Raw genomic sequence first — 57,671 nt, 5'->3', positions numbered from 1 at the left:
GCTCCTCGATCGTCCAGCTCCTCGACGAGGCGCACCTGCGCAGCGTCGCCGGGCTGCGGCTGGACGCCGACTCGACCGTGCAGTGCACCCTGATCGGCCTGGTCGTCCTGGTCGCCGCCGCGCTGGTCGCGGTGCGCGGTCTCGGCCTGGCGGCGCGGCTGCAGAAGGCGCTGCTGGTGTTCGAGTACGCCGTCCTGCTCGGCTTCTGCGGCTACGGGCTGTTCGCCGGCGACCAGCCGTTCTCGCTCGACTGGTTCAACCCGTTCGCGATCCCCTCCTTCGACGCGCTGGCCCAGGGCATGGTGCTCGCGGTGTTCTGCTACTGGGGCTTCGAGTCGGTGTTCAGCGTCGGCGAGGAGGTCCACGACCCTCGGGACGCCTCCCGCGCCGGCACCCTCGCCCTGGTCGTGATGCTGCTGCTGTTCCTGCTCGCCGGCACCGCCTTCCAGCGGGTGCTGCCGCTGGACGAGCTGGCGGACAACGGCGCGCACGGCCTGACGTACTTCGGCGCCCGGCTCGCCGACCAGCCGCTGGCCGCGCTGCCGCTGATCGCGCTGATGTTCTCCGCGGTGGCCTCGCTGCAGTCCTCGGTGATCCCCACCGCCCGCGGGCTGTTCGCGATGGGCCGGGACGGCGTGCTCGGCCCGGTCTGGACGAAGCTGCACCCCAAGCACCGGACGCCCGCGGTCGGCACCCTGCTGATCACCGCGGTCGCGGTGGCGCTGGCACTGTGCTCGATCGTCATCCCGACCGTCAACGACCTCATCTCGGCGGCCGTCAACGCGATCGGCATCATCGTCGCCCTCTACTACGCGCTCACCGCGGTCGCGGCCGCCGTCCGGTTCCGCCACCTGCTGCGCACCGACCTGCTGGAGGGGCTGCGCGCGGTGGTCGGCCCGCTGCTCGGCGCGGCGGTCCTGCTGGTCGTCGGCGGCTACCTCACCTGGACCTTCTACGACTCCGCCGACCACTTCGAACTCTCCGCCGACAACGGCTGGTTCGAGCTCACCGTCGTGGTACTGATGATCGTCACCGGGCTGCCGGCGGCGGCCTGGGCGCGCTGGCGGCGGCGCTCGGCGTACTTCCTCGGCGAGGCCGCGGGTACACCCGGGAAGGTCTGAGGACGACCGACGGCGCGGGTCCGGTGCACCCCCACACACACCGGACCCGCGCTCTCCCGCCGCACCGGGCACACGACACAGGACACACGGCACCCCGCACACCCGCACCACCCGAGAACGGAGCACCACCCATGACCAAGGCCGATCTGGTCTTCACCCGCGGCCCCGTGCACACCGGCGACGCCGCCCGCACCCGGGCGACCGGTCTGGCCGTCACCGGCGGACGGATCACCGCCGTCGGCCACGACGAGGTCCGGGACCTGATCGGCCCGGACACCGAGGTCGTCGACCTCTCCGGCAAGCTGCTGCTGCCGGGCTTCCAGGACGCGCACATCCACGCCGTCTTCGGCGGCACCGAGTTGGCGGTCTGCGACCTCACCGGCACCGTCGGCGTGGCCGACTACCTGGAGCGGATCCGCGCCTACGCCGACGCCAACCCCGAGCAGGAGTGGATCACCGGCAGCGGCTGGTCGATGGAGAGCTTCGAGGGCGGCCTGCCGACCCGGCAACTGCTCGACTCCGTCGTCCCGGACCGTCCGGTCTACCTCACCAACCGGGACCACCACGGCGCCTGGGCCAACACCCGGGCGCTGGAACTCGCCGGCGTCGACCGCGACACCCCCGACCCGGCGGACGGCCGGATCGAGCGCGAGGCCGACGGCACCCCGAGCGGGGTGCTCCAGGAGGGCGCCACCGGCCTGGTGGCCCGGCTGGTGCCGCCGATCACCGCCGCCGACCGGCTGGAGGGGCTGCTGCGGGCGCAGCGGCTGCTGCACTCGCTCGGCATCACCGGCTGGCAGGACGCGCTGCTCGGCGAGTTCAACGGCCAGCCGGACCCGTCCGACGCCTATCTGGCGGCCGCGCGCTCCGGCGCGCTGACCGCCCGGGTGAACGGCGCGCTCTGGTGGGAGCGCGAGCGGGGCGCCGAGCAGATCGCCGAACTCGTCGAGCGCCGCGCCGAGTCCGCCCACGGCAGGTTCCGGGCCGGCTCGGTGAAGATCATGCAGGACGGCATCGCGGAGAACTTCACCGCCGCGATGACCAGCCCCTATCTGGACGGCTGCGGCTGCGCCACCGCCAACTCCGGCCTCAGCTTCGTCGATCCGCTCGCCCTGCGCGAGTACGTGACCGCACTCGACGCGCTGGACTTCCAGGTGCACTTCCACGCCCTCGGCGACCGGGCGGTGCGCGAGGCGCTGGACGCGGTCGAGGCCGCCCGCGCCGCCAACGGCCGGCGCGACACCCGCCACCACCTCGCCCACCTCCAGGTGGTCCACCCGGACGACCTGCCCCGGTTCGCCCGGCTCGGCGCGATCGCCAACATCCAGCCGCTGTGGGCGGCGCACGAGCCGCAGATGGACGAGCTGACCATCCCCTTCCTCGGCCCGGAGCGCGCCGCCTGGCAGTACCCGTTCGGCGCGCTGCTGCGGGCCGGGGCCACCCTGGCGGCGGGCAGCGACTGGCCGGTGAGCAGCCCGGACCCGCTGGCGGGTCTGCACGTCGCGGTCAACCGGCGGGAGCCGGAGGCCGACGACGACCGGGTGTTCCTGCCCGAGCAGCGGCTCGACCTGGCCTCGGCGATCGCCGCCTACACGGCGGGCACCGCCCATGTGAACGGGCACGACGACGCCGGGGTGCTCGCGCCCGGTCTGCTGGCCGACCTGGTCGTCCTGGACCGCGACATCCTCACCGGCCCGCCCGAGGAGATCGCCTCCGCCCGGGTGCTGCGCACCTATGTCGGGGGCGAGCTGGTCCACGCCGCCGAGTGAAGACGCCTCCTGGTGAGGCTGTCTGACGTCGCGTCGACTGCCGTCCGGGCCCCGGGGTGCTCCCCGGGGCCCGTCGCGTTCCCGGTGGTGCGTGCTCCGACGCGCCCGGACGGCAAGGGGCTCTGGACTTACTAGGACGTCCAACTATATGGTCGGAACAGGTCCGCGGTGTCAGGGAAGCCGGTGAAAGTCCGGCACGGTCCCGCCACTGTGACCGGGGAGTTCGTCCTCGCGGGAGTTCGGCCACTGGCAGCCAGCCGGGAAGGCCCGGGGGCGCGCGTCGATCCGGGAGTCAGGATACCGGCCGCGGAAGGTCCGTGTTTTCCACGAGGATGGAGACGACACGCATGAATCCGGGCTGCTCGCGTTCCACCGCCCCCGGCTGTGCCGTGCCGACGAACCCCGGGGCGCACCCGCGCTGACGGTTCGTCCGCCGCCGCCGTCCTGCCGCCGGGTGCACCACCGTGCGCCCGCGCACCGGCGCGGCCTCCACTCCTCCTCTCCCCATCCTGACGAGAGAAGGAATCAATGCTCCCCGACCCGACCACCCCCGAGTCGACCACCCCCGAGTCGATCGTCCCCGAACTCACCCACTTCGTCGGCGGCAAGCGCACCGCCGGCACCTCCGGCCGCTTCGGCGACGTCCACGACCCCAACACCGGCCGCGTCCAGGCCCGGGTGCCGCTCGCGAGCCGCGCCGAGGTCGAGGCCGTGATCGCCGACGCGGCGCAGGCCCAGCCCGCGTGGGCGGCCTGGAACCCGCAGCGCCGGGCCCGGGTGCTGCTGCGCTTCCTCCAACTCGTCGAGCAGGAGCGGGACTCGCTCGCCCGGCTGCTCTCCGCCGAGCACGGCAAGACCGTCGCCGACGCCCACGGGGACCTCCAGCGCGGCCTGGAGGTGGTCGAGTTCGCGGCCGGGATCCCGCACCTGCTCAAGGGCGAGTTCACCGACAACGCCGGCACCGGCATCGACGTGTACTCGATGCGCCAGCCGCTCGGCGTGGTCGCCGGCATCACCCCGTTCAACTTCCCCGCGATGATCCCGCTCTGGAAGGCCGCACCCGCGCTGGCCTGCGGCAACGCCTTCGTGCTCAAGCCCTCCGAGCGCGACCCCTCGGTGCCGCTGCGGCTCGCCGAACTGTTCCTGGAGGCCGGACTGCCGCCCGGCGTGCTGAACGTGGTGAACGGCGGCAAGGAGGCCGTCGACACCCTGCTGGAGGATCCCCGGGTGCAGGCGGTCGGCTTCGTCGGCTCCACCCCGATCGCCCAGTACGTCTACGCGACCGCGGCCGCCCACGGCAAGCGCGCCCAGTGCTTCGGCGGCGCCAAGAACCACATGATCGTGATGCCCGACGCCGACCTCGACCAGGCGGCGGACGCGCTGGTCGGCGCCGGCTACGGCTCGGCGGGCGAGCGCTGCATGGCGATCTCGGTGGCCGTCCCGGTCGGCGAGGAGACCGCCGACGCCCTGGTGGCCAAGCTGGTCGAGCGGATCGGCGCGCTGAAGGTCGGCCGCTCGGACGACCCCGCTGCGGACTTCGGCCCGCTGGTCGGCCGGGACGCGCTGGAGCGGGTCCGCGGCTACCTGGACCTCGGGGTCGAGGAGGGCGCCGAACTCGTCGTCGACGGGCGCGACTTCCGGCTGGAGGGCCACGAGGAGGGCTTCTTCCTCGGCCCCTCGCTGTTCGACCGGGTGACGCCGGGGATGCGCATCCACCGCGAGGAGATCTTCGGCCCGGTGCTGAGCGTGGTCCGCGCCGCCGACTACGAGGAAGCCCTGCGCCTGCCCAGCGAGCACGAGTTCGGCAACGGCGTGGCCATCTACACCCGCGACGGAGACACCGCCCGCGACTTCACCCGCCGGGTCAACACCGGCATGGTCGGCGTCAACGTGCCGATCCCGGTGCCGATCGCCTACCACACCTTCGGCGGCTGGAAGCGCTCCGGTTTCGGCGACCTCAACCAGCACGGCCCGGACTCGATCCGCTTCTACACCCGCACCCGCACGGTGACCTCGCGCTGGCCCTCCGGGGTCAAGGAAGGCGCCAGCTTCACCATGCCGACGATGGGATGAGCGCCGTGCACGATCTCACCGACGACCAACGCGCGATCGCCGCGACCACCAGGGCCTTCGCCGACGAGCACCTCGCCCCGAACGCCGTGGAGTGGGACCACACCAAGCACTTCCCGGTCGACGTGCTGCGCAAGGCCGGCGAACTCGGCCTGGCCGGCGTCTACGTGCGGGAGGAGTCCGGCGGCTCCGGCCTCACCCGCCGCGACGGCGCGGTCGCCTTCGAGGCCCTCGCCACCGGCTGCCCGTCCATCGCCGCCTACCTCTCCATCCACAACATGGTCGCCTGGATGGTCGACCGCCACGGCGACGACGCCCAGCGCGCCCGCTGGCTGCCCCGGCTCTGCACGGCCGAGGACCTCGCCAGCTACTGCCTGACCGAGCCCGGCGCCGGCTCCGACGCCGCCGCGCTCACCACCCGGGCCGTCCGGGACGGCGAGCACTGGGTGCTGGACGGCGTCAAGCAGTTCATCTCCGGCGCCGGCAGCGCCCAGGTCTACCTGGTCATGGCGCGCACCGGCGGGCCCGGGCCGAAGGGCATCTCGGCCTTCCTGGTCGACCGGGACGACCCGGGCCTGTCCTTCGGCGCCAACGAGCGCAAGATGGGCTGGAACGCCCAGCCGACCCGGCAGGTGGTGCTGGACGGCGTGCGGCTGCCCGCCGACCGGCTGCTCGGCGCCGAGGGGGAGGGCTTCAGGATCGCCATGGGCGGCCTCAACGGCGGCCGCCTCGGCATCGCCGCCTGCTCGCTCGGCGGCGCCCAGAGCGCGCTGGAGCGCACCGTGGCCCACCTCGCCGAACGCGAGGCCTTCGGCGCCCGGCTGCTGCACGCCCAGGCGCTGCAGTTCCGCCTCGCCGACATGGCCACCGAACTGGAGGCCGCCCGGGCCCTGCTGTGGCGGGCCGCCGACGCCCTGGACCGGGGCGACGCCCGGGCCCCGCAGCTGTGCGCGATGGCCAAGCGGCACGCCACCGACACCGGCTTCGAGGTGGCCGACCAGGCGCTCCAACTGCACGGCGGTTACGGCTACCTGGCCGAGTACGGCATCGAGAAGATCGTCCGCGACCTGCGGGTGCACCAGATCCTGGAAGGGACCAACGAGATCATGCGCGTCATCGTCGCCCGCGGCCTGACCGGGGCCGCCTGATGACCTGGAACGGGAGCACGAGCGGGAACGGCGCCGGGAGCGGCGTCAGGACCGGGACCGGGACCGAGGAGGTCCTGGTGCAGCGCGAGGGCCGGACCGGACTGATCGTCCTCAACCGCCCCGCCGCCCTCAACGCCCTCACCCACGGGATGGTGCGGCGGATCGCGGCCGCCCTGGACGCCTGGGAGCAGGACCCGCGGGTCGCGACCGTCGTCGTCACCGGGGCCGGCGACCGGGCCTTCTGCGCCGGCGGCGACATCGTCGCCATCCACCGCGCCGCGACCGGCGGCGACCCGCGCGAGGTCGAGGAGTTCTGGCGCGACGAGTACCGCCTCAACGCCAGGATCGCCCGCTACCCCAAGCCCTATGTCGCGGTGATGGACGGCATCGTGATGGGCGGCGGGGTCGGGGTCTCCGCCCACGGCAGCGTCCGGATCGTCACCGAGCGCACCAGGATCGCCATGCCCGAGGCGGGCATCGGTTTCGTCCCCGACGTCGGCGGCACCTATCTGCTCGCGCTGGCGCCCGGCGAGCTGGGCACCCACCTCGCGCTGACCGCCGGCTCGGCCGGAGCCGCGGACGCGCTGCTCTGCGGCCTCGCCGACCACTTCGTCCCGGCCGGGCGACTGCCCGCCCTGCTCGACGACCTGGCCGAGTCGAGCGTCCACGACGCGCTCGCCCGGCACGTCGAACAGCCGCCGCCCGGCCGGCTGGAGCGACAGCGGGAGTGGATCGACACCTGCTACGCGGCCGACACCGTCGAGGAGATCCTCGAACGGCTCGGCGCCAGTGGCGAACCGGAGGCGAAGGAGGCGGCCGAGCGGATCACCGCCAACGCGCCGACGGCGGTCAAGGCGACGCTGGCCGCGCTCCGCCGGGCCCGGGAGCTGGGCCCGCTGGAGGCGGTGCTCGACCAGGAGTACCGCAGCTCCTGCGCGGCCCTGGCCACCCCGGACCTCGCCGAGGGCATCCGGGCCCAGGTGATCGACAAGGACCGCACCCCGCACTGGAGTCCGGCCACGCTGGACGCCGTCGACCCCGCCGCCGTGGCCCGCTGGTTCGCCCCGCTGGGCGAGCGCGAACTCGGCCTCGCCGACCTCACCCCCCTGGAGCGCTGGTGACCCACCGGATCGGATTCGTCGGACTCGGCAACATGGGTGGCCCGATGGCCGCCAACCTGGTCGGGGCGGGCCACACCGTCACCGGCCACGACCTGGTGCCGGAGGCCCGGGAGCGGGCGGCCGGCCGGGGTGTACGGATCGCCGCCTCGGCCGCCGAGGCGGTCGCGGACGCCGAACTGGTGCTCACCATGCTGCCGACCGGACGCCATGTGCTGGAGGTCTACCGGGAGTTGACCACATCGGCGGTGGACGCACTGTTCGTCGACTGCTCCACGATCGCGGTCGGCGATGCCCGGGCCGCCCGGGACCTCGCCCGTACCGCCGGCCACCGGGCCCTGGACGCCCCGGTCTCCGGCGGGGTCCCGGGCGCCGAGGCGGCGAGCCTGACCTTCATGGTCGGCGGTTCGGCGGAGGACTTCGCCGCCGCCGAACCGGTGCTGGCGGCGATGGGCCGCAAGGTGGTGCACTGCGGCGAGTCCGGCACCGGGCAGGCCGCGAAGATCTGCAACAACATGATCCTCGGCGTCTCGATGATCGCGGTCGCCGAGGCCTTCGTGCTCGGCGAGAGCCTCGGTCTGAGCCACCAGGCCCTGTTCGACGTCGCCTCCACGGCCTCCGGCCAGTGCTGGGCGCTCACCAGCAACTGCCCCGTGCCCGGCCCCGTCCCGGCCAGTCCCGCCAACCGGGGCTACCCGGCGGGCTTCGCGGCCGCCCTGATGGCCAAGGACCTCGGCCTGGCCGCCGACGCCGCCGACGCCTCCGCCGTGCCCGCCGAACTCGGGCGCCGGGCATCCGAGTTGTTCGCCGACTTCGCCCGGGGCGACGGCTCCGGTCAGGACTTCTCGGCCATCATCACCACCCTTCGGGAGAACACCGCATGAGCTACGAGACGATCCGGGTCGAGCGCCACGACCGGGTGGGCCTGATCACCCTGGACCGGCCGAAGGCCCTGAACGCCCTCAACACCCGGCTGATGAACGAAGTCGTCGAGGCCGCCCAGGAGTTCGACCGGGACCGGACGGTGGGCGCGGTGGTCGTCACCGGGTCCGACCGGGCCTTCGCCGCCGGGGCCGACATCAAGGAGATGCAGTCCCTGGACTTCGTCGACGCCTACCTCGGCGACTGGTTCGCCGCCTGGGACCGCTTCGGCGCCCTGCGCAAGCCCGTCGTCGCCGCCGTGGCCGGCTACGCGCTGGGCGGGGGCTGCGAGTTGGCGATGCTGTGCGACGTCCTGATCGCCGCCGACACCGCGAAGTTCGGCCAGCCGGAGATCAAGCTCGGGGTGATCCCGGGCATCGGCGGCTCGCAGCGGCTGACCAGGGCGATCGGCAAGGCCAAGGCCATGGAACTCTGCCTGACCGGGCGGACCATGGACGCCGAGGAGGCCGAGCGGGCCGGACTGGTCTCCCGGATCGTCCCCGCCGACCGGTTGCTCGACGAGGCCCTCGCCACCGCCGCGACGATCGCCGCGATGTCCGCACCGGCCGCGATCATGATGAAGGAGAGCGTCAACCGCGCCCTGGAGACCACCCTCGCCGAGGGCGTCCGCTTCGAACGCCGCCTCTTCCACGCCACCTTCGCCACCGCCGACCAGAAGGAAGGCATGGCCGCCTTCGCCGAGAAGCGCCCGCCGGAGTTCAAGCACCACTGACCCTGCAACGTCGGTGCCCGGTCCCCTCGCCGAGAGGGGACCGGGCACCGGCGTCGGCGTGCTCAGGGACGGCGGGACACCCGGCGCCGGGCGGCGAGCCGTTCCACCAGCAGCACCGTGGCCACGGCCGCGGCCGTGAACAGCAGCGTGTTCGCCACCACCCCGCCAGCGGTCAGCCACGCCGGGTCGGCGCCGTCCGGCAGGCTCGTCTCCGTGAACAGGCCGCCGACGCCGGTCAGCAGGCCCCGGGCCACGTACACGGCCACCAGGGCGGCCAGCCCGAGCGGAAGGGTGAGCAGCACGGCCGCGAGGTAGAAGCGCCCGTTCTCCGTCAGCCCTCCCAGTGCGGCCAGCCCGCCGACCACGGCGACGTAACCGCCCGCCGCCCATCCGGTCATCCCCATCGCTGCCATCCCCCTGTGGTCCTTCGGTGTTCCGTCGCCGTGCCGTGGACGCGTCGTCGATGCGTCGTCGCTGTGCTTGTGCCCGCGCCGGTGCCGGGCGACCCGCTTCCGCCCGGCACCGTACAGGTCCGGTCAGCTGCCGTAGCGCAGCGAGACGGTGTCGCCCAGGTGGACCGTGGTGGCCCGGGTGGCGGCGGCGGCCGTGCCGGCGTCCAGGTCGACCTTCCAGGTGGCCGAGCCGCTGTTGGCGGTGCCGTTGAGCGAGGTGATCGTGCCGGAGCCGGTGGCCGGGGTGACGGCGGTGACGCAGCCGCCCGGGGTCGCGGTGGCGGCCGCGTCCAGGACCTCGCCGAGGGTCGTGGTGCTGCCGGTCGGCGTGAGGGTCACGGCGCAGACCTTGAGCGGGGCGGTGCCGTTGTCGACGACCAGGGCCAGCCGGGCCGCGGTGCCGGGAGTGAAGCCGGTGGTGGCCGCCCAGGCCGGCTCGCCGGCCGCGCTCGGCGCGGGCGGGGTGGCGGTGAAGCCCGCGCCGGCAACGGCGCGCAGGCCGTCGACGGAGGCGTAGGCGGACGGGACGGTGTCGGTGGGCAGGTACTTGAAGCCGCCGCCGGGCTTGAACTGCTGGGCGATCAGGAAGTCGATCGGGGTCTTGCCGGCGCCGCTGGTGAACTCGGCGCCCTGGGGGTTGATGCCGCAGGCGTTGAGGCCGGAGACGGCCCAGCCGTTGGAGTCGGTGTTGGCGCCCCACATCGAGTTGAACGCACCGGAGGCGACCAGCTTGCCCTTGAGGAAGTTCTTCGCGGCGACCACCGCGGCATCGGTGTTGGGGACGCCGCCGCTGCACAGGGAGGCCATGGCGGCGCCCGTCATGTCGATGTCGCTGCCCTGGGCGAGCGCCGCCGGGTCGCCGGCGGCCTTGCTGTAGTTCCAGCCGCCGTCGTTGTGCTGGTTGGCGCGCACGGCGGCGACCGAGGCGTCCAGCAGGGACTGCGGCACGCGCCTGGTGCCGCTCTGGGTCCTGGCGCCGCCGAGGGCGAGCAGGCCGAAGACGGTGCCGTTGAAGTTGGCGGACGGGCCGTAGTAGCCGGGCTCGGCGGTCTGCCAGTAGGCGGCCAGGTCCGCGACCAGGTTGCGGCCGGGCCCGACGCGCGCGGGGTCGATCCCGGCGGCGTAGGCGTTCAGGATGCCGCGCTCGTAGTCGGTGACGACCGGCGAGGCGCTGGGCCAGGCGGGCGCGGCGAGCTGGTTGCGGTAGACGAGGCGGGCGTTCTTGGTGGCGTCCCCGCCGGGGGTGACGTCCGCCGCGGCGGTGCCGGCCGCCGCCAGCGCGCTGAAGGCCCACTCGTTGGAGAGCCCGCCGCCGGTGACGTAGCTGCCGTCGGCGGCCTGGAGGGACTTCAGATAGGTGACGCCGGTGCTCTTCGAGGTGGCTGTCTGGGCCGGGGTGGCGGTCGCCTGCGCGGGAACTGCCGACAGCAGCAGAGCTCCGGCCGCCAGCGGGACGGTCACCGCGGCGGCGGTGCGGGAGGCGGCGGTGCGGGAGGTGAGGAAGGACACGGGACACTCCTTGGGGTGGCGGACGCCGACCCGGCCCCGGCCCGTTGCACCCCTGCGGGAGCACGGCGGCCGGAGCGGCCGCCGCCCGGCTCGCGTGGGCAGGCTTTCGCCGTGGTGCGCGGCCGGGTGGGCATTCGGACTCGGGGCGCCGACGGACGGCACCCCACACCGCTGCGCGTCAGCCCCGGATTCGCACCGGGTTCCCCCGCTCGGCCACCGCGGACGCTACCGCACGGCGCAGGCGCCGACGAGGGCTTGTGATCCAGGTGACGTGCCGTTGACTCCCAGTTCGGCAGCGTGGTCTGATGAACCGGTTTTTCACCCTCGGCACCCAGGGGAAGCCGGTCCGAATCCGGCGCTGACCCGCAACCGTAGATCCGCCCCCCGGGCGGATGAGCCGGAATGCCTGGACCGGGGGTCTGTTCTCGAAGTACTTGCGTCGTCGCGGACTACGACGTGGTCATGGCGGTCCCCATGCCTGTCGGGGGCTGCCGGCTGCGCCGTTGCACCCGCGTCGATCGACCAGGGAGTAGCCGGTGAGGGTCAGCAGCAGTCGTACGCGGCACAGAGGCAGGGGAGTCGTGTCCCTGCTGGTCACCGGGGCGGTCGCGGTTGCGGCGGGCGGTACGGTGCTGCTCGCCAACCCCCGGGCCGCGGTCGCGGACCCGATCGAGGACTGCACGACGACCACCGGCGCGATCGTCGCCGTCGACTTCGGCCACTGGGGCGGCGGTGTCGTCCGCGGCTGCGACGCCGACCCCAGCACCGGCATGAACCTGCTGCACAAGGCCGGATTCACCACCGCCGGCACCGAGCACGACGGACCGGCCTTCATCTGCCGCCTGGGCACCGGAAGCTTCAACGGCGGCACCCAGTACCCGACCCCGGCCGAGGAGCCCTGCACCACCACCCCGCAGGCGACGGCGTACTGGTCGTACTGGATCGCCTCTCCGGGCCAACAGATTTGGTCCTACAGCCAGTTCGGCGCCGCGACGCAGAAGCCCAAGCCGGGGGAGGTGGAGGCCTGGGTCTACGGGGGCACCGACGTCGGCGGCACCAGCGGGGCGCCGTCCTTCACCCCGGACTCGGTCCGGGCCAGGAACACCGGGCCGTCGCCCTCGGCCTCGCCGTCCGCCTCGCCCACCGCGACGTCGAGCCCGACCGGCCCGGCCCGCACCGGCGACCCCGCCGCCGCGGCCGCCTGGCTGGCCGCCCGCCTGGTCGACGGCGACCACATGGAGAACTGGGCCTTCGAGGGCCCCGACTACCCCCGCACCGCGCAGACCGCGATCGCGCTCGCCGCCGCCGGGACCCAGGACCCGGCGCTGCGCAAGGTCCTCGCCTTCCTCCGGGCCCACACCGACGCCTACCTGTACCCGGACGGCCCGGCCGGCAAGCCCGACTCCGGCGCCGCCGCCCTGCTCGCCCTCGTCGCGGAGAGCACCGAGGGCGACCCCCGGTCCTTCGGCGGCCGGGACCTCCTCGCCGCGCTCACCGACCATGTGTGCGCCGGGCCGGGCGAGAACGGCAAGTGCACCGCTGCCGGGGACTTCTACGGCGCCTCCTCGCCCTGGGCGCAGGCATGGGCGGTCGTCGCCCTGCGCCGCGCCGGGGTCACGCCGCCCGCGTCGGCGCTCGCGCGCTTCGCGGTCCTCCAGTGCGCCGACGGCGGCATGGCCGGATCGATGATCGTCGCGGGCGGCTACTGCGAGTCCGACCCCGGCTCCACCAGCCTGGCCGTCCTCGCCCTGCGCGGTGTCGCCGACCAGGAGTCGACGGCGAAGAAGGCCGCCGAGCAACTCGCCGCGAGCCAGCAGGCCGACGGCTCCTACGCCCCCTACGCCGGTGCCCCCGGCGACACCGGCAGCACCGCCCACGCGGCCCAGGCACTGCTGGCCGTCGGCCAGGGCGCCCGGCAGTCCGCCGCCAAGGCGTGGATCGCCGCCCGCCAGGGCGAGGACGGCGGCGTCCGGCCCGACGAGGCGACGCCCGACGCCGACCCGGCCGCCACCGAGCAGGCCGTCCTGGCCCTGACCGGCACCGACCTCGGCACCGTCCGCCACAACCCGGACGGCGCCACCACCCCGCCCGCCGGGCGGACCCCCGACCCGGCCCGGGGCAGCGCCTACCTGACCGACCGCGCGCGCCTGATCGACGGCCACTACTACGAGGCCTTCCCGGCCTTCGCCGACTTCGGCCTCACCATCGACGGCGCCTTCGCCCTCGCCGCCACCGGCACCGACGACACCGCGCTGCGCGGGATCGTCGACTTCCTGGACCGGCAGGGCAAGGACGCCAACGACCGCACCGTCAACGACTGGACCGCGATCGGCACCGAGTACGCCGGCGGCGGCTCCATCGGCAAGGAGGCGCTGCTCGCGGAGGTCGTCGGCCGCGACCCGCGCGCCTTCGGCGGCCACGACCTGATCGCCGCCCTCGCGGCGGTCACCTGCGCCAAGGCCGACGACAGCACCGGCTGCGCGGGCGCCGGCAACTACACCTGGGCCACCTCGGTGTTCTCCCAGGCACTCGGCATCATGGCCCAGCTGCGGGCCGGTGACACGGCGAACGCCGCCGCCCCGATCGCCTACCTGACGAGCCTCCAGCACGCCGACGGCTCCTGGCCCAGCCTGATCCCCGCCACCGGCGACTCCGACGTGGACAGCACCGCGATGGCCGTCATGGCGCTCGCCCTCGTCCCCGGTGACGAGGCCGCGGCGGCCGTCGACAAGGGCGTGGCCTGGATCGCGGGCCGGCAGCTCGCCGACGGCGGCTTCCCCGGCGCGGCCGGCGACTCGACCAACTCGGCCGCGCTCGCGGTCCAGGGCATGACGCTCCGCCGGTCCGCCCACGGCGCGGGGATCGCCAAGGCGCTGGACTTCCTCGCCGGTCAGCAGAACGACGACGGCGGGTTCAACGTTGCCTCCGAGGGGCAGCGGGGCTCGGACGTGCGGGCGTCCACGCAGGTGCTGGGCGGTGCGACCGGGGTCTCCTTCGGGACGCTGCGGCGGGACCTGGGCGGGACGCCCACGCCTACGCCGACGGCGACCGGGACTGCTACGCCGACGGCTACGGCTACGGCTACGGCGACTGTGACGCCGACTGCTACCGCGACTGCGACGGTGACTCAGACCGCTACGCCGACTCCCACCGCTACACAGACGGCGACGCCGACCGGGACGGGTACGCCGAGCCCGACCGCGACGCCGACGGCTACCGCGACGCAGACCACCTCCGGTTCCCCGACGGCTTCCGGTGCTCCCGTCCTCCCCGGCACGTCCGTCCGTCCGGCCGATGTCGCCCCCGTGGCCGACGGCATCGACGAGCCCGTCCGCGGTGGCGTCGGCGCACCGGTGGTTGCCATCCCGGTCCAGGTCGGCAGCAGTGCCGTCCGCGGCGGCGGTCTTGCCAGCACCGGTACCGAGACCTTGGTACTCACCGGCGCTGCCGGGCTGCTGACCGCCCTCGGCGCGGCGGCCGTGCTCGTCGCCCGGCGCCGTACCGGAACCGCCCCGGGGCGTCACCGGTGAGCCGGCGGTTCGGCCGACTGACCGGGGCCGTCGCACTGACCTTCGCGGTCGCGTTCGGCGGTGTCGGTGCGGCCGCCGGTCCGGCCGCCGCATCGCCCCTGCCGATCGAGGAGTGCACGACCACCTCCGGTGTGGTGCTGGCGGTCGACTTCAGCAAGTGGGGCGGTCCGCTGCTGCGTTCCTGCGGTACCACCCCCACCACCGGGTACGTCCTGCTGAACCAGGGCGGGTGGAAGACCACCGGGACCGGGCACGACGGTCCGGCGTTCATCTGCCGCATCGGCTACAGCGGCTTCCAGGGCGGCAAGCAGTTCCCGACGCCGGACCAGGAGAAGTGCGTCCTGACGCCGCCGGCCACGGCGTACTGGTCGTACTGGCACGCGGATCCCGGTCAGAACGATTGGTCGTACAGCCAATTGGGCGCGATGAGCTATCAGCCGAAGCCGGGCAGTGTCGATCTGTGGATCTTCGGCGGCACCAACATCGAGGGCACCGAGGGCCGTCCCGTCGTCTCGCCCGACACCCTGCGGGCGCACAACACGGCCCCGGGCGGCGGGACGACGCCCGTGACTCCCGAACCGCCCCAGCCGCCCGCAGGTTCGGGTGGCGGTGGCAGTACCGGCACCACCGGTGGCAGCGGCAGCACCGGCAGCACCGGGAGCACCGGCGGGGCGAACGGCGGTTCGTCCGGGACGAGTTCGGCCGGTTCCTCGGGTTCGTCGAGCGGCTCCTCGGGCGGGTCCTCGGGAGGGAACGCGAGCGGGTCCTCGGGCGGTACCGGCGGCGCGTCCTCGGGCTCGGGCTCCGGTTCGTCGAGCTCCTCGGGCGGCAGCACCGCCGGTGGCACGGCCAGCGGCACCGCAGGTACGGGCGGTGCGCCCGCCACGAAGCGCCCGCCCGCGACCGGCGGCACCAGCGGCACCAGTGGCACGGCCGGCGGCAGGTCCGCCGGCACGGCCGGTGCGCCCGCCACCACCCCGGCGAACCCGCAGGGCGAGGCGCCCGCGCCGACCGCTCCCGAGCCCGAGGTTCCGGCGGCCACCGCCGACCCCACCGGGGACCCCTCGGCGGAACCGGCCCCCGCCGACACCCCGCCCGCCACCGACACCGCCACCGACAGCGCCGTGCCCACCCCCGACGCCAGTACGTCGCAGCCCGCGCACGCAGCCGGCCCGGTGGTGGTGGACGCGGCACCGGCCGCCGACGCCCCGCACGACTCCGGCTCGATGGTCCCGGCCGTGGTCGGTGCCGTCCTGGTCGTGGCGCTCGGCGTGGCCACCGTGCTCACCGCGCGGCGCCGCCGCCGACAGGCCGAGTGATCGGGTGACCACGCTCGACAAGCGCTCCGCCGGCTCCCCGTCCCCCGCCTCCGGGCGGCTCGCGGGGGGCCGGCGCAGTCCGCGGAACCTGCACCCGCTCGCCTGGTGGACCTGGGCGCTGGCCCTGGCGACGGCGGCCAGCCGCACCACCAACCCGCTGCTGCTCCTGCTCGTCCTCGCCGTGCTCGGCTACGTGGTCACCGCCCGTCGCACCGACGCCCCGTGGGCGCGCGGCTTCGGCTACTACCTGGGGCTTGCCCTCACGGTGGTGGCGATCCGGGTGGTCTTCCGCTGCGTCTTCGCGACCGGCATCACCCCGCACGACCACCTGCTGTTCTCGCTCCCGCACATCCCCACCCCCGCCTGGTACGCGGGCATCGAGATCGGCGGCCCGGTCTCCCTGGAGGCCACCCTCTCGGCGGCCTTCGACGGACTGCGGCTGGCCTGTCTGATCTGCTGCATCGGCGCCGCCAACACCCTCGCCAACCCCAAGCGGGCCCTGCGCGTCCTGCCCGCTGCCCTCTACGAGCTCGGTGTCGCCGTGACGGTGTCGCTCAGCGTCGCCCCGCAACTGGTGCAGAGCGTCCAACGGGTCGCGCGGGCAAGGAGGTTGCGGGCGGGCCGGACCAAGGGCGTCCGCGCGCTGCGCAGCATCGTCGTCCCGGTGCTGGAGGACGCCCTGGAGCGTTCGCTGCACCTGGCCGCCGCGATGGACTCGCGCGGCTACGGGCGGGCGGGGACGGCCACCCGCCGGTCCCGCCGGACCACGGGCGCGCTGATGCTGCTCGGCATGTGCGGGCTCTGCGCCGGGGTGTACGGCCTGCTGGACGGAACCGCCCCCGCCGTCCTGGGACTTCCCGCGCTGGTGGCCGGCGCCGTTCTGTGCGCGGCGGGCCTGGCGCTCGGCGGACGCCGGGTGCGGCGCACCAGCTACCGGCCGGACCGCTGGCGGGCCGCCGAGTTCGGGGTGGCCGGCTGCGGTGTCGCCGCCGCCGTGCTGCTCTTCGGGACCGTCGGCTACGACGCCACCGAGCTCAATCCCTCGCTGTATCCGCTGACTTGGCCGAGCCTGCCGCTCGTCCCGGTGCTGGCCCTGCTGCTGGCCGGCGCCGCCGGGGCGATCGCCCCGCCGCCCGGCCGCACTCCCGGGCCGGCCACCCCGCCCAGGCCGCGCCCGGCGGACGGAACACGCCACCGGCGCACCGCCGTCGACCGCGCCACGTCCGACCGCGCCACGTCCGACCGCACCGAGCCCGACCGCACGACCACCGAGGTGAGCAAGTGATCCGATTCGACCGGGTCGGCGTGGTGTACGAGGGCCGCGACGCCCCCGTGCTGCGCGAGGTCGACCTGCACGTTCCGGAGGGCGAACTCTGCCTGGTGGTCGGCCGGACGGGCGTCGGGAAGTCGACCCTGCTCGGCGCCGTGAACGGCCTGGTGCCGCACTTCACCGGCGGCACCCTGCGCGGCCGGGTCACCGTCGACGGCCGCGACACCGCGCACCACCCGCCGCGTGAACTGGCCGATGTGGTCGGGGTGGTGGGGCAGGACCCGCTGGCCGGCTTCGTCACCGACACGGTGGAGGAGGAACTCGCCTACGCGATGGAGCAGTTGGCCGTCCCGCCGGAGGTGATGCGCAAGCGCGTCGAGGAGATCCTCGACCTGCTCGGCCTCGCCGACCTGCGCCACCGCGCGCTGCACGAGCTGTCCGGCGGCCAGCAGCAGCGGGTCGCCATCGGCTCGGTGCTCACCGCCCACCCCCGGGTGCTGGTCCTGGACGAACCGACCTCCGCGCTCGACCCGACGGCCGCCGAGGAGGTGCTCGCCGCGATCACCCGGCTGGTGCACGACCTCGGCGTGACCGTGCTGCTCGCCGAACACCGCCTGGAGCGCGTGGTCCAGTACGCCGACCGGGTGGCCTACCTGCCCGGTGACGGCACCGTCGTGCACGGCCCGCCCGCCGAGGTCTTCCGGGGCACCGCGATCGCGCCGCCGGTCGTCGAGCTCGGCCGGCTGGCCGGCTGGAGCCCGCTGCCGCTCTCCGTCCGGGACGCCCGCCGGGCCGCCGCGCCGCTGCGGGAGACCCTGGCCGCGCGCCCGGCACCGGCGCCGCGCCGCGGCGCCGCCGAGGGCGACACCGTGCTGTTCGCCGAGCGGATCGTGGTCCGGTACGGGCCGGTGACCGCCGTCCGGGAGGTCGGCCTGGAGCTCCGGGCCGGCCAGGTCACGGCCCTGATGGGGCGCAACGGATCGGGCAAGTCCTCGCTGCTGTGGGCCCTCCAGGGCTCCGGGCCCCGCCAGGGCGGCAGCGTGCGGGTGGTCCGCGAGGACGGCAGGCCGCCCAAGGACCCCAAGCGGGTCTCGGCGGCCGAGGCCCGGCGGCTGGTCGGGCTGGTCCCGCAGACCCCGACGGACCTGCTGTACCTGGAGTCGGTGGCCCAGGAGCTGGCCCAGAGCGACCTGGAGTCGGGCCGCGAGCCGGCAGCGGAGGCCGGACCGACCGCGCGCCGGATCCTCGACCGCCTCGCCCCCGGCATCCCGGACGACACCCACCCCCGCGACCTCTCCGAGGGTCAGAAGCTGGCCCTGGTGCTGGCGATCCAACTGGCCGCCGCACCCCGGGTGGTGCTGCTGGACGAGCCCACCCGCGGCCTGGACTACCACGCGAAGGAGGCGCTCACCGGCATCGTGGCCGCCCTCGCGGCCGAGGGGCGCACCGTGGTGGTCTCCACCCACGACGTCGAGTTCGTCGCCTCCGCCGCCGACCGGGTGCTGGTGATGGCCGAGGGCGAGATCGTCGCGGACGGCCGCACCGACGAGGTCATCGTCGCCTCGCCGACCTTCGCCCCGCAGGCCGCCAAGATCCTCGCCCCACTGCCGTACCTGACGGTGCATCAGGTGGCTCAGGCGCTCGAATCCGCGGGGGCCGCCCGGTGACCGCCGTCCGGATCCCCGGCCGGGCCCGGGTGGTCGTGGCGCTCGCCGCCTTCATCGGGCTCGTCGCCTTCACCTGGCCGTTCGTCGTTGCCCCGGGGAAGTTCGGCTCCTCCTACGCCCCGCCGCTGATCTTCGGCGCGCTGATGCTCCTGGTGCTCGCCGTCGTCGTCGCGGAGATCTCGGCGGGCGGCATCGACGCCAAGGCCCTCGCCATGCTCGGCGTGCTCTCCGCCGTCAACGCCGGGCTGCGCCCCCTCGGTGCGGGGACGGCGGGGGTGGAGACGGTGTTCTTCGTGCTCGTCCTGGCCGGCCGGGTCTTCGGCCCGGGCTTCGGTTTCACCCTCGGCTGCACCTCGCTGTTCGCCTCCGCCCTGCTGACCGGCGGGGTCGGCCCCTGGATGCCGTACCAGATGTTCGGCTGCGCGTTCGTCGGCCTGCTCGCCGGGCTGCTGCCGCCCCTGCGGCGGTGCTGGGAGGTGCCGGTGCTGGCCTTCTACGGCGCCTTCTCCGGCTACCTCTTCGGCTTCCTGCTGAACCTCTCCTTCTGGCCGTTCTCGACCGACCCCAACAGCTCCATCGCCTACCTGCCCGGACTGCCGTTCACCGAGCAGTGGCACCGCTACCTGCTCTTCGACGTGGCGACCTCGCTCGGCTGGGACACCGGCCGCGCCGTCACCACCTTCGTGGCCGTCCTGCTGGTCGGCCCCGCCGTCCTGACCGTCTTCCGCCGCGCCGCCCGCCGGGCCAACTTCGAGCCGACCGTGCGTTTCGAGGCCGTGGACGCTCCTCCGGGCAGCACCACCGCGACGGCAGGTGACACGTCATCGCGAGACGTGGGCCTCGATGCCGTCGAGCACGAAGTCGAGGCCCATCCGGAAGGTGCGGTCGGCGTCGAGGTGGGCGGCGTCGCGCACCACCGTGGCCAGCGCGGGGAACCGGCCCGTGGCGAAGGTGCGTTCCAGGTAGGGCCCGAGTGACCGCTGCCACTGCTTCTCGTCCATCCCGGTGGCCCGCTCGGCCCGCCGCTCGGCGATCTCCCGACGCACCGCGCCGATCACGTACGCCTTGACCGCGGCGACCACCGGCATGACGGCGTCCACATGGAGGTCGCCCAGTGCGGCCACCAGGGTCTCCCCGCCGGCCAGCGCCTCCGGCCCGAGCTGGGGTCGGCCGCCCAGCAGATCGGCGAGCCATTCGTGCTCGTGGACGGCGCTCCGAGTGGCTTCGGCATGGGACCGGAGCACCTCCCGCCAGTGGTCGCCGACCGGCCGGATCCCGGCGTGCACGGCGTCGACCATCAGGTCGAGCAGCTCCTCCTTGCTCGCGATGTAGCCGTACAGCCGCATCGGACGGACGTCCAGTTCGGTGGCGACCTTGCGCAGCGACACCGCGTCCAGGCCGTCCGCGTCGGCGAGCCCGATCGCCGTCCGCACGATCCGGTCCCGGCTCAGCGGGGCCGGCACGGGTCGATCCGGCGGCTCCGGCCGCTCCCACACCAACATGCCGCTCACCATACAACGCATCGGGCGATACAGTGTATCGACCAGTACGGTGTATCGAGACGCGTCGAGGTGCACCGAGGTGCCTCCGAGGTGCCTCGACGGTGTCTTGAAGGCGTTTCGGAGGGGGAGGCAGAAATGACCATCGCCATCGTCGGAGCCGGCCTCGGCGGCCTGGCGCTCGCCCGGGTGCTGCACGTGAACGGCATCGACTGCGTCGTCCATGAACGCGAATCGTCACGCCACGCGCGCGGCCAGGGCGGCATGCTCGACATCCACTCCGGCCAGCGGGCGCTGCGCGAGGCCGGTCTGATCGACGAGTTCTTCGCGATCGCCCGCGGCGAGGGCCAGGACATGCGCCTGCTGGAGCCGGACGGCACCGTGCTGCTCCAGGAGGACACGCCCGACGACGCCCCGCTCGCGCGGCCCGAGGTCGACCGCGCCGACCTGCGCGACCTGCTGCTGGACTCCCTCCCCGAGGGCACGGTGCGCTGGGGGCGGGCGTTCGAGTCCGCCGACAGCGGCCTGCTGCGCTTCGCCGACGGCGGCAGCGCGACGTACGACCTGCTGGTCGGCGCGGACGGCGCGAACTCACGGGTCCGCGCGCTGCTCACCGACGTCCGCCCGGCGCACACCGGTCACAACATGGTCGAGGTCGGCATCCCCGACATCGACCGGACCCACCCCGACCTCGCGGCCATGGTCGGGCGCGGCACCTACTGGGTGCTCGGCGACGGAGTGTCGCTGGCGGCGCAGCGCAACGGCGACGGCCGGGTCCGCATCGGCCTCGGCTTCTACGACACCGCCGAGGACTGGTTCGCCACCAGCGGGATCCCGTTCGACGACCCGGCCGCCGCCCGGGCGCGGCTGATCGACCTGCTCCCCGGCTGGGACCCGCGCTTCACCGCGCTGATCGCGGCCTGCGACGACACCGTCGTGCCGAGGTCGATCACCACCCTCCCGGTCGGCCTGACCTGGCCGTCGACGCCGGGCGTCACGCTGGTCGGCGATGCCGCGCACCTGATGCCGCCGGTGGGACAGGGAGCCAACATGGCGCTGCTCGACGGCGCCCTGCTGGGTCTCGCGCTCGCCGCGCACCCGGACGACCTCCCGGCCGCCGTGGCGGAGTACGAACGCGAGATGTTCGAACGCACCGCCGCTGCCGCCCGGATGTCCACGGAGATCCAGGCGATGCTGCGGGCGCCGGACGCCGCTCGGAAGATGCTCGCGTTCTTCCAACCGGACTGACAGCGGCCGAGTGCGGCGGCGCGCGCCCCCCGGCCGACGCGGCCCCGAGGTGCCCGCCGGTCCCGATCCGTGGACACCGCGGTGGAATCCATCGCCCCGACCGGCGGTTTGCCTCTAGGCTGACCCTGTAGCTGGTTCGTCCTGCCCGCCAGGCAGGACGTCGTAAGAGGGAACCCGGTGACGCCTTTCGACTGGCCAGTCCGGGACTGCCCCGCAGCGGTGAGTGGGAACGACCGCCGTCATACGCACTGGGTCCGAGCCGGGCCCGGGAAGCGACGGCCAGTAGGTGTCCGCCCTCGACGAGGGCGAGCGTGCCCGCGAGTCCGAAGACCTGCCCGCTGCCCGTCCGCGGAGGATCCGCGGGCGGCTGTCCGATGACCTCGAGGGCGGGTCGGCGACCACAGCAGGCGGTTCAGGCACGTCCGTTCGCGGCAGCCACCGTCCGGCTGGTCGTCCCTTCGCGCCCTCGTCCCGTCAGCGGGCACTTGAGGAGCAAGACTCGCGAAGGAGAGTCCCTTGACAGCGAAGTCCGCAGCCGCGGCCACCCGGGCGACCGTGCACGGCTACCCCCGCCAGGGCCGGAACCGGGAGCTCAAGAAGGCGATCGAGGGCTACTGGAAGGGCAACGTCACCGCCGACGCCCTCCGGGCCGCCGCCACCGAGCTGCGCCGGGAGAACTGGCGGCAGCTCGCCGACGCCGGTGTGCTCGAAGTCCCCACCGGCGACTTCTCGTTGTACGACCACGTGCTGGACACCACCGTCGCCGTCGGCGCGATCCCGGCCCGCCACCGGGCCGCCGTCGACGCCGACCCGCTCGGCGGGTACTTCGCCATGGCGCGCGGCACCCAGGACGTCGCGCCACTGGAGATGACCAAGTGGTTCGACACCAACTACCACTACCTGGTCCCCGAGTTGGGGCCCGACACGGTCTTCGTCGCGAACCCGGCCAAGGCGGTCGGCGAACTCGCCGAGGCGATCGCGCTCGGCCACGGGGCCCGGCCGGTGCTGGTCGGCCCGGTCACCTACCTGCTGCTCGCCAAGCCCGCCCCCGGCGTGACGGCGGACTTCGAGCCGGTCACCCTGCTCGACCGGCTGCTGCCGGTCTACGCGGAGCTGCTCGCCGCCCTGAAGGCCGCCGGCGCCGAGTGGGTGCAGTTGGACGAGCCCGCGCTCGTCCAGGACCGCACCCCGGCCGAACTGAACACCGCCGCCCGCGCCTACCGCGAGCTCGGCGCCCTCACCGACCGGCCGAAGCTGCTGGTCGCGAGCTACTTCGACCGCCTCGGCGAGGCCCTGCCGGTGCTCGCCAAGGCACCCGTCGAGGGCCTGGCGCTGGACTTCACCGGCCCCGCCGCCGCCAACCTCGACGACCTCGCCGCCGTGGGCGGCCTGCCGGGCAAGCGGCTGGTCGCGGGCGTCGTCGACGGGCGCAACATCTGGATCAACGACCTGGAGAAGTCGCTCGCCACCTTGGCGACCCTGCTCGGCCTCGCCGACCGGGTCGACGTCGCACCGTCCTGCTCCCTGCTGCACGTGCCGATCGACGCCGCCCTGGAGCGCGACGTCGCCCCGCAGATCGCCCGCTGGCTCGCCTTCGCCCGGCAGAAGGCCACCGAGGTCGCCCTGCTCGCCCGCGCACTGCGCGAGGGCACCGGCGCGATCACCGCCGACCTCGCCGCCAACCGCGCCGACCTGGCCTCCCGGGCCGGCTCGCCGATCACCCGCGACCCGGCCGTGCGCGCCCGCACCGCCGCCGTCACCGCCGAGGACGCCCGCCGCCCGCAGGCCTACCCGCAGCGCGCCGAGGCCCAGCGCGCCCGCCTCGGCCTGCCGCTGCTGCCGACCACCACCATCGGCTCCTTCCCGCAGACCACCGAACTGCGCGTCGCCCGCGCCGATCTGACGGCCGGTCGGATCGACGCCGCCGCGTACCGGGAGCGGATGGAGGCCGAGGTCCGCGAGGTGATCGCCTACCAGGAGAAGGCCGGCCTGGACGTCCTGGTGCACGGCGAGCCCGAGCGCAACGACATGGTCCAGTACTTCGCCGAGCAGCTCACCGGTTACCTCGCCACCCGGCACGGCTGGGTGCAGTCCTACGGCACCCGCTACGTCCGCCCGCCGGTCCTCGCCGGCGACATCTCCCGCCCGCACCCGATGACCGTCGACTGGTTCCGCTTCGCCCAGGACCTCACCGACCGCCCCGTCAAGGGCATGCTCACCGGCCCCGTCACCATGCTCGCCTGGTCCTTCGTCCGCGACGACCAGCCGCTCGGCGACACCGCCCGCCAGGTCGCCCTCGCCCTGCGCGACGAGGTCACCGACCTGGAGGCCGCCGGCGCCGCCGTCGTCCAGGTCGACGAACCCGCCCTTCGCGAGACCCTGCCGCTGCGCGCCGCCGACCGTCCGGCGTACCTGGACTGGGCCACCGAGTCCTTCCGGCTGGCCACCTCGGGCGTGCGGGCCGACACCCAGGTGCACACCCACATGTGCTACGCCGAGTTCGGCGCGATCATGAGCGCGATCGAGGAGCTCGACGCGGACGTGATCTCGCTGGAGGCCACCCGCTCCCACATGCAGGTCGCCGGTGAACTGGCCGCCGCCGGGTACCCGCGCGAGGTCGGACCGGGCGTCTGGGACATCCACTCCCCGCGCGTGCCCAGCACCGAGGAGGCCCTCGCCCTGCTCCGGGCGGGCCTGGCCGCGATCCCGGCCGAGCGGCTCTGGGTCAACCCCGACTGCGGACTGAAGACCCGCGGCTGGGCGGAGACCCGCGCCTCGCTGGACAGCCTGGTCGGCGCCGCCCGCCGCCTGCGCGAGGAACTCGCGGGCTGACACCCGGTCTGCTCCGTCCCGCCCCGGTCGTCGCAGGCCGGGGCGGGACGGGTCGGACCGGTCGGCGCGCGGTCAGTCCTCGGTGCGGCGCAGCAGATAGGTGTCCATGATCCACCCCTTGCGCTCGCGCGCCTCGCCGCGCAGCCGCGCGATCTCCGGCGCCGCCTCGCCGAGCGGACCGGAGACCAGGATCTCGTCCTCCCCGCCCAGGTAGGCGCCGTAGTGGATGTGCACGCCCTCGGGGTCGATCCGGCCGAAGGCGGCCTGCCCGTCGAGCATCACCACCGTGTCCTCGGCGCCCGGCGGGAAGCCCTCGGCGGCCAGCCGGCGCGCGGTGGTGATCCGCACCGGGCGGCCGACCCGGGTCAGGGTGGTGCGGTGCCGGGCGGCGAGCACCGAGACGCTGCTGATGCCCGGCACCACCTCGTAGTCGAACGCGCCCGGGTCGGCGGCCAGCACCTCGTCCAGCACGGCGGTCACGCTGTCGTACAGGCTGGGGTCGCCCCACACCAGCAGCGCGCCGGTGCCGTCCGGGCCCAGTTCCTCCGCCACCAGCCGGCCGACCAGCTCGGCCCGGCGGCGGCGCCAGTCCTGGACCGCCTCGGTGTAGGCCGGAGTGGTCCGGTCGCGCTCGGCGTCCGGCACCTCGACCACCCGGTGACCGGGGCGGGCGTGCTCCTCGATCATCCGCCGGCGCAGCCGCATGAGGTCCTGGCGCTGCTCGTTCTTGTCGAGGAGGAGGAAGACGTCGGTGCGGGCGATGGCCTTGACCGCCTGCAGGGTGAGGTGGTCCGGGTCGCCCGCACCGATGCCGATGACGTTGATGTGCCGCATGCCCACGATTCTGCCCGGTCGGGAGGGGTGCGGGGTAACGGGAGCCCGGGCCCGTCCGGCTGGAGCCCGGGACCGTCGGACGGCGACCGGGCCCGTCAGGCGGAGACCGGCACCGGCCGCTGCTCCGGCCCGTCGTAGCGGGCGAGCGGGCGGATCAGTGCGTTGTGGGCGAGCTGTTCGGAGATGTGGGCCGTCCAGCCGGTGATCCGGCTCATCACGAAGATCGGTGTGAACACCGGGGTGTCGAAGCCCATCAGGTGGTAGGCCAGGCCCGCCGGGTAGTCCAGGTTGGGGTGGATGCCCCGGCGTTCCAGCATCGCCTCCCGCAGCGCGGTGTGCAGCGCCGCCAGCCGCGCGGCCCGCGGGTCGGTACTCCGGGCGACCAGGTCGTCCAGGGCCGCCTGCATGATCGGGACGCGGGAGTCGCCGTGCTTGTAGACGCGGTGGCCGAAGCCCATGATCTTCCGCCGGTCGGCGAGCGCCCGGTCCAGCCAGTCCGCGGCCCGGGCCGGATCGCCGATCTCTTCCAGCATGTGCATCACCGCCTCGTTGGCGCCGCCGTGCAGCGGCCCCTTGAGCGCGCCGATCGCGGCGGTGACGGCGCTGTAGAGATCGGAGAGGGTGGAGGTGACGACGCGGGCGGTGAAGGTGGAGGCGTTGAAGCTGTGCTCGGCGTACAGCACCAGCGAGATCTCGAAGCAGCGGACCACCTCGGGCGCGGGCACCGCCCCGAAGCACATGTGGAAGAAGTTCTCGGCGTACCCCAGCTCCGGGTCCGGGGCGATCGGGTCCAGCCCGCGTCGGCGGCGCTGGTCGGTGGCGACCACGGTGGGCAGCCTCGCCAGGAGGGTGAGGGACTTGGCGAGGCCGGGGGCCGGGCGGCCGTCGTCCTCGGTCTGGTCCTCGGCGCCGAAGAAGCTGACGGCGGTGCGCAGCACGTCCATCGGGTGGCAGGTCTCCGGGAGCCGGGCCAGCAGCTCCGCGGTGGTGCGGTCCAGCGGTCGCAGCGCGCGCTCCCGGGCCCGGAACCCCTGCAGCTGCGCCGCGTCCGGCAGCTCGCCGTACTGGAGCAGGTGGGCGACCTCCTCGAAGCAGCGGTGGGCGGCCAACTCCTGTACGGGGTAGCCGCGGTAGGTGAGCGAGTTGGTCTCCTGGACGACGGTGGAGATCCCGGTGGTGTCGGCGACGACACCGGCGAGGCCGCGGTGGACCTCGGGTGCGGTGGTGGACATGGGGGTGGTCCCTCCGGTGCGTCAGGTGCCGGGCGACAGGGTGAAGTCGAAGACGGCCGAGTCGAAGGCCGAGTACTCCTGGTAGCCGAGGAGTTCGTACAGCCGGGAGCGGGTCTGCATCCGGGGCAGCAGGGCGGACTGGGTGCCCTCGGCGGCGAGGGTGCGCAGCCCGTCCTCGGCCGCGCCCATGGCGAGGCGCAGCAGGGTGACGGGGTAGAGCGCGATGTCGTACCCGAGGTCCTGGAGGGTCCGGGCGTCCAGCAGCGGCCCCTTGCCGAACTCGGTCATATTGGCGAGCAGGGGGACGTCGACGGCCTTGCGGAAGGCCGCGAACTCGGCCTCGTCGGCGAGCGCCTCGGGGAAGACCGCGTCCGCGCCCGCGTCCACATAGGCCTTCGCCCGGTCGATCGCCGCCGCCAGGCCCTCGACGGCGCGGGCGTCGGTGCGGGCCATGAGGAGGAAGTCCGGGTCGCGGCGGGCGTCCACGGCGGCCCTGATCCGGCGGACCATCTCCGTGCGGGTGGTGACGGTCTTGCCGTCGAGGTGGCCGCAGCGTTTGGGGTTGACCTGGTCCTCCAGGTGCAGGCCGGCCACCCCGGCGTCCTCCATGAGCTGCACGGTGCGGGCGGCGTTCATCGGCTCGCCGAAGCCGGTGTCGGCGTCGGCCAGTACCGGCAGGTCGGTGGCCCGGGTGGTCTGGCGGGCGCGGTCGGCGACCTCGGTGGCGGTGGTGAGGCCGATGTCGGGCAGGCCGAGGTCGGCGGCGAGCACGGCCCCGGACAGGTAGGCGGCCTCGAAGCCGAGGTCCTGGATCAGCCGGGCGGAGAGCGGGTTGAACGCGCCCGGCACGGTCAGCAGCCGTCCGGTGGCGAGCCGTTCGCGCAGGGCGCGGCGGCGCTGCGAGGCGGTGGTGCGGGTGTGCAGCATGTGGGTGCGCAGCATCAGAACAGGCCCTCCGGCAGGGTCTCGTCGAACTCCCGGACGGCCTGGGTGTCGACGGCCGGGAACAGCTCGTCGAGGTCGGTGGCCCGCAGCTCGGCGAGGCCGTCGGCGGCGGCCAGGAAGCGGTCCTGGTCGGCGGCCGTGACGACCCCCTCGGCCAGGGTGCGGAACTTCCGCTCGTACGCGGGCCGGTCGAAGGGCCGGGCGCCGTTGGGGTGGGCGTCAGCGAGGGCGAGTTCGTCCTCGACCACCGTGCCGTCGTCCAGGGTGACCACCACCCGGCCGCCGAAGGCCCGGCGCTTCGGGTCGGGGTCGTGATAGCGCGCCGTCCACTCCGGGTCCTCGACGGTGGTGATCCGCCGCCACAGCGCGACGGTCTCCGGACGCGCGGCCCGCTCGGGCGTGTAGGAGTGTTCGTGGTGCCAGCCGCCGTCCTCCAGGGCCACGGCCAGGATGTACGGGATCGAGTGGTCGAGGGTCTCCCGGCTGGCGGTGGGGTCGTACTTCTGCGGGTCGTTCGCGCCGGAGCCGATCACCTGGTGGGTGTGGTGGCTGGTGTGCAGGACCACGGAGCGGACCTGCCCCAGCGGCCCGGTCTTCTCGCGCAGCCGCCGGGCCAGGTCGATGATCGCCTGGGCCTGGTACTCGGCGGAGTGCTCCTTGGTGTAGGTGTCCAGGATCGCCCGGCGCGGCTCGTCGGCTTCCGGCAACCGCACCGTGTAGTCCGACCGGGGTCCGTCGAGCATCCAGGCCAGGAAACCGTCCTCGCCCTCGTAGATCGGGGAGGGGCTGGTCCCGCCGCGCATGGCCCGGTCCACCGCCTCGATCGCCGCCTTGCCGGCGAAGGCGGGGGCGAAGGCCTTCCAACTGGAGATCTCGCCCTTGCGGGACTGCCGGGTGGCGGTCGTGGTGTGCACCGCCTGCTGGACGGCCTGGTAGGTGACCTCGGTCGGCAGCCGCAGCAGGGTGCCGATCCCGCAGGCGGTGGCCGCGCTCAGATGGGCCACGTGGTCGATCCGGTGCTCGTGCAGACAGATGCCCCTGACCAGCGCGACATGCACCTCGTACGCGGCGACGATGCCGCGCAGCAGGTCGGCGCCGGTGCGGCCGGTGTGCTGGGCGACGGCGAGCAGCGGCGGGATGTTGTCACCGGGGTGGGAGTAGTCGGCGGCGAGGTAGGTGTCGTGGAAGTCCAGCTCGCGCACGGCCGTCCCGTTGGCCCAGGCCGCCCACTCGGGCGCGACCCGCACCAGGCTGCCGAACACCCGGGCGCCCGGCGCGGCGTGGTGGGCGCGGGCGTGCGCCTGGGCGCGGGCCACCGCCACCGGACGGCGCAGCAGCGAGGCCGTGGCCACGGCGGCGTTGTCGACCACCCGGTTGACGGCCATCGCGGCACTCTCGGGGTCCAGCTCCTCGGTGCCGGCGGCGACGGCGGCGAGCCGCCAGGCGAGCTGCTCCTCGCGCGGCAGCCGGTCGGCACTGGGGTGGACGCGGACGTGGTACTCGATCACGGGGGCTCCTCGCGGGCTTCGGCGGAACGGGCGCACCACGAGCCTTTCCCACGACGGCGCCCGTGGCGAGGAAGCCACACTGCGGAATCGGGCCACGTCGGGGCGGTGAAACTGCGAATTCTGCGGATCCGGCCGACGGGCGGCAGTGGTACTTTTCGCAAGCCGGGCGAGGAAGCCGCCCGTTGCGCAGTTCCGCAGTTCTGCCGTTCCGCCGTTCCGCCGTTCCGCAATGAGGAGTACCACCGGTCCCATGACACGCCCGGCCGCCCGGAAGATCTACGCACACGCCAAGCTCCGCCGACTGCGCCGCGCCCACGGCCTCAACCAGGTCGAGCTGGCCCGCGAACTCGGCATCTCCACCAGCTACCTCAACCAGATCGAGCACAGCCAGCGCCCGCTGACCGCGCCCGTGCTGCTGCGGATCGCCGAAGTCCTCGGCGTCGAACCGGAGTTCTTCTCCGACACCGACGAGGAGCGCCTCGTCACCGACCTGCGCACCGCCCTCGCCGACGAGGCCTGCGGCGGCACCGTCCCGCCCGAGCAGGTCACCGAGGTCAGCCGCGACCACCCCGAGCTGGCCCGCGCCCTGGTCGCCCTGCACCGCCGCTACCGGGAGGCCGTCGAACACGTCACCGGCCCCACAGTCACCGGCCCCACAGTCACCGGCCCCACAGTCACCGGGCCGGCCGTCACCCGGCCGGCCGCCGAACCCCACGACGAGGTAAGGGACTTCTTCTACACCCACCACAACCACATCGACCCCCTCGACCGGGCCGCCGAGACCCTGGCCGGCACGCTCGACGCGCCGCCCGGCGGCCGGTCGGCACCCGCCCTCGCCGCACTGCTGGCCGACCGGCACGGCGTCCGGGTGGCGGAGACCGACCACCGGGACACGGCCGACCTGCGCCGCTACGACCCCGCCACCGGCGTACTGCGGCTCTCGCCCTGGCTCACCGACGGCCAACGGGCCTTCCAACTCGCCACCCAGCTGGCCCTGCTGGAGCAGTGTGAGCTGCTGGACGACCTGGTCGCCGAGGCCGGCCTCACCTCCCCGCAGGCCGAGTCGCTGGCCCGGATCGGCCTCGCCAACTACTTCGCCGGGGCCGTGCTGATGCCCTACACCGCCGTGCACACGGCCGCCGAGGACCTGCGCTACGACATCGAACTGCTCCAGGCCCGGTTCGGCGTCGGCTTCGAGACCGCCTGCCACCGGCTGAGCACCCTCCAGCGCACCGGCCGCCGCGGCGTCCCGTTCTCCTTCCTGCGCGCCGACCGCGCGGGCAACATCTCCAAACGCCAGTCCGCCACCGGCTTCCACTTCTCCCGCCTGGGCGGGACCTGCCCGCTCTGGACCGTATACGAAGCCTTCTCTGCACCCGGCCGCATCCTCACCCAGGTCGCCGAAATGCCCGATGGAAAGCGCTACTTCTGGATCGCCCGAACGGTCACCCACGGCGGCCACGGCCAACGCGCCGCCCGCGCCGAGTTCGCCGTCGCCCTCGGCTGCGAACTCCGCCACGCCCACCGCCTGGTCTACGCCGAAGGCACCGCCCTCGACGACCCCCGCGCCGCCACCCCCATCGGCCTCGGCTGCCGCATCTGCGAACGCACCGACTGCGCCCAACGCGCCCGCCCCCCGGCCACCAACCCCCTCACGGTGGACCCCAACCACCGCACCCGCATCCCGTACCCGGTCCTGTCGGACCAGTCGTGACGGCACCCGTACCCACGCGCCCCGGCAGGAGGCGCGGGCCGCGAGGGCCCGCGCCGGATCAGGAGGTGACGCCCGTGCGCGCGGCCAGCTCGCGAGCGCCGGGGATCGACACCGGGGCGTAGAGCAGGTCTGCGGTGAGCGCCTGCAAAGCCGGCCTGCGCACCTCCTCCGGCGCCACTCGCTCGGTGAACCGCAGCGCGGCGAACGTACGGCGGTGGTCCCCGAGGTGGTGCCACATGCGGGCGCAGTCCGTTCCGAACCGGGCCTGGCGCTCCACCGTCGGCAGTCGCCCGGGACTGATCCGCGCGGCGTGGGCAATCGCCTCGTCCGGCGTGCCCAGCGCCGTGTGCACGCCGATCCAGTACAGGTCCACCTGGGTGCTGGTGGCGTCTACCGTGAACAAGGGGGTTCTCGGCCCGGCCTCGGCGCCAGGGAGCCGGCGTACCGTGTCGGCGGCATCTGTCATCAGGTCCACGGCGTCGCTCCGACGCCGGTCGCACGCCGCCGTGTAGGCGGCCGTCATCAAGAGTGTGGCGGCTACGGCCCGGGACACCTGGTCGCCATCCCGTTCGAGCGAGTCGGCCGTTCGGCGCAGGAGGTCGACGGCGGCGGACGGCCGTCCGGCCCGTCGCATCGTGATCGCCAGGACCCGGGCCGCCTCACCGTGCACGACAGGGTGGCCGCTGGCCTGAGCAGCGGCCAGCGCCCGGTCGGCAGCCGGCCACGCGACATCCGAATGCGACTTCAGTGCGAGTTCCGTGGCCAGCACCCACGCCCGTGAAACGTGTGCGTGGGCGTCCTCGCGGGGACGGCCGGAAAGCTCGTCCCGGGTGGCTTGAGCCGTGCCGAGCAGGCTCGGCAGGCTTTCGCCGAGAGCCCGGTAGCGAGCCGCCGTGAAATGGGTCCGTGCGGTCGCGAGCGACCGGCCGAGTTCTTGCAGGGATGTCGGCGCCGACGCCTCGGGCTCGTACAGGGCCCCGACGATCCGAGCCGATGCGTCGTGCGGCGTGGCGGCCGCAGATGTCGAGGGGAGTACGGACACTCCTGCCGCCGCCATACCGGCCACGAGCAGCTGCCTGCGCAGCATGGCATCCTCCTGAGCTGCAGTCACATCTGCCGCCAGAGTATCCGGTCGAGGGCTGCGAACGACGTCAAGCGGCAGGTTCAGCGTCCGGGCGATCAACCGGAGAGGTTGATCGCCCGGACGGAGCACGCCGTTTTCGATGCGGCTGATCGCGGACGCGGAGTACCCGCAGGAGTGTCCCAGTTGGGCTTGCGTCATGCGCCGCGCGCACCGCGCGGCCCGGATCGTTGCCCCCATCTGCTGCTGATGTGACACGGTGCCGCCCTTCGACTGCACGGGATAGCCACCGTATAGACGGACCGGCTGCCAGGGGCAGGGCGTGCACGGAGTGTGCGAGGCACGCACACGGCGTGCGGAGGCAGCCGATCGGTATTCGCCTGTAGGCCGCACGCGGCTTCTGTGGTGTTGCCCGGCCGGCGCACCTCTGCCCCTTCAGCCCGAGGAGAGTGCCATGAGCACCGTCCTGCTGGACAAGCCCGTCGCCGAGATCCGACCCACCAGCGCCCCCGAGCCCAGTACGCTGCCCGAGCGGGACCGCGAGGCGGGAGCCCGTGCCTGCCCGGTCTGCGGATCGGGTTCCACCTACCAGATGATGGACGGCCGGTGGGGTTGCACCCAGTGCGGGTCGACCTGGTCCTGACCGGCCTCGGGAGGCCCTGATGGCGGACTGTGCGCAGTGCGGGATGCCCGCGGTGATCGAGGATCTGGACGAGCGGCCGCCGCGGCCCTGGTGTCTCGGGTGTGCGACCGCGCTCGTGCGGGCCGGTGATCCGGTTCTCCGCTATCGCTCGCTCGACGGCGCGGACAGGTACGGGCGGGTCCTTTTCGGTGGCAGTACCGAGGTGCTGCCGTTCCGTCCGATCGGTTGAGACCGATTGAGACCGATGGGGACGGCTCCTCGCCCCGACGGGCGAGGAGCCGTCAGCTCGACCGGTGGGGGTGGAAGCCCCGGCCGGACTTGCGGCCGAGGAGGCCCGCTTCGACCATGCGGGTGAGCAGTGGTGGGGGTGCGTAGAGCGGTTCCTTGTACTCCTCGTACATCGACTTCGCGATGGCCTGGACGGTGTCGAGGCCGATGAGGTCGGCGAGTTGGAGCGGGCCCATGGGGTGGGCGCAGCCGTGGACCATGCCGGTGTCGATGTCCTGGGCGGTGGCGTGGCCGGCTTCGGCGAGGCGGATCGCGGAGAGGAGGTAGGGGATCAGGAGGGCGTTGACGACGAAGCCGGCGCGGTCGCGGGAGCGGATGACGTGCTTGCCGAGCACCTCCTCGGCGAAGGTGTGCACGCGGTTGAGGACGGTCGGGTCGGTGTGCAGGGAGGAGACGAGTTCGACCAGGGGCATGACCGGGGCGGGGTTGAAGAAGTGCAGGCCGAGCACGTTGGCCGCCCGTTCGGTGGCGATGCCGAGGCGGGTGACGGGGATGGCGGAGGTGTTGGTGGCGAGGACGGCGTCGTCGTCGGCGAGCACCTTGTCCAGGGCGCCGAGGACGTCGGTCTTGACGCGTTCGTCCTCGACGACGGCCTCGACCACGAGTTGGCGGTCGGCGAGGGCTTCGAGGTCGTCGGCGAACAGCAGGTGCGCCCAGGCGTCGGTGCGCTGCTGATCGCTGATCCGGCCGCGGTCGACGGCGCGGTGCAGGGACCGGTCGATGCGGGCGCGGGCGGCGCGCAGGGCGGCGGAGCCGTGTTCGCAGACGATGGTGTCCAGGCCGGCGCGGGCGAAGACCTCGGCGATGCCGGCGCCCATCTGTCCGGCGCCGACGACGGCGACCCGTCGGATGTCGTTCATGGCGAGCCTTTCCGGGGGCGGTGTCACAGGGCCGGTGCGGTGGTGCGGACGAGGTGGCGGGCGTACGCCTCGGTGGTGAGGAAGGCGGGCAGGTCGGCGCCGAGGGCGGTGTCGACGAGGATCCGGGTCGCGTCGTCCAGCAGCGCCGGGTCGGCGCCCTCGGCGAGCAGGGTGGCCCGTTCCCGGTCGATCAGCCGTCGGACGAGGTCCGGGGTGGCGAGCGAGCCGCCGGTGAGCCGGGTGCAGTGGTGCTGCCACTGCCAGAGCTGGCAGCGGGCGATCTCGGCGGTGGCGACGTCCTCCATCAGGCCGAACACGGCGACCGCGCCGGTGCCGCCGAGCCAGGCGGTGAGGTAGCGCAGGGCGACGGCGACGTTGGCGCGCAGGCCCTGTTCGGTGGGCAGGCCGACGGAGAGCCGGTGGACGCCGAGCAGGTCCGCGGCGGTCACCTCGACGTCCTCGCGGCCGCGGTCGAGCTGGTGCGGCTGGTCGCCGAGGGCGGCGTCGAAGGCGGTGCGGCAGGTGCCGACCAGGCCCGGGTGCGCCACCCAGGAGCCGTCGAAGCCGTCCCCGGCCTCGCGTTCCTTGTCGGCGCGGACCCGGGTGAGGGCGGCCTCGTTGGCGTCCGGGTCGCGTTGCGGGATCGCCGCGGCCATGCCGCCGATGGCGTGGGCGCCGCGCCGGTGGCAGGTGCGCACCAGCAGGTCGGTGTAGGCGCGCATGAACGGCTGGGTCATGGTGAGGGAGGCGCGGTCCGGCAGGACGAACCTCGGCCCGTGCTGGGCGAAGTTCTTGATCAGGCTGAACAGGTAGTCCCAGCGGCCCGCGTTGAGGCCGGCGGCGTGCTCGCGCAGCTCGTGGAGGATCTCGTCCATCTCGAAGGCGGCGGTGACGGTCTCGATCAGCACGGTGGCGCGGATCGTGCCGTGCGGGATGCCCAACTCGGCCTGGGCGACGGTGAACACGTCGTTCCAGAGCCGCGCTTCGAGGTGGTTCTCCAGCTTGGGGAGGTAGAAGTAGGGGCCGGAGCCGGCCTCGATCTGCGGCCGTCCGCAGTGGAACAGGTAGAGGCCGAAGTCGACCAGGGCGCCGATCGCCGGCCGGCCGTCGATCAGCAGGTGGTGCTCGTCGAGGTGCCAGCCGCGCGGGCGGACGACGATGGTGGCGGGGTCGTTCCCGACGAAGTAGCGCTTGCCGCCGGCGGTGGTGTCGTCGATCCGGCGCTCGATCGCGTCGATCAGGTTGAGCTGGCCGGAGACGAGGTTGTGCCAGGTGGGGGAGGTGGCGTCCTCGAAGTCGGCGAGCCACACCTTGGCGCCGGAGTTGAGGGCGTTGACGGCCATCCGGCGCTCCGGGGGGCCGGTGATCTCCACCCGGCGGTCGTGCAGGCCCGGTCCGGCCCCGGCCACCCGCCAGCTGTCGTCCTCCCGGACGGCGCGGGTTTCGGGCAGGAAGTCCAGGGTGCCGCCGGCGGCGAGGGCGTCGGCCCGGCGCCGCCGCTCGGCGAGCAGTGCGGTGCGGCGGGCCGCGAAGGGGAGGTGCAGGCGGGCGACGAAGGCGAGGGCCTCGGGGGTGAGGACCTCCTCGAAGCGGTCCTCGGCGGCGCCGAGGACCTCGATGCGGGTGGGCAGGCTCATCCGGTTCTCCTGGAGGCGGGTCGGGGGCCGCCCGGGCCCCGTCCCTCAACGGGGTCCCCGGGCGGCGCGGCGGAAGGCGGCTCGTCCCCGACGAGCCCGCCGGGGTGGCTCAGTGGAACTGCTCGGCCTCGGTGGATCCGGTCAGGGCGAGCGTCTCCGCGTTGGGGTTGAGTGCCGTGCTCACCTGGTCGAAGTAGCCGGTGCCGACCTCGCGCTGGTGCTTGACGGCGGTGTAGCCGTCCGGCACCGCCGCGAACTCGGCCTCCTGGAGGTCGACGTAGGCGGTCATGCCGTGCTCGGCGTAGCCGCGCGCCAGCTGGAACATCGAGTGGTTGAGCGCGTGGAAGCCGGCCAGGGTGATGAACTGGAACCGGTAGCCCATCGCGCCCAACTCCCGCTGGAACTTGGCGATCCGGTCGTCGTCCAGCGCGGCCTTCCAGTTGAAGGAGGGCGAGCAGTTGTAGGCGAGCATCTTGTCCGGGTGCTCGGCCTTGATCGCCTCGGCGAACTCCCGGGCCTGGCCGAGGTCCGGGGTGCCGGTCTCCACCCAGATCAGGTCCGCGTACGGGGCGAAGGCGAGGCCGCGGGAGATCACCGGGGCCATGCCCGGCTCGACCCGGTAGAAGCCCTCGGCGGTGCGCTCGCCGGTGCAGTAGCGGGCGTCGCGCTCGTCCACGTCGGTGGTGAGCAGGTTGGCCGCCAGCGCGTCGGTGCGGGCGACGATCAGGGTCGGCACATCGGCGATGTCGGCCGCGAGCCGGGCGGAGTTGAGGGTGCGGATGTGCTGCGCGGTCGGGACGAGCACCTTGCCGCCCAGGTGGCCGCACTTCTTCTCGGAGGCCAGCTGGTCCTCGTAGTGGATGCCCGCCGCGCCGGCCGCGATCATGCCCTTGGTCAGCTCGAAGGCGTTCAGCGGGCCGCCGAAGCCCGCCTCCGCGTCGGCGACGATCGGCACCAGCCAGTCCGGACCGCCGTCGGTGCCCTCGGCGGCGTCGATCTGGTCGGCGCGCAGCAGCGCGTTGTTGATCCGGCGCACCACCTGCGGGACCGAGTTGGCGGGGTAGAGGCTCTGGTCGGGATAGGTCTGCCCGGCCTGGTTGGCGTCGGCCGCGACCTGCCAGCCGGACAGGTAGATCGCCCGCAGCCCGGCCTTCACCATCTGGACGGCCTGGCCGCCGGTGAGCGCGCCGAGGGCGTGGATGTAGTCCTGCTCGTGCAGCTGCTGCCACAGGCGTTCGGCGCCGCGCCGGGCGAGGGTGTGCTCCTCGCGGACCGACCCGGCCAGGCGGACCACGTCCGCCGCCGTGTAGCTGCGCTCGATGCCCGCCCAGCGCGGGTCGGACGCCCACCGGGCGGCCAGTTCCGCCGCGCGCCGTTCCTGCTGCTGCCGTACCGACTCGGTCATGGTGATCCGCTCCCGGGCTCGTTGCCGTGTGCTGTGAAGGGACGTGCTGTGAAGGGACGTGCTGTGAAGGGACGCGCTTCGAAAGTCGCGCTGCGAAGAGATGTGCTGCGAAGGATGTGATGACCGCCACCAGGAGGGCGGGTGCGGCCGGGATACCGGGCGGGCGGTGCGACACCGCGGGACGTGGGTCCGCCGGGGACGGGCGCCAACACCCGGCTTCTGGCCGGTGGTTGCCGCCGTCCGGGTTCGGGGCCCGGCCGCGGTACGACTCTGGCAGGCCGACGGGGGCGCCGTCACCGCTGGACGGGTGCCAAGTTCTGCGAAGCCGGAACGGCGAATCGGCGAAGGCTGCGAAGGCCGGAGCGGGCCCGAACGGCTAGGGTGGGCGCCCGTCGACCAGGGAGGCCGGGACACATGGGCAGGACCTTCGCCGGGGCGCGGTTGCGCCGGCTGCGCGAGGAGCGCGGCCTCAGCCAGGCCGCGCTCGCCCGCCTCCTCGACCTCTCGCCCAGCTACCTCAACCAGCTGGAGCACGACGCCCGCCCGCTGACCGTCCCGGTCCTGCTGCGGCTCACCGAGGCGTTCGGCGTGGAGGCCGGCTACTTCGCCCCGCCCGACACCGCCCGGCTCACCGCCGAACTGCGCGACTCCCTGGGCGAGGAGGTCGCCGCCGGGCGGATCACCGCCGGGGACCTCGCCGAACTGGCCCAGCGGCTGCCCGCCGTGGCCGCCCTGCTGCTCGACGTGGACCGCCGTCGCCGCACCGCCGCCGAGCAACTCGCCGTGCTGGCCGAGGACCGCGGCCCGGCCGCGGGCCTGGCCGAGGCCCGCAATCCGCACGAGCAGGTCCGCGAGTTCTTCTACCGGCGGGCCAACTACGTCGACGAACTGGACCGGGCGGCGGAGGAGTTGGCGGCGCGCATCGGGGTCCGCCGGGGCCGGGTGCGGACCGCGCTGACCGACCGGCTGGCCGAGGCGCACTCCGTCCGGGTGAGCACCGGGCCAGGCGGGAAGGACGACCGGCTGCACCACTTCGACCCGGTTGGCCGCACCCTCCACCTCTCGCCCCGGCTGCGGCCCGGCCAGCAGGCCTTCCGGCTCGCCACCCAGCTCGGCTACCTCGAACACGACGCGCTGCTCAGCGAACTCGCCGCGCAGGAAAGCCCGGAGGGCGCCCCGGCGCACGCGCTCACCCGGATCGGCCTGGCGAACTACTTCGCCGCCGCGCTGGTGCTGCCCTACCGGGCGTTCCACGGCGAGGCGGAGACGTCCCGCTACGACCTGGAGCACCTCGCCGACCACTTCTCGGTCGGCCACGAGACGGTGTGCCACCGGCTCAGCACCCTGCAGCGGCCCGGTCTGCGCGGGGTGCCGTTCTCCTTCGTCCGGGTCGACCGGGCGGGCAATGTCTCCAAGCGGCAGTCCGCCACCGACTTCCACTTCTCCCGCACCGGCGGCACCTGCCCGCTGTGGAACGTCTACGAGACCTTCGCCGCCCCGGGCCGGGTGCACGTCCAGGTGGCCGCGATGCCGGACGGCCGCCGCTACCTGTGGACCGCCCGCGCCGTCACCCGTTCGCCGGGCGGCTGGGGGCGGCCCGGAAAGACCTTCGCCCTCGGTCTGGGCTGCGAACTGCGGCACGCCTCACGGCTGGTGTACTCGGCCGGTCTCGACCTCACCGACGAAGCCGCGGCCACGCCGATCGGCCTCGGCTGCAAGGTCTGCGAACGGGCCGCCTGCCCGCAGCGCTCCGCCCCGCCGATCGGTCGCCCGCTCGCGGTGGACGAGCACAGCAGCACCTTCGCGCCGTACCCGACCGGCGGCGGCGACACCGGCTGACCGTGCGGCACGGGCCGGGTGGTCGTGTCCGTGCGGTCGTGTCCGTGGGTCGTGTCCGGCCGGTCGCGGGGCGGCCCGCCCGGTAGCCTGCCGGGGTGCACGGGTTCGGGGTGACGGAGTTCCAGTTGGTCCTGCTGCGCCGGATGGCGGACTTCCGGCCGGAGCTGGTCGAGGACGCGGTCCGCCGACTGGGGGAGACCAGGGCGGGGATGCGGGAGGCGAACAAGCGCTGGCAGGCGATGCTCAGGGCGCCGGGGTTCCCGGGCGGCGGGCGTCGGTACACGGCCGTGCTCGGGCCGCCGGAGGCCGTGGTGGAGCGGCGGATCGGGGACCTGGCGTGCGCCGCCCGGCAGTGGGCGCTGCCGCTCTGGCCCGGGTTGCGGTTCGAGGTCCTGACCGGTCCCGCCGAGGCGGGCGCGCCGGTGCTGAACGCCTGGCTGGTGCGGGTGGCGGACACCCCGCCGCCGGTGCTCCGCGCGCTCGCCGACCTGGAGCCGTGGAGCTGTGTGGTGGCCGATCTGGGCGCGGCGTTCCCGCCCGCGGTGCCGCGCGAGGGCAGTGCGCCGAACCGGTTCCGGCTGGACTTCACGGCCCCGGACGCCGACGGGCAGCCGCAGGCCCGCACGGCGGACTTCACCTGGGGCCTGCTCCAGGAGGTGCGGCCGCTCGACAACCCCGCCCGCACGAAAGGGGACTGACGAGAAATCAGCGCCGGTGCACGGTCCGCCCCCCGACCACCGTACGGTCGGGCAGCAGCCCCCGCAGCTCCTCGACCGGGCAGCTCAGCGGGTCGCTCGGCCACAGCGTCAGATCGGCGAACGCGCCCGGCCGCAGGGCACCCCGGTCCGCGCTCTCCCCGGTCAGCCGGGCCGCCGCCGAGGTGTGCAGGGCGATCGCCTCGGACCGCTCGATCGTGTGTTCCGCCCCGACCACCCCGGCCACGGTGCGGCGGGTGGTCATGCCCCAGACCGACAGCATCGCGCCGTACGGGCCGACCGGGAAGTCCGAACCGGCGGCCAGCATCGCGCCCTCGTCGAGCCACTCGCGCAGCGGGAACAGCGCGCGGGTGCGCTCCTCGCCCCAGGCCCGCTGCTGGGTGGGGGCGCCGTCGTGCAGCAGCGGGTGCTGCACGGTCACGGGGATGCGGAGGGCGACGGCCCTGGCCCGCTGCTCGGCGCGGGCGAGCCCGCCGTGTTCCACGACCAGGGTGCCGGCGGGCAGTCCGGGGCGGTGCGCGAGCACCTCCTCGAAGACGTCGAGCAGGGTGCGCAGGCCCCGGTCGCCCCAGGCGTGCACGCCGACCCGCAGTCCGCGCCCGACCACCCGGTCCACCGCGTCGGCCAGCTCCTTCGGCTCCCACAGCAGTCGGCCGTGATAGCAGGGCTGCCCCTGGTAGGGCTCCTCCAGGGCGCCTGCCTCGAAGCCGCCGTCGATACCGAACTTGACGCCCCAGACGGAGAGTTCGGAGTCATCGTGGCCGGCGGCGCGCCAGGCGTCGACGCGGTCGAGCAGGGCCTCCACCTCCTCGGGGGTGCGGACGGCGAAGCCGGAGACCAGCGCCCGGACCCGGACGGAGAGGGCGCCCTCGGCGCGGGCGGCGCGCAGCACGTCGAGGTCCTCGACCGGGACCAGGCAGTCGCGGACGGTGCCGATCCCGGTGGCGGCGTAGGCGGCGGAGGCGGCGCGCAGTCCGTCGATCCGCTCGGCGAGGCCGGGCCGGGGCAGGACGCGTTCGGCGAGCTCGATCGCCTTGTTGATCAGGCGACCGGTGAGGCGGCCCTCGGCGTCGCGCTCGATCACGCCGCCGGGCGGCTCGGGGGTGGCGGCGGTGATGCCGGCGAGCCGCAGCGCGGCCGAGTTGAGCACCATGTTGTAGGCGCCGCGGCGGACCAGGACCGGGTGGCGGTCGGTGGCGCTGTCCAACTCCTCGGTGGTGGGCATCCGTTGCTCGGCGAGGTTGAGCTCCTGCCAGTTGACGGTGGTGGTGATCCAGTCCCCGGCGGGGGTGGCGGCGGCGCGTTCGCGGAGCAGGGCGAGGAACCCGGCCAGGTCGGTGGCGCGGTGGACGGGCACGCCGTGCACGCTGTGTCCGGCGAGGATCAGATGGGTGTGGGTGTCGTCGAAGGCGGGCAGCACGGTCGCCCCGGGCGCGTCGACGACCTCGGTGGTGGGGCCGATCAGGCCGTCCAGGCCGTGCGGGTCGGCGGCCAGGGCGGTGATCCGGTCCCCGGTGACGGCGACGGCGCGCCGCGGCGGCTCGCCGGGGACGAGGGTGTGCACGGCGGCCGCGCGAATCAGCAGATCGGCAGTCGGTCGGCCGGGCCGGGGCTGGTGGGGCTGCTGGGTCATCACGGCTCCTGGCGGTGGTGGGCGGCGGTCACCAGCCCGGTGACCTCTTCGACATGGCGCAGGCTCGGCCCGGCGAGCAGGGTGTGGAGTCCGGTGAAGACCGCCCGGGCGGCGACGGCGTTCCAGTCGGGCGGCAGCAGCGGGGCGGGCAGCCCGGGGTCCAGGTAGGGCAGCCGCCGCCACTGGGTGAGCATCGGGACGTAGTCGCGGAACGCCTCGGCCTGGTCGGGGCCGGAGCCGGAGTCGCTCCCGCGGGCGGCGAGGACGGGCCGCCAGGTGTCGGTGAAGGCGGCGTACTGGCCCTCGATGGCGGGGAAGTCCCACCAGGCGGCGACGGCGGTGCGCAGATCGGTGAATCCGGCGTACTCGGCGGAGAGGAAGAGGTGGACGTACGCGTCCAGGCCGAGGCGTTCGAGCAGGCGCCGGGCGTCGGGCAGGACCCGGGCGGGCGCCAGCCAGACACCGGGGGCGGCGTTGCCGAAGCCCAGCCAGCTGAGCCGGGAGCGCAGGGTGTGGCGGTGGGCGCGTTCGGACTCGGGGACGGAGAAGACGGCCACCACCCAGCCGTCGGCGAGCTCGGCGGGCTCCAGGCTGCGGAAGATCCGGCGGTCCCCCTCCTCGAACACCGGGCCCATCGCGGGGGAGAGGCGGTAGCCGGTGCCGGACCCGTCGCCGCGCTCCTGGAGCAGGGTGCCGGCCTTCTTGAGACGGGAGATGGCCGAGCGGACGGCGGGTGCGTCGACGTCCAGCTCGGCCATCAGGGCGATCAGGTCGGCGATGGATATCCAGCCGCCGAGACGGCGGACGAACTCGCCGTAGACGGTGTGGATCAGCGAGCTCGGCCGGGGCGTGCTCTCGGTCATCCGGATCTCCTCCCGACGGCTCGTGGTGATCATAGCGGTGGCACTCGGCAGGGGCGGGTTCCCGGCTCCGGCCGAGGCGGTCCGGGCCCGGCGGCGGTTCAGGACTCCGCGAACGCGCCGGACAGCAGGTGGCCGGCGCCGGGGGCGAAGGCCGGCAGGCCGAGGGCGCGCAGCAGCTGGTGGGTGGTGCAGACGGCCGCCGAGACGACCGGTTTGCCGAGCCGCTGCTCGGCCTCCTCGATCGCCGACAGCGAGGGCATCTGCACACAGGCGGACAGCACCACCGCGTCGGCCCGGCTGTGCGCGAGGCCGGCCGCGATGTCCGGCAGTTTCGCCGGGTCGTGGGCGGCGACGTCGAGGTTGTCGGCGATCTCCAGGGCCGCGAAGTCGACCACCTCGATGCCCTCGTGGCCGAGGTAGTCGACGACGGTGCGGGCCAGCGGGCGCAGGTAGGGGGTGACCACGGCGACCTTCCGGGCGCCGAGCGTGTGCAGCCCGGTCACCAGCGCGCCGGCGCTGGTGACCACGGGCGCGGCGGCACCGTTCTCGACGGTGCGCCGGTGCAGCCGCTGCTCGGCCTCCCGGTGGTAGCCGGGGCCGGTGGCCATCACCGCGACCAGGCAGGCGTAGCCGAGCACATCGACCCGGGCGTCCGAGAGTTCGGCGGCGCACCGGTCGGACTCGGCGTCCATGGCGCGCAGTTGCTCGGGGGTGACCCGGGTCATCCGCATCCGGCTGGAGTGGAAGGTGAAGCGCTCGGGTGCGACCTGCTCGCGGGCGCGGAGCAGGGCGGGCACCTCGGTCTCCATGGTGACGTTGGAGCTCGGGACGATCTGGCCTATCCGGTAGCTGGTGGTCATCGGGGCGGGCTCCTCTGCGGGGGTGGGCGGCCGGTCAGCGGGCGTCGACCACGGGGTTGGCGAGGGTGCCGATGCCCTCGATGGTGGCCTCGACCAGGTCGCCGGGCCGGAGGAACTGCGGGGGGACCATCCCGGCGCCGACGCCGGACGGCGAGCCGGTGGCGATGACGTCGCCGGGTTCCAGGGTGACGCCGGAGGAGATGTCGGCGATCAGCCGGGCGATGCCGAACAGCATGTGGCGGGTGTTGGAGTCCTGCCGCAGTTCGCCGTTGACCCGCAGGGACAGGTCGAGCCGCTGCGGGTCGGGGATCTCGTCGGCGGTCACCACGACCGGGCCGAACGGCGCGTAGCTGTCCTGGCCCTTGGAGAAGAACCACTGGCCGGAGCGGCGCTGGTCGCGGGCGCTGATGTCGTTGACGATGCTGTAGCCGAAGACGTGCCGCAGGGCGTCGGCCTCGGCCACCCGGAAGGCGGGAGTGCCGATGACGACGGCGAGTTCGCACTCCCAGTCGAGCTGCTTGGTGAGCTCGGCGTTGTGCAGGACCGGCTGGCCGGGGCCGGTGACGGCGGTCGAGGGCTTGCTGAACAGCACCGGCCGGTCGGGCAGTTCGCGCTCGGTGTCGAGGGTGCGGTGCGACTCGGCGACGTGCTCGACGTAGTTGAGCCCGACGCCGACGATCTTGCCGGGTCGCAGCGGGGCGCGCAGCGACACCTCGGCGAGCGGGCGGACCGCGGGGCCCTCGGCCGGTGAGCCGTCGGCCGTCGCGCCGGCGAGCAGGTCGCGGACGGCCGCCAGGGCCGGTTCGCCGGCCGCGACCAGGCCCAGCAGGTCGGGGGGCAGCCGGACGCCGGCGGCGGAGGCGAGGGCGGTCAGGTCGGCGACCCGGTCCCCGGTGAGCAGGGCGCCGGGGCGGGGGGTGTCGTCGCCGGGGATGCAGTAGGTCAACAGCCGCATGGGTGTGCGCTCCTGGTCACGGGGTGGTGGTGGGCTGGTGCCCGTCGTGCTCCGGGTAGGGCTCCTCGCGGTACAGGCCGAGCGAGTGCATCACCGGGAAGTCGTTGAAGGAGAACAGGCAGGCGTCCTCGCCGGGGTCGAGGTTCGCGTGCTCGTGCCAGGCCCAGGACGGCACCACGAAGATGTCGCCCTGCTGCCAGGTGAAGCGGTGGCCGGCGACCACCGAGACGCCCCGTCCCTTGGCGGCCGTGTAGACCACCGAACCGGTGTGCCGGTGGGCCCGGGTGGCCTGGCCGGGGCGCAGCAACTGGAGGTGGGCGCCCATGGTGGGCATCACCGAGCCGCCGGTGACCGGGTTGGTGTACTCCATGATCACCCCGTCCCAGGGCGAGCCCTCGGTGGCGCGGGCGAGCCGGGTGAGCGCGTGGTAGCTGGGCTCCCAGGGCCAGCCGAGCAGCGGCGAGTACGGCCGGGTCCACTTCTCGACGCCGTACGGCAGCAGGTTGCCGCCGTAGCTGAGCAGGGAGGAGTTGGCCACCGGTCCGGGCCGCTGGTACAGCTCGGGGTGCACCTCGTAGAAGTTGGCGTCGAGCATGTTGACCAGCGGGATGTCCAGGCCGTCCTGCCAGATCACCGGGGCGTCCTCGGACTCGTTCCCGTGCTCGTGCCAGGCGCCGTTGGGCGTGATCGCGAAGTCCCGCGGGCCGACCTTGAGCTTCTGGCCGTCGACGATCGTCCAGGCACCGGTGCCCTCGTGCACGAAGCGCAGCGCGGAGGCCTGGTGGCGGTGCGCGGTCATCGCCTCGCCGGGGCCCATGATCTGCAGGCCGGTGTACAGCAGGCCGACGGCGGCGCTGAGTTCGCGGCGGCCCGGGTTGACCAGCATGACCACCCGGCGGCCGGCGTCGTCGGCCCTGACCAGGGGCAGCGCCTTGCGGACCAGCGGCCGCAGGTCGGCGTAGCGCCAGAGCACCGGCACCGACTTCGGCTGCGGGTACCAGGGCTCGATCTCGTTCGCCACGGTCCACAGCGCGCCCGCGTCGACCTTGGCCAGCTCTTCGTAGTAGGCGGCGAGTTCGGGGTTGTCGGCGACCCGGGCGCGGCCGATCCGGTCGTCGTCGTAGTCGGTCATTCCTCCTCCTTCGGGGGCGGTTCGGGAAAGGTCAGCGGCTGCAGCGGGCGGTTGTCGACGTGCAGCCGGAAGACGTCGAAGCGGTTGTAGTGGCCGACGATGTCGTGCATCTGCTTGGGCCGGACGCAGTCGCCGAGGTCGATCTCGGCGTACACGATCCCCTCCTCGTCCACCAGCGGCTCGGTCACCGCGCGCCCGTCGGGCCCGAAGATCCCGGACAACGCACTGCGCGGGCGGGAGAGTTGCTTGCGCAGCTGCTGGTCCTCGCCGGCGATGGCGTCGACGATCTCGGGGGAGACGGTGGAGCAGGAGACCACGGTGAAGACCTTGCCCTCGAAGCAGTGCGCGGCGGCGCGCAGCGCGATCGCCTCCGCCATGTCGTAGTCCTCGGGGGCGACCGGCAGCGCGATGTAGCAGGCCGCGTGGACGAGTTCGCCCTGCGCGAGGAGGGTGAACCGGGCCAGCGGGTTGGTGTTCTCGCCGCAGGCCAGCGCGCCGAGCGGGCCGACGGCGGTGTCGTGGACCCGCAGCGTGCTGCCGTCGCCCGGGGTCCAGGTCAGCTTCTCGGCCCAGGTGGGGACCAGCTTGCGGTGCACGCTCAGCAGTTCGCCGTCGGCGTCGATGACCAGCACGGTGTTGTAGAGCACGCCGAGGCTGTGCCGGCCGCGCTCGTTGACGCCGATCACCAGCACCACGCCGGCCCGGCGGGCGGCGGCGCGCAGCGCGTCGACGTAGGGGCCCGGCACGTCCACCGAGGCGCGGTAGAGGCGCTCGTACCAGGGCGAGCCCTGGACCGGGTTCATGGTCCAGTTCCAGTACGGGTAGCCGGGGACGAACACCTCGGGGAAGACCACCAGGGTGGCGCCGTGCTCGGCCGCCTCGTGGATCAGGGCGACCGCCTTGGCCACGGTGGCGGCGGGGTCCAGGAAGACGGGCGAGGCCTGTACGGCGGCCGCGGTGAAGCGCGGGCGCCGCAGCGCGGCGGCGATCGGCTCGGTCATCGTGCCTCCTCGGTGCGCTGGGTGCGGTCGGTGTACTACTGGATGCGGTCGGCGTCGCCCGGGTGGTCGGGCCGCCAGCGCCGGTGCACCGGCGGCTCGGGCTCGCGCACCAGCCGCAGCCTCGGCGCCACCCGGTCGGATCCCGGCCCGGGCGGGCGCCGGCTGCCCGCCGCCCACGGTCCGGGCCAGCGGGCACCAGGGCCGGTGTACCCCTGCTCGGCGGCGGCATGCAGGGTCCACAGCGGGTCGTGCAGCTGGGCCCGGCCGACCGCGACCAGGTCGGCGCGCCCGGCCAGCAGCACCGAGTCGGCGTCGTCGTGCCCGGAGATCGCGCCGACCGCGACGGTGGGCAGGCCGGTGGCCGCGCGCACCAGTTCGGCGAACGGCGTCTGGTAGCCGCGCCCGTACGGCGGCCGCTGGTGCGCCACCACCTCGCCGGTGGAGACGTCCACCGCGTCCGCCCCGCCGTCCCCGAGGGCCCGGCAGATCGCGACGGCCTCCGCCTCGGTGGTGCCGCCCGGTGCCCAGTCGCTCGCCGAGATCCGCACCAGCAGCGGCCGTCCGGCCGGCCAGACCGCGCGGACCGCCGCCAGCACCTCCAGCGGCAGCCGCAACCGCTGGGCGAGCGGGCCGCCGTAGCGGTCGGTGCGCCGGTTGGTGAGCGGCGACAGGAAGCCGGAGAGCAGGTGGCCGTGGCCGAACTGGAGCTCCAGTACCTCGAAGCCGATCCGCGCCGCACGCTCGGCGGCGGCCGCGAAGTCCGCGACCACGGCGGCGAGTTCGATCTGGTTGGCCTCGTGCGGACGCGGGCTCCCGGCGTCCCAGGGCAGTGGCGAGGCGGCCAGCAGCGGCCAGCCGTCCGCGCCCAGGGACCGGCCGATCCCGTCCGGTCCCGGCACCGAGGTGGCGGCCCGCCGCCCGGCGTGGGTGAGCTGGATCCCGACGGGGGTGTCGCTCACCGCCCTGACGTCGGCGAGGAGTTCGCGCCAGGCCGCCTCCTGCCGGTCGTTCCACAGGCCCGGGCAGTGGTCGGTGGCCCGGCCCTCCGGCGTGACCGCCGTCATCCCGGCGATCACCAGCCCGGCGCCGCCGAGCGCGTGGGCGGTCAGCTGGGCCCGGTCGAAGGCACTGGGCAGCGCGTCGGGCGAGGTGAAGGTGGCCAGCGGCGGCACCACCACCCGGTTGCGCAGCTCCAGCGCGGCCAGCTTGAGCGGCCGGAACATCGGTGGCACCGCCGCCGCCCCGGCCGGATCGGCACCGCCCGCGAAGGCCGCCTCCACCGCCGCGACGAACCCGGGGTCGCGGTCCCGGAGGTTGCCGTAGGTGACCCGGCGGCTGCGGGTGAGCAGATTGAACGCGAACCGGTCGGCGTCCTGCCCGGTCCGCCGGTCGATCGTCTCGAACCATTCCAGACTGGCCTGCGCCGCCCGCTGGGTGGACTCCACCACCGGCCGCCGCTCCGCCTCGTACGCCGCCAACGCCTGCTCCACGGTGGGCTGTTCGCCCAGGCTCGCGGCCAGGGCGAGGGCGTCCTCCAGGGCCAGCTTGGTGCCCGAGCCGATCGAGAAGTGCGCCGAGTGCGCGGCGTCACCGAGCAGCACCACGTTCCGGTGCCGCCAAGTGGCGTTGCGCACCGTGGTGAAGCGGATCCAGCGGGAGGCATTGGGGATCAGCCGGTGCCCCTCCAGGTGCGGGGCGAGCAGCTCCGCGCAGCGCCGCACGCTCTCCTCGTCGCTCTCGCCGCGCGCGAACTCCCGGTCGGCGAGGGCCTCGAAGCCCGCCCGGCGCCAGGCGTCCTCGGCGATCTCCACGATGAAGGTCGACCGCTGCGCGCTGTACGGGTAGGCGTGCACCTGGAGCACCCCGAAGTCGAAGCGCTCGACGAGGAAGGTGAAGGCGTCGAAGACCTTGTCGGTGGCGAGCCACATGTAGCGGGCGTGCCGCTGGTCCAGCTCCGGCCGGAAGGTGTCGGCGTACGCGGCCCGCGTCGCCGAGTTGATGCCGTCGGCGGCCACCATCAGGTCGTACTCCTCGACGAGTTGCCCGACGGGGGGTGCGGGCGTGCGGTAGCGGACGTCCACCGCCAGTTCGTCGCAGCGCCGTTGCAGGATCGCGCGCAGCCGGTTGCGGTCCAGCGCCGCGAACCCGTGGCCGCCGCTGGTGCGCACCTGCCCGGCGTACCGGACGTCGATGTCGCTCCAGCGTGCGAACTCGGCGCCCATCGCCGCGAACACGGCCGGGTCGGCCTGCGCGATGCCGTCCAGCGTCTCGTCGGAGAACACCACCCCGAAGCCGAACTCGTCCTCGCGGCCGTCCCGTTCGAAGACGGTGATCTCCCGCTCCGGCGCCAGTCGGCGGGCCAGGGCGGCGAAGTAGAGCCCGCCCGGACCGCCGCCGATCACCGCCACCCGGCGGGCGGCCCCGGCCCCGGCTGTCCTACGACCCTCTGCCGTGCTCACCGGATCACCTCCGGATCCTGCCGTCCGGCCCCGGTCAGCGCCCGGCGCACCGGCTCCGGCCAGGGCTCGGTGCCCTTGGCGTGCGGCGCGGCGTGCACCACCGACATCCGCCCGCCCGCGGCCGGGCCGTTCGGGCCGTGCACCTCGAAGGCGTAGTGCAGCGAGGAGCCGCCGACCCGCTCGACCCGCAGTTCCACCCGGACCAGGTCGCCGAACCACAGCCGTTCGCGGTAGTCGGCCTCGAAGTGCACCCGGGGGATCCGGCCGAACAGCCCGTCCAGGCCCAGCCGGCGCAGCAGCGTCGCCTCGGCGGCCTCGGCCCAGCGCTGGACGGCCGAGAAGTGGTAGTGCCCGGCGGCGTCGGTGTCCGACCACTCGACCCGCCGCTCGACGGTCACACTGGCGGGTTGCGGACCGGCCGCGGCCTCCGTCGAGGGCGCCGGCACGGGGGCGGCCCGGCGGCGCAGCTCGGCCCGGGCCAGCTTCCCGGTCGCGGTGCGCGGCAGCGCGTCGACGAACTCGACCGCGCGCGGGTACTTGTAGGGCGCGATGGCCTGCTTGACGTGCTCCTGGAGCGCGCGGACGGTGTCCGGCCCGGCGGCGACGCCCGCGCGCAGCACCACATAGGCCTTGACCACGGTGCCGCGCCGTTCGTCCGGCGCCCCGACCACCGCGCAGTCGGCGACGTCGGGGTGGTCGGCGAGGACCTGCTCCACCTCGGGCCCGGCGATGTTGTAGCCGGAGGAGACGATCATGTCGTCATTGCGCGCCCGGTACCAGAAGTACCCGTCCGGGTCGCGCACGTAGGTGTCCCCGGTGAGGTTCCAGCCGTCGCGCACGTACTCGTGCTGGCGTTCGTCGCGCAGATAGCGGCAGCCGGTGGGGCCCTTGACCGCGAGCCGCCCGGGCTGCCCGTCCGGCACCGGCCGGCCCTGCTCGTCCAGGATCGCCGCCCGGTAGCCCGGCACGGGACGGCCGGTCGAGCCGGGGCGGATGTCCCCGTCGGCGGCGGAGATGAACACGTGCAGCAGCTCGGTGGCGCCGATGCCGTCGATCAGCCGCTGCCCGGTGGCCTCGCGGAACGCCTCCCAGACGGCGGCCGGCAGGTGCTCGCCGGCCGAGACGCACCGCCGTACCCCGGCGAGCCGGTCGGCCAGCCCGGAGGCGAGGATCGCCCGGTAGGCCGTCGGCGCGGTGAACAGCACGTCTACGCCGTGCCGGTGCACGTGCTCGGCCAACTGCTCCGGCGTGGCCTGCTCCAGCAGCAGGGTGGCCGCGCCGGCCCGCATCGGGAAGACCACCAGGCCGCCGAGCCCGAAGGTGAAGGCGAGCGGCGGGGTGCCGGCGAACAGGTCGTCGGCGGTGGGCCGCAGCAGGTGGTGCGAGAAGGTATCGGCGTTGGCGAGCACGTCGCGGTGGAAGTGCAGGGTGGCCTTGGGCCGTCCGGTGGTGCCGGAGGTGAAGGCGATCAGCGCGACGTCGTCGGCGGCGGTCGGGACGGCGGTGAACGGGCCGGCCGTCGCGGCGCAGCGCGCGGTGAGGTCCTCGGGTCCGGGGCCGCCGTACGGCACCACGGTCAGCCCGGGTGTCGCGGCCTGCTCCAGCTCGGCGAGGAAGCGGTGGTCGCAGAGCGCCAGTACGGGCGCCGCGACCTCGTGCAGGGCGGTCAGCTCGGCCGCCCGCAGCAGCGGCATGGTGGTCACCACCACCCCGCCGGCCTTCAGGACCCCGAGCCAACAGGCCACCAGCCAGGGTGCGTTGGGCCCCCGTAACAGGACCCTGTTGCCGGGCACAAGGCCCAGCTGCCCGGTCAGCAGCCGGGCCACCGCGTCGGCGTGACCGCGCAGTTCGCCGTACGTCCAGACGCCGTCCGGCGTGACCAGGCAGCGCCGGTCCGGGCCGAACCGCTCGATCGTCGCGTCGAGCAGCTCGTGTGCGCAGTTCAATCGGTCCGGATAGGCCAACTCCGGTAGGTCGAAGAGGAATTCGGGCCACTCCTCGAGGGGTGGCAGGTTGTCGCGACAGAACGTGTCCACGTGCGCGGAGGGCGAGAGCTCCATGGGTGGGCCACCTCATCGGGCGAGCGGGAGTGAGGCAAGTATCGCGCTTCGGTGACGCCAGTCAAGAGAGCGATACATACATTCGGCCCATCCCCTGCCCCTGCCTCTGTCCCGACCCCCGCCCGCCGCCGGGCGCCCACCGCGCGGCCCGCCCTACCGCGGGGTGGACTCGTCGCCGCGGAAGGGAGCGCCGTGACCGGGCACGATGAGGTCCGCGGCGGCCAGCACCCGGAGCCGGGAGGCCCGCAGGAGCTCGCGGTCCGGAGCCACCGGGTCCTCCGCCGGTCCGGCCGCGTGCCACCACAGGTCGCCGGCGAACGCGACCACGCCCTCCGGCGTCCCGGCCAGCAGCGTGATGTCCTCGGCGCTGTGCCCGGGCGTGCGGATCAGCCGCAGGGAGGGGGTCAGCTCGTACCCCTCGGCGTCCCGGTTCGTCCACTGGTGGCCCCGGTACTCGACCCGGTGGTCGTGCACCCGGGCCCGGCCGAAGAGGCCCACGTTCATGGTGTTGTCGGGGTGGTGGTGGCTGAGCACCACATCGGTGATGTCCTCGGGGCCGAGCCCCAGCGCGGCCAGCGGGCCGAGGATGTCGTCCTGGCTCGCCACCATGCCCGGGTCGAAGACCACATGCCGTCCGGCGTCCGTGACGTAGGAGACGGTGGCGGCGACCCCGGGGCCGGTGGAGCCCACGTAGCCGGTGGTCAGGACGTGGAAGGCGGCGCTGCGGCCGAGCGGAGCGTCCGCCGGCGGTGCGTCGGCCAGAGGGGCGTTGATGGGGGGAGCGTCGGTGAGGGGAGCGTCGGTCAGCGGGGCGTTCGCGATCGGTGCGTTCGTCATGCGTCGATCCTGTCGAACGCCCACGCCCCCGACGAGTGGCACAGATGCCAGCGATCGCAGGAAAAATGCCGACCGCCCGCCGCCCGCTGTGCCACACTCCGCGGATGGCCCCCTTCAGCACCGTCGCCGCCTACGTCCCGCCCGGTGCCGGCATGCTCGCCGTCGGCATCGTCGCCGAGGTCTTCGGCCCGCACGGGGCGGAACTGCCGGGCTTCGACTTCGCCCTCTGCGCCGACCGTCCCGGCAGCGTCGACACCGACCTCGGCGTGCCGCTGGCGATCGCGCACGGCCTGGACCGGCTCGCCGCCGCCGACCTCGTGCTCGCCCTCCCCGGTGCCGGCTTCCGCACCCCGCCCCCGCCGGCCGTCCTGGACGCCCTGGCGGCCGCCCACGACCGCGGCGCCCTGGTCGCCGCCCACTGCGTCGGCACCTTCGCGCTCGCCGCCGCCGGACTGCTCGACGGCCGCCGCGCCACCACCCACTGGCGCTTCGCCGGACTGCTGGCCCGCAGCCACCCGGGCGTCACCGTCGAACCCGAGGCGCTCTACCTGGACGACGGCCGGATCACCACCGGTGCCGGCGCCGCCGCGGGCTTCGACCTCTGCCTGCACCTGATCCGGCGCGAGCACGGCGCCGCCGTCGCCAACCACATCGCCCGGGACATGGTGCTGCCCTCCCACCGCGACGGCGGCCAGGCCCAGTACCTCGCCGCACCGGTGCCCGAGGACGGCGAGGACGAGCGACTCGCCGAACTGCTCGGCTGGGCCCGCGCCAACCTCCACCGGCCGCTGCCGGTCGCCGAACTGGCCCGCCGCGCCGTGATGAGCAAGCGCTCCTTCCTGCGCCGCTTCGCCGCCGCCACCGGCACCACCCCGCACGCCTGGCTCGGCGAGCTGCGGCTGACCGCCGCCGAGGAACTCCTGGAGACCACCGACCTGCCGGTGGAGGAGATCGCCCGCCGGGTCGGCTACAGCGGCGCGGCGGTCCTGCGGGAGCGCTTCGTCCGCCGCCGCGGCGTCCCGCCCCGGGTCTACCGCCGCTCGTTCTCCCGGGTGACGGGGTGACGGGGTGACGGGGTGACCGGCTGACCAGGTGACGAGGCCGGGCCCCCGCCCTTGCCCCGGCGCCTTGTCCGCCTTCAGTCGCGCGCCGTGCCCCGCCCCCGCCCGCCGGCAGGCCGCCCACGCAGCCACCGCAGGGCCGCCTCCGCCGCATTGGCCCCGCACATGCCGTGGACGCCGGGCCCGGGCGGGGTCGCGGCGGAGCAGAGGTAGTGGCCGGGCAGCCCGGTGGCGTAGGGGTGGAGGGTGGCCCGGGGCCCGAGCACCAGCTGACGGACGTCCTTGGCGCCGGTCATGATGTCGCCGCCGACGAAGTTGGGGTTGTCGGCGGCGAAGTCGGCCGGGCGGCGCACGATCATGCCGAGGACGCGCTCGCGGAAGCCGGGCGCGAAGCTCTCGATCCGGGCGATCACCGCCTCGGTGGCGTCCCCGGTCCAGCCGTGCGGCACATGGGCGTACGTCCACAGCGGGTGGACGTCGCCCGCCGAACGGCCGGGGTCGGCCAGGTACTGCTGGCCGACCAGCACGAACGGCCGCTCCGGCATCCGCCCGGCGGTCACGTCGCGCTCGGCGGCGGCCAGCTCGGCGAAGCTGCCGCCGAGGTGGACGGTCCCGGCGCGGCGGGCCGGCTCGGCCGTCCACGGCACCCCGCCCGCCACCGCGAAGTCCACCTTGAACGCGCCCGGGCCGTGCCGGAACCGGCGGTAGGCACGGGCGGTCCGGGTCGGCAGCCGGTCGCCGAGGACGGCGGCGACGGCGCCGGGCGCGAGGTCGTACAGGACGAGGTCGGCGGGCGGCAGGTGGTCCGCCGAGCGGACCGGGACGCCGGTCTCGATGACCCCGCCCAGTTCGGTGAGCAGCGCGGCCAGCGCCCGGGTGATCGCCCCCGAGCCGCCGACGGCCACGGCCCAGCCGTACCGGTGCCCGGCGGTCAGCAGCCCCAGGCCCACGGCGGCGCTGAGCGGCCGGTCCAGCGGCTGGAAGGCGTGGGCGGCGGCCCCGCCGAACAGCGCCCGGGCCCGCTCCCCGGTGAAGGCCCGGGCGACGGCGGTGGCCGGGAGCAGGGCGGGCGCGCCGAAGCGGGCGAGCCGCACCGGGTGGCGGGGGAGCCGCAGCAGCGGGCCCATGAGGTCGTCGGCGAGCCGGTCGTACCCCGCGACCGGCCCCTCGAACAGCTGCCGCCAGCGCCGGCCGTCGACGCCCCCGAGCCCGTCGGCCGTCGCGGCGACCGAGCGGTGCAGGACCCCGGCCGTGCCGTCCTCCAGCGGGTGCGCGCAGTCGATCTCCGGCAGCCGGAACTCCAGCCCGAAGCGCTCCAGGCCGAGGCCGCGCAGGAAGGGCGAGCCGATGGTCATCGGGTGGATGGCGGAGCAGTGGTCGTGCAGCAGCCCGGGCACGATCGCCTCCCCGCTGCGCGCCCCGCCGCCGATCTCCCCGGCTGCCTCCAGCACGGTCACCCGCACACCCGCCCGGGCCAGCCGGACGGCGGCGGCGAGCCCGTTCGGCCCGCCGCCCACCACTACCGCGGTACTCATGCGGCCAGCATCCCGCATCGGCCGTCCGTGGGCGGCGTCCGCGGCGTCGGCGCCGTCAGCGTCGCGGCACCTCGCAGCCCTCCGGCCCGCAGGCGTCGGTGTCCCCGCCGCCGTCCCCGCCGACGGTGACGAGCGGTACGACCGTCCGGCTGTCCCAGGCCTGCTCCAGCGCCGCCGTGAAGGTCTCGGTCGGCTGCGCGCCCGAGACCCCGAGCCGCCGGTCGAGCACGAAGAACGGCACCCCGGTGGCACCCATCGCGCTGGCCGTCGCCTCGTCCTCGCGCACCGCCTCCGCGTAGGCGTCCGGATCGGCCAGCACCCGGGCCGCCTCCGCCCCGTCCAGACCGGCCTCGACCGCCAGCTCGGCGAGCCGCCCGGGCGCGAACGCGGACCGTTCCTCGGCGAAGTTGGCCCGGTAGAGGGCGTCCAGCAGCTCCGCCTGCCGCCCGTGCTCGGCCGCGAAGTGGAGCAGGCGGTGCATGTCGAAGGAGTTCGCGGCATCACGCCCCGAGCGCAGGTACGCCAGCCCCTCGGCCTCGGCGTTGTCGGCGATCCGCTGCTCCGCCGCCTCGGCCTGCTCCAGCCCGAGCCCGTACTTGGCGGCGATCAGCGGCACCACCGGCCGGGCCTCCTGCGGCGCCCGGGGGTCGAGCTCGAACGACCGGTGGACGACCTCCACGGCCTCCCGGTGCGGGAAGCGCTCCAACGCCCGCTCGAACCGCGCCTTGCCGATGTAGCACCACGGGCAGTTGATGTCGCTCCAGATCTCGACGCGCACGGTCGCTCCTGTCCTCGCCTGGTGGCGGGCCCTTCCCGCGCACACTCACGGGAGAACATCCGTGAAGAAGTAGATATTTCTCCTCGTGAACCATTTGCTCGGCGACCGGGACCGGGGTCGGGACTGGGGCCGGGACCGGGGCCGGCACTGGCCCCGGCCGGGGCGAAAGCCCCTTTCCGCCCGTGGAATTGGCGCCGGTCGCGGCGGACCTCGGCCGGTCGGGTGAATGGGGCCAAGGTGGGCGTTTCGCCCACGAATCAATGCCGTGGCGGCGTGTAGCTTCCGGTGCCGATCGACCCGTTGTCGATCAATCCCTTCCGTCCTACCGGGCGCTCCCCTGCGCGCCCGGCCCGGACCCCTGCCACCCCCCCCGGAGGACCCACCCCCATGCGTTCCCGCCATCTCGCCGCCCTGTCCCTGGCGGCCGCCCTGCTGGTGACCGGCACCGCTGCCACCCAGAGCGCCGCCGCCACCACGCTCCCGGTCACCGAGGCCCAGGCGGACCCGACCGACTGCCCCAGCGAGCAGTACCGGCCGACCCCCGAGGACAAGAAGAACTTCTACTGCGGCTTCAAGGAGCTCGGCCCCAGGAACCTGCCCACCGGGGTCGCGAAGCTGCTGAAGGGCTACGACCGCTTCGGAGGCCTCACGCCGCAGCAGTTCCTCTCCTGGTACCGCGACGGCCTGGACTGGAAGTACCCGGCCGAGGACGGCTTCCGCGACGTCAACGGCACCATCGACCGGACCACCGTCGAGATCCCCACCGGCACCAAGCTCGACCGCTTCGGGCTCTACTACGGCCGCTACCTGTCGAAGACCGGCACGTCCTTCCCCGAGCGCGCGCTCCCGCCGGACAGCCTCAACCCGGTGGTCGAGGAGGGCAAGGAGGTCGACAGCTACCACTGCTACGGCGTGAAGCTGCCCTTCAAGGTCGAACAGGGCGGCATCGCCTCCGGCTTCGCCCAGCCCGGCAAGGGCATCCAGCAGTACCTGAACGAGAAGCTGAAGCCCGTCGAGTTCGGGAGCGACTCCTACAACGTCAAGACCCTGCTGGACCGGAAGTACCTGGAGGCGCTGCCCGACGCCGCCTGCCTCGCCTGACGCCCGCGCGACCACGGGCCCGCCCGCCCCACCGCCACTGGTGGGGCGGGCGGACTCACGATTCGATGATCCGGCCGGCCGTCGGATGGGAGAGGATCAGGCCCAGGAGCTGCGGGTCCCCGTTGTACAGGTAGATGGCGTCCTCGGCCGGTGGCTCCGCGCCCTCGATCGGCATCAGGCTGAATCGCACGGTGATGTCCGTGCCGAACTGCTCGGTGAGCATGTCGAACACCGGCCGGGAGACGGCGACGGCCGTGACGGGCCGGTCGCGGACGTGGCGGTCCCCGGCGATCATTCTCCTCAACAGGTCGGCTCCGGGCAGGTGTTCGGGGTGGCTGCCGTGCAGGACGGACACGATGATCGGGGTCCGCGGCCGGTCGGCGGGGGAGAGCCGTTTGATCCGCTCCCAGAGGTCCAGGACAGTGCGCCCGGCCGTGGCCAGGGGATCGCCCGGTTCGACGAACGCGAGCAGCAGTTCGGCCCCGAACCCGGGCGACGGCCGGCTGAGCCCGCTCTCGATGGTGGAGGCGCGCTGGACCTCGCCGAGGATCTGCTCCAGGAGGAGGACCGCTGCCTCGTCGGCGTCCGGGAACTGAATGGCCAGATAGAGCTGGTTGGTCCGGGCCTCCTCCTCCCCGGAGAAGAGCCGGAACAGCCGGTCGAGCGCCGCCCGATCTTCGGCGGGCAGGTCCACGGTCCGGATCCGGGCCTCGTTCAGGGCCTGGACGAGGGCGCGCAGGAACCACTCGGCAACCGTGTTGTCGCCCCGGCGGTGGTCGATCGCCCGCATGCTCTCGGCGATGGTGGTCAGGTCGTCGAACTGCCGGTCGCCGAGGAGGATCCGCAGCAGAGAACGGGTGAACGCGAAGGCTGCGTCGATTCCACCGTGCTCGGCCGCGTACTCGGCCAGCGCGACCAGGATCGGCCGCTCCGCCTCCAGCCAGGCCCGGGCGCGCTCGGGATCGCGGAAGCGGACGCCGGATCGAAGCCCACCGGGCGCGGAAGCGGCGTCCATCTCCAGTTGGTAGTGGACCAGCAGCCGGTCGAGTGCGACGTCCCGATCGTCGACATCGGCGTTGGCCTGGCCCCGGCTGAGGGAGTAGAGCCGGGTCAACGGGGGGAGCCGCCAGTGGTCCCGGGTCGGGCCCGGCTCCACCAGATGGGCCCGGGCAAGGGCGGCCATGAGCTGCTCCGCCACCAGGATGTCGAGGTTCGCCACGCCTGCGGCGACGTCGGCGGACAGCTCGTAGTACGGGTACACGGAGAGCAGGCGGAACAACCGGCTCTCGCTGCTCGACAGGTCCAGGTACGACTCGGTGAAGGCGACCCGCATGCTCCGCGCGCGATTACTGAGCCCGTCGAGCAGGAAGGGGGGGTCATTCAGCTCCCGGACAAGGGAGGCCACGGGGAGGGCCGGTTGATCGGCCAGACGGTCGACGCAGATCGTCAGCGCCAGCGGCAGACCGTCGCACAGCTCGGCCAGCGCCAGCCAGGGACCGGGTGGGCCCCCGGCACGTTCGTCGCCGGGCAGGGACGCCCGCACCCCGTTGCGTAGGAGTTGGACGGAATCCTCCGGGGTCATTGTCCCCAGGTCGAGCAGGGTGGCGCCGATCGGCAGCGAATGGCGGGAGGTGACGAGGACAGTGACTGAGCTGTAGAACGGGAGGCACGGCGCGAGGTCCAAGTGCGGTGGCGCATTGTCGAGTACAAGCAGGAGCGGTCCGGCCTGCATGCTGAGTTGACCGAGATAGTCCCGGAGAAGGTTGAGCCGGTCACGGGGGTCCGGCGGCACGATGTCAGCCGGAACGCCCAGGGCCTGCAGGATGACAGCCGGAGCCTGCGGGTCGGACGGCGCGGAGCTGTTCGGATGCTCGCGCAGGTCGAGGTAGAGCGCTCCACCGGAGTACCAGCCGTTTCCCAGGGCCGTCCCGACGGCTTGGCGGACAAGCTCGGACTTCCCTACGCCTGGGGAACCGGTGACGAGGGTGGCGCGGTTCGGAAAATGTTTGGGTTCCGAGGGCTTCAGGAACGACAGCAGGGTGGCCAGTGCCTCGGCGCGGCCGGTGAACGCAGGGGACGGTGCGGGGATCCGGTACCGCGTGGGGCTCGGGACCGGAAGGCGCAGCATCACCGGTAGGCCCTGGATCGTGGTGTAGACGACGACCTGGTCGCTGTTCGTTCGGATCGGCGGCGGCGGCGGGTCGGTCGCGGCGGGCAGGGCGCGCGCCAGTTCCGCGTCGAGGTCCGTCTCGGCGAGGACGTCCGGCATGTGCGGCAGGCGCTGTGCCAACCGTCGCAGGGCCGTGGCTTGGCCGGAGTCGTCCGGGGCGTACGCGGGGCCCAGCCGCGCCACCAGCTCGTCCAGCACCTCGGCGGTGTCGAGGCTTCGGAGTTCGACGATCGTGACGCCCGTCGGCCGGAGTTGGGGGTCGCCCGTCGTGACGAGCACGCAACCCCGCCCGAGGGGTTCGAAGGAGAACCGGTACCC

At 74.1% G+C, this 57,671-nt stretch carries 42 protein-coding genes, 3 pseudogenes and 4 riboswitches (2 of these 49 cut by a window edge); of the genes and pseudogenes, 21 read left to right on the top strand and 24 right to left on the bottom strand.

Going from position 1 to position 57,671, the window contains the following annotated elements:
• From IF01_RS0115740 to IF01_RS0115710, 7 genes are all read left to right on the top strand, one after another.
• On the top strand, nucleotides 1-1,121 hold the 3' portion of the coding sequence (locus IF01_RS0115740) for an APC family permease (RefSeq protein WP_233289974.1). The gene continues 316 nt to the left of window position 1, outside the view; 1,121 of the gene's 1,437 nt are visible here — the last part of the coding sequence; the start codon falls outside the window, past its left edge; its stop codon occupies nucleotides 1,119-1,121.
• A 131-nt stretch (nucleotides 1,122-1,252) separates the two neighbouring features.
• Entirely contained in the window at nucleotides 1,253-2,890 is a 1,638-nt protein-coding gene (locus IF01_RS0115735; protein ID WP_030394036.1) for an amidohydrolase, read from the top strand.
• Nucleotides 2,891-3,039: 149 nt separating this feature from the next.
• Nucleotides 3,040-3,213: riboswitch (cobalamin riboswitch) on the top strand.
• 205 nt (nucleotides 3,214-3,418) lie between these two features.
• Nucleotides 3,419-4,963 (top strand): CoA-acylating methylmalonate-semialdehyde dehydrogenase, encoded by a 1,545-nt coding sequence (locus tag IF01_RS0115730; RefSeq protein WP_157855241.1) that lies wholly within the window; start codon nucleotides 3,419-3,421, stop codon nucleotides 4,961-4,963.
• Nucleotides 4,960-6,108, top strand: coding sequence for an acyl-CoA dehydrogenase family protein (locus tag IF01_RS0115725; protein WP_030394034.1), 1,149 nt, complete (start codon nucleotides 4,960-4,962; stop codon nucleotides 6,106-6,108). The genes IF01_RS0115730 and IF01_RS0115725 overlap by 4 nt, the downstream gene beginning before the upstream one ends.
• Nucleotides 6,108-7,229 (top strand): enoyl-CoA hydratase/isomerase family protein, encoded by a 1,122-nt coding sequence (locus tag IF01_RS0115720; RefSeq protein WP_078879990.1) that lies wholly within the window; start codon nucleotides 6,108-6,110, stop codon nucleotides 7,227-7,229. Before IF01_RS0115725 ends, IF01_RS0115720 begins: the two co-directional genes overlap by 1 nt.
• Nucleotides 7,226-8,110, top strand: a complete 885-nt coding sequence (mmsB, locus tag IF01_RS0115715; protein ID WP_030394032.1) for a 3-hydroxyisobutyrate dehydrogenase — start codon at nucleotides 7,226-7,228, stop codon at nucleotides 8,108-8,110. Before IF01_RS0115720 ends, mmsB begins: the two co-directional genes overlap by 4 nt.
• Complete coding sequence (locus IF01_RS0115710; RefSeq protein ID WP_030394031.1) at nucleotides 8,107-8,880, top strand: enoyl-CoA hydratase; 774 nt, start codon at nucleotides 8,107-8,109, stop codon at nucleotides 8,878-8,880. The genes mmsB and IF01_RS0115710 overlap by 4 nt, the downstream gene beginning before the upstream one ends.
• Nucleotides 8,881-8,942: 62 nt before the next feature.
• Here the strand turns inward: IF01_RS0115710 and IF01_RS0115705 are convergent, their stop codons facing one another.
• The gene (locus tag IF01_RS0115705) at nucleotides 8,943-9,293 is read right to left on the bottom strand and encodes a hypothetical protein (RefSeq protein WP_149030233.1); all 351 of its coding nucleotides are present in this window, start codon (nucleotides 9,291-9,293) and stop codon (nucleotides 8,943-8,945) included.
• Nucleotides 9,294-9,416: 123 nt separating this feature from the next.
• Entirely contained in the window at nucleotides 9,417-10,841 is a 1,425-nt protein-coding gene (locus tag IF01_RS0115700; RefSeq protein WP_030394029.1) for a prenyltransferase/squalene oxidase repeat-containing protein, read from the bottom strand.
• A gap of 128 nt (nucleotides 10,842-10,969) precedes the next feature.
• Nucleotides 10,970-11,047, bottom strand: a riboswitch (cobalamin riboswitch).
• A gap of 75 nt (nucleotides 11,048-11,122) precedes the next feature.
• Nucleotides 11,123-11,240: riboswitch (cobalamin riboswitch) on the top strand.
• A 182-nt stretch (nucleotides 11,241-11,422) separates the two neighbouring features.
• Between IF01_RS0115700 and IF01_RS50995 the strand changes: the two genes are divergently transcribed.
• The 5 genes and pseudogenes from IF01_RS50995 to IF01_RS0115675 all read left to right on the top strand — a co-directional run.
• Nucleotides 11,423-14,371 carry a prenyltransferase/squalene oxidase repeat-containing protein gene (locus tag IF01_RS50995; protein WP_051755392.1) on the top strand — a complete coding sequence of 983 codons (2,949 nt, stop codon included), beginning with the start codon at nucleotides 11,423-11,425 and terminating at the stop codon, nucleotides 14,369-14,371.
• Nucleotides 14,368-15,690 carry a hypothetical protein gene (locus IF01_RS51545; protein ID WP_375340981.1) on the top strand — a complete coding sequence of 441 codons (1,323 nt, stop codon included), beginning with the start codon at nucleotides 14,368-14,370 and terminating at the stop codon, nucleotides 15,688-15,690. The genes IF01_RS50995 and IF01_RS51545 overlap by 4 nt, the downstream gene beginning before the upstream one ends.
• A gap of 4 nt (nucleotides 15,691-15,694) precedes the next feature.
• Nucleotides 15,695-16,975, top strand: a complete 1,281-nt coding sequence (locus tag IF01_RS0115685; RefSeq protein ID WP_078879989.1) for a CbiQ family ECF transporter T component — start codon at nucleotides 15,695-15,697, stop codon at nucleotides 16,973-16,975.
• Complete coding sequence (locus IF01_RS0115680) at nucleotides 16,972-18,627, top strand: ABC transporter ATP-binding protein (RefSeq protein WP_030394025.1); 1,656 nt, start codon at nucleotides 16,972-16,974, stop codon at nucleotides 18,625-18,627. Before IF01_RS0115685 ends, IF01_RS0115680 begins: the two co-directional genes overlap by 4 nt.
• A gap of 53 nt (nucleotides 18,628-18,680) precedes the next feature.
• A pseudogene (locus IF01_RS0115675) lies at nucleotides 18,681-19,424 on the top strand (ECF transporter S component); the annotation flags it as partial.
• Between the two features lie 24 nt (nucleotides 19,425-19,448).
• On the opposite strand, the gene IF01_RS0115670 reads toward IF01_RS0115675, so the two are convergent.
• Nucleotides 19,449-20,129: a TetR/AcrR family transcriptional regulator gene (locus IF01_RS0115670; RefSeq protein ID WP_094745568.1), complete on the bottom strand. Its 681-nt coding sequence runs from the start codon at nucleotides 20,127-20,129 to the stop codon at nucleotides 19,449-19,451.
• 135 nt (nucleotides 20,130-20,264) lie between these two features.
• On the opposite strand from IF01_RS0115670, the gene IF01_RS0115665 reads away from it, so the two are divergent.
• Nucleotides 20,265-21,374, top strand: a complete 1,110-nt coding sequence (locus tag IF01_RS0115665; RefSeq protein ID WP_030394023.1) for an FAD-dependent oxidoreductase — start codon at nucleotides 20,265-20,267, stop codon at nucleotides 21,372-21,374.
• 115 nt (nucleotides 21,375-21,489) lie between these two features.
• Nucleotides 21,490-21,727: riboswitch (cobalamin riboswitch) on the top strand.
• 163 nt (nucleotides 21,728-21,890) lie between these two features.
• Nucleotides 21,891-24,206, top strand: a complete 2,316-nt coding sequence (gene metE, locus IF01_RS0115660) for a 5-methyltetrahydropteroyltriglutamate--homocysteine S-methyltransferase (protein ID WP_030394022.1) — start codon at nucleotides 21,891-21,893, stop codon at nucleotides 24,204-24,206.
• Nucleotides 24,207-24,278: 72 nt separating this feature from the next.
• On the opposite strand, the gene cobF is transcribed toward metE, so the two are convergent.
• From cobF to IF01_RS0115640, 4 genes are all read right to left on the bottom strand, one after another.
• Nucleotides 24,279-25,040 (bottom strand): precorrin-6A synthase (deacetylating), encoded by a 762-nt coding sequence (gene cobF / locus IF01_RS0115655; protein WP_030394021.1) that lies wholly within the window; start codon nucleotides 25,038-25,040, stop codon nucleotides 24,279-24,281.
• Between the two features lie 95 nt (nucleotides 25,041-25,135).
• Entirely contained in the window at nucleotides 25,136-26,272 is a 1,137-nt protein-coding gene (locus IF01_RS0115650) for a bifunctional 2-methylcitrate synthase/citrate synthase (RefSeq protein WP_030394020.1), read from the bottom strand.
• Between the two features lie 21 nt (nucleotides 26,273-26,293).
• Entirely contained in the window at nucleotides 26,294-27,199 is a 906-nt protein-coding gene (gene prpB, locus IF01_RS0115645) for a methylisocitrate lyase (RefSeq protein WP_030394019.1), read from the bottom strand.
• A 14-nt stretch (nucleotides 27,200-27,213) separates the two neighbouring features.
• Nucleotides 27,214-28,725, bottom strand: a complete 1,512-nt coding sequence (locus tag IF01_RS0115640) for an MmgE/PrpD family protein (RefSeq protein WP_030394018.1) — start codon at nucleotides 28,723-28,725, stop codon at nucleotides 27,214-27,216.
• Nucleotides 28,726-28,975: 250 nt separating this feature from the next.
• Here IF01_RS0115640 and IF01_RS0115635 point away from each other — a divergent pair, with 250 nt between their 5' ends.
• Entirely contained in the window at nucleotides 28,976-30,439 is a 1,464-nt protein-coding gene (locus IF01_RS0115635; RefSeq protein WP_030394017.1) for a short-chain fatty acyl-CoA regulator family protein, read from the top strand.
• 58 nt (nucleotides 30,440-30,497) lie between these two features.
• Here IF01_RS0115635 and IF01_RS0115630 read toward each other — a convergent pair whose 3' ends face one another.
• Nucleotides 30,498-31,799 (bottom strand): helix-turn-helix domain-containing protein, encoded by a 1,302-nt coding sequence (locus IF01_RS0115630; protein ID WP_244215518.1) that lies wholly within the window; start codon nucleotides 31,797-31,799, stop codon nucleotides 30,498-30,500.
• A 175-nt stretch (nucleotides 31,800-31,974) separates the two neighbouring features.
• Here IF01_RS0115630 and IF01_RS0115625 point away from each other — a divergent pair, with 175 nt between their 5' ends.
• Together IF01_RS0115625 and IF01_RS0115620 are read left to right on the top strand one after the other, a co-directional pair.
• Complete coding sequence (locus IF01_RS0115625) at nucleotides 31,975-32,163, top strand: hypothetical protein (protein WP_030394015.1); 189 nt, start codon at nucleotides 31,975-31,977, stop codon at nucleotides 32,161-32,163.
• Between the two features lie 52 nt (nucleotides 32,164-32,215).
• Nucleotides 32,216-32,392, top strand: a complete 177-nt coding sequence (locus tag IF01_RS0115620; RefSeq protein WP_244215517.1) for a hypothetical protein — start codon at nucleotides 32,216-32,218, stop codon at nucleotides 32,390-32,392.
• A gap of 52 nt (nucleotides 32,393-32,444) precedes the next feature.
• On the opposite strand, the gene IF01_RS0115615 is transcribed toward IF01_RS0115620, so the two are convergent.
• The 3 genes from IF01_RS0115615 to aceA all read right to left on the bottom strand — a co-directional run bounded on the left by IF01_RS0115615 (nucleotide 32,445) and on the right by aceA (nucleotide 36,353).
• Nucleotides 32,445-33,311 carry a 3-hydroxybutyryl-CoA dehydrogenase gene (locus IF01_RS0115615; RefSeq protein WP_030394013.1) on the bottom strand — a complete coding sequence of 289 codons (867 nt, stop codon included), beginning with the start codon at nucleotides 33,309-33,311 and terminating at the stop codon, nucleotides 32,445-32,447.
• A gap of 23 nt (nucleotides 33,312-33,334) precedes the next feature.
• Nucleotides 33,335-34,948 (bottom strand): malate synthase A, encoded by a 1,614-nt coding sequence (gene aceB, locus IF01_RS0115610; RefSeq protein ID WP_030394012.1) that lies wholly within the window; start codon nucleotides 34,946-34,948, stop codon nucleotides 33,335-33,337.
• 109 nt (nucleotides 34,949-35,057) lie between these two features.
• Nucleotides 35,058-36,353 (bottom strand): isocitrate lyase, encoded by a 1,296-nt coding sequence (gene aceA, locus IF01_RS0115605; protein ID WP_030394011.1) that lies wholly within the window; start codon nucleotides 36,351-36,353, stop codon nucleotides 35,058-35,060.
• Between the two features lie 414 nt (nucleotides 36,354-36,767).
• Between aceA and IF01_RS0115600 the strand changes: the two genes are divergently transcribed.
• Nucleotides 36,768-38,192: a short-chain fatty acyl-CoA regulator family protein gene (locus IF01_RS0115600; protein WP_030394010.1), complete on the top strand. Its 1,425-nt coding sequence runs from the start codon at nucleotides 36,768-36,770 to the stop codon at nucleotides 38,190-38,192.
• Between the two features lie 95 nt (nucleotides 38,193-38,287).
• Nucleotides 38,288-38,890 carry a hypothetical protein gene (locus IF01_RS0115595; RefSeq protein ID WP_030394009.1) on the top strand — a complete coding sequence of 201 codons (603 nt, stop codon included), beginning with the start codon at nucleotides 38,288-38,290 and terminating at the stop codon, nucleotides 38,888-38,890.
• 7 nt (nucleotides 38,891-38,897) lie between these two features.
• On the opposite strand, the gene IF01_RS0115590 is transcribed toward IF01_RS0115595, so the two are convergent.
• The 10 genes and pseudogenes from IF01_RS0115590 to IF01_RS0115550 all read right to left on the bottom strand — a co-directional run bounded on the left by IF01_RS0115590 (nucleotide 38,898) and on the right by IF01_RS0115550 (nucleotide 50,708).
• Nucleotides 38,898-40,541 (bottom strand): amidohydrolase, encoded by a 1,644-nt coding sequence (locus IF01_RS0115590; protein WP_051755390.1) that lies wholly within the window; start codon nucleotides 40,539-40,541, stop codon nucleotides 38,898-38,900.
• Nucleotides 40,541-41,404 carry a PaaX family transcriptional regulator gene (locus IF01_RS0115585; protein ID WP_051755439.1) on the bottom strand — a complete coding sequence of 288 codons (864 nt, stop codon included), beginning with the start codon at nucleotides 41,402-41,404 and terminating at the stop codon, nucleotides 40,541-40,543. The genes IF01_RS0115590 and IF01_RS0115585 overlap by 1 nt, the downstream gene beginning before the upstream one ends.
• Nucleotides 41,405-41,502: 98 nt before the next feature.
• Complete coding sequence (locus IF01_RS0115580) at nucleotides 41,503-42,264, bottom strand: maleate cis-trans isomerase family protein (protein WP_030394006.1); 762 nt, start codon at nucleotides 42,262-42,264, stop codon at nucleotides 41,503-41,505.
• A 34-nt stretch (nucleotides 42,265-42,298) separates the two neighbouring features.
• On the bottom strand, nucleotides 42,299-43,219 hold the full coding sequence (locus tag IF01_RS0115575; RefSeq protein WP_030394005.1) for a fumarylacetoacetate hydrolase family protein: 921 nt from the start codon (nucleotides 43,217-43,219) through the stop codon (nucleotides 42,299-42,301).
• Between the two features lie 16 nt (nucleotides 43,220-43,235).
• The gene (locus IF01_RS0115570; protein WP_030394004.1) at nucleotides 43,236-44,351 is read right to left on the bottom strand and encodes a cupin domain-containing protein; all 1,116 of its coding nucleotides are present in this window, start codon (nucleotides 44,349-44,351) and stop codon (nucleotides 43,236-43,238) included.
• Nucleotides 44,348-45,352 carry a carbon-nitrogen hydrolase family protein gene (locus IF01_RS0115565; protein ID WP_030394003.1) on the bottom strand — a complete coding sequence of 335 codons (1,005 nt, stop codon included), beginning with the start codon at nucleotides 45,350-45,352 and terminating at the stop codon, nucleotides 44,348-44,350. Before IF01_RS0115565 ends, IF01_RS0115570 begins: the two co-directional genes overlap by 4 nt.
• 35 nt (nucleotides 45,353-45,387) lie before the next feature.
• Complete coding sequence (locus IF01_RS0115560; protein WP_051755388.1) at nucleotides 45,388-47,811, bottom strand: oxidoreductase; 2,424 nt, start codon at nucleotides 47,809-47,811, stop codon at nucleotides 45,388-45,390.
• Nucleotides 47,808-48,152: pseudogene (locus tag IF01_RS49945) on the bottom strand (acyl-CoA thioesterase); the annotation flags it as partial. The pseudogene IF01_RS49945 and the gene IF01_RS0115560, both read right to left, overlap by 4 nt.
• Nucleotides 48,153-48,260: 108 nt before the next feature.
• Nucleotides 48,261-49,871 (bottom strand): annotated as a pseudogene (locus IF01_RS0115555) (AMP-binding protein); the annotation flags it as partial.
• A gap of 153 nt (nucleotides 49,872-50,024) precedes the next feature.
• Nucleotides 50,025-50,708: an MBL fold metallo-hydrolase gene (locus IF01_RS0115550; RefSeq protein WP_078879986.1), complete on the bottom strand. Its 684-nt coding sequence runs from the start codon at nucleotides 50,706-50,708 to the stop codon at nucleotides 50,025-50,027.
• Between the two features lie 104 nt (nucleotides 50,709-50,812).
• On the opposite strand from IF01_RS0115550, the gene IF01_RS0115545 reads away from it, so the two are divergent.
• Nucleotides 50,813-51,772, top strand: coding sequence for a GlxA family transcriptional regulator (locus IF01_RS0115545; RefSeq protein ID WP_037779942.1), 960 nt, complete (start codon nucleotides 50,813-50,815; stop codon nucleotides 51,770-51,772).
• A gap of 74 nt (nucleotides 51,773-51,846) precedes the next feature.
• Here IF01_RS0115545 and IF01_RS0115540 read toward each other — a convergent pair whose 3' ends face one another.
• Both IF01_RS0115540 and IF01_RS0115535 read right to left on the bottom strand, forming a co-directional pair.
• Nucleotides 51,847-53,304: a phytoene desaturase family protein gene (locus IF01_RS0115540; RefSeq protein ID WP_037779914.1), complete on the bottom strand. Its 1,458-nt coding sequence runs from the start codon at nucleotides 53,302-53,304 to the stop codon at nucleotides 51,847-51,849.
• Between the two features lie 55 nt (nucleotides 53,305-53,359).
• Nucleotides 53,360-54,082: a DsbA family oxidoreductase gene (locus IF01_RS0115535; protein WP_030393997.1), complete on the bottom strand. Its 723-nt coding sequence runs from the start codon at nucleotides 54,080-54,082 to the stop codon at nucleotides 53,360-53,362.
• A 387-nt stretch (nucleotides 54,083-54,469) separates the two neighbouring features.
• On the opposite strand from IF01_RS0115535, the gene IF01_RS0115530 reads away from it, so the two are divergent.
• Complete coding sequence (locus IF01_RS0115530; RefSeq protein WP_030393996.1) at nucleotides 54,470-55,183, top strand: TNT domain-containing protein; 714 nt, start codon at nucleotides 54,470-54,472, stop codon at nucleotides 55,181-55,183.
• Nucleotides 55,184-55,238: 55 nt separating this feature from the next.
• On the opposite strand, the gene IF01_RS47515 is transcribed toward IF01_RS0115530, so the two are convergent.
• Nucleotides 55,239-57,671 carry the 3' portion of an ATP-binding protein gene (locus IF01_RS47515; protein ID WP_030393995.1) on the bottom strand. Its footprint extends 2,310 nt past the window's final position, so the window shows 2,433 of its 4,743 coding nt (coding positions 2,311-4,743); the start codon falls outside the window, past its right edge — the gene reads right to left on this strand; the stop codon is at nucleotides 55,239-55,241.

Origin of the sequence: Kitasatospora purpeofusca (assembly GCF_000718025.1) — a bacterium.
Taxonomy (GTDB): Bacteria; Actinomycetota; Actinomycetes; order Streptomycetales; family Streptomycetaceae; genus Kitasatospora; species Kitasatospora purpeofusca.
This window is presented reverse-complemented; position numbering and strand designations above follow the sequence as displayed.

Coding starts and splice junctions, on each gene's coding strand:
- IF01_RS0115735 (WP_030394036.1), top strand. CDS start 1,253: ATGACCAAGGCCGATCTGGTCTTCACCCGCGGCCCCGTGCACACCGGC.
- IF01_RS0115730 (WP_157855241.1), top strand. CDS start 3,419: ATGCTCCCCGACCCGACCACCCCCGAGTCGACCACCCCCGAGTCGATC.
- IF01_RS0115725 (WP_030394034.1), top strand. CDS start 4,960: ATGAGCGCCGTGCACGATCTCACCGACGACCAACGCGCGATCGCCGCG.
- IF01_RS0115720 (WP_078879990.1), top strand. CDS start 6,108: ATGACCTGGAACGGGAGCACGAGCGGGAACGGCGCCGGGAGCGGCGTC.
- IF01_RS0115710 (WP_030394031.1), top strand. CDS start 8,107: ATGAGCTACGAGACGATCCGGGTCGAGCGCCACGACCGGGTGGGCCTG.
- IF01_RS0115705 (WP_149030233.1), bottom strand. CDS start 9,293: ATGGCAGCGATGGGGATGACCGGATGGGCGGCGGGCGGTTACGTCGCC.
- IF01_RS0115670 (WP_094745568.1), bottom strand. CDS start 20,129: ATGTTGGTGTGGGAGCGGCCGGAGCCGCCGGATCGACCCGTGCCGGCC.
- IF01_RS0115665 (WP_030394023.1), top strand. CDS start 20,265: ATGACCATCGCCATCGTCGGAGCCGGCCTCGGCGGCCTGGCGCTCGCC.
- cobF (WP_030394021.1), bottom strand. CDS start 25,040: ATGCGGCACATCAACGTCATCGGCATCGGTGCGGGCGACCCGGACCAC.
- IF01_RS0115650 (WP_030394020.1), bottom strand. CDS start 26,272: ATGTCCACCACCGCACCCGAGGTCCACCGCGGCCTCGCCGGTGTCGTC.
- prpB (WP_030394019.1), bottom strand. CDS start 27,199: ATGCTGCACACCCGCACCACCGCCTCGCAGCGCCGCCGCGCCCTGCGC.
- IF01_RS0115635 (WP_030394017.1), top strand. CDS start 28,976: ATGACACGCCCGGCCGCCCGGAAGATCTACGCACACGCCAAGCTCCGC.
- IF01_RS0115625 (WP_030394015.1), top strand. CDS start 31,975: ATGAGCACCGTCCTGCTGGACAAGCCCGTCGCCGAGATCCGACCCACC.
- IF01_RS0115615 (WP_030394013.1), bottom strand. CDS start 33,311: ATGAACGACATCCGACGGGTCGCCGTCGTCGGCGCCGGACAGATGGGC.
- aceB (WP_030394012.1), bottom strand. CDS start 34,948: ATGAGCCTGCCCACCCGCATCGAGGTCCTCGGCGCCGCCGAGGACCGC.
- aceA (WP_030394011.1), bottom strand. CDS start 36,353: ATGACCGAGTCGGTACGGCAGCAGCAGGAACGGCGCGCGGCGGAACTG.
- IF01_RS0115600 (WP_030394010.1), top strand. CDS start 36,768: ATGGGCAGGACCTTCGCCGGGGCGCGGTTGCGCCGGCTGCGCGAGGAG.
- IF01_RS0115590 (WP_051755390.1), bottom strand. CDS start 40,541: ATGACCCAGCAGCCCCACCAGCCCCGGCCCGGCCGACCGACTGCCGAT.
- IF01_RS0115585 (WP_051755439.1), bottom strand. CDS start 41,404: ATGACCGAGAGCACGCCCCGGCCGAGCTCGCTGATCCACACCGTCTAC.
- IF01_RS0115580 (WP_030394006.1), bottom strand. CDS start 42,264: ATGACCACCAGCTACCGGATAGGCCAGATCGTCCCGAGCTCCAACGTC.
- IF01_RS0115575 (WP_030394005.1), bottom strand. CDS start 43,219: ATGCGGCTGTTGACCTACTGCATCCCCGGCGACGACACCCCCCGCCCC.
- IF01_RS0115570 (WP_030394004.1), bottom strand. CDS start 44,351: ATGACCGACTACGACGACGACCGGATCGGCCGCGCCCGGGTCGCCGAC.
- IF01_RS0115565 (WP_030394003.1), bottom strand. CDS start 45,352: ATGACCGAGCCGATCGCCGCCGCGCTGCGGCGCCCGCGCTTCACCGCG.
- IF01_RS0115550 (WP_078879986.1), bottom strand. CDS start 50,708: ATGACGAACGCACCGATCGCGAACGCCCCGCTGACCGACGCTCCCCTC.
- IF01_RS0115545 (WP_037779942.1), top strand. CDS start 50,813: ATGGCCCCCTTCAGCACCGTCGCCGCCTACGTCCCGCCCGGTGCCGGC.
- IF01_RS0115540 (WP_037779914.1), bottom strand. CDS start 53,304: ATGAGTACCGCGGTAGTGGTGGGCGGCGGGCCGAACGGGCTCGCCGCC.
- IF01_RS0115530 (WP_030393996.1), top strand. CDS start 54,470: ATGCGTTCCCGCCATCTCGCCGCCCTGTCCCTGGCGGCCGCCCTGCTG.